The sequence below is a fragment of the Streptomyces sp. NPDC000151 genome, assembly GCF_040301705.1.
In the GTDB taxonomy this organism is placed as follows: domain Bacteria; phylum Actinomycetota; class Actinomycetes; order Streptomycetales; family Streptomycetaceae; genus Streptomyces.
The window spans coordinates 57,422-113,537 of sequence record NZ_JBEPFC010000001.1 but is presented as its reverse complement, the minus strand read 5'-3'; the positions used below and the strand labels follow the sequence as shown (position 1 = coordinate 113,537).

At 67.8% G+C, this 56,116-nt stretch carries 51 protein-coding genes and 7 pseudogenes (2 of these 58 cut by a window edge); 28 read left to right on the top strand and 30 right to left on the bottom strand.

Going from position 1 to position 56,116, the window contains the following annotated elements; all coding sequences use genetic code 11:
- The 3 genes from ABT381_RS00530 to ABT381_RS00520 form a co-directional block, all read right to left on the bottom strand.
- A protein-coding gene (locus ABT381_RS00530) for a DUF4158 domain-containing protein (RefSeq protein WP_351586005.1) crosses the window boundary here: on the bottom strand, positions 1-654 show its 5' portion. The gene continues 54 nt to the left of window position 1, outside the view; the window shows 654 of its 708 coding nt (coding positions 1-654); its start codon is at positions 652-654; the stop codon falls past the left edge of the window.
- A 346-nt stretch (positions 655-1,000) separates the two neighbouring features.
- Positions 1,001-2,251, bottom strand: coding sequence for an FAD-dependent oxidoreductase (locus ABT381_RS00525; RefSeq protein WP_351586003.1), 1,251 nt, complete (start codon positions 2,249-2,251; stop codon positions 1,001-1,003).
- 38 nt (positions 2,252-2,289) lie between these two features.
- Entirely contained in the window at positions 2,290-2,577 is a 288-nt protein-coding gene (locus ABT381_RS00520; protein WP_351586001.1) for a putative quinol monooxygenase, read from the bottom strand.
- 131 nt (positions 2,578-2,708) lie between these two features.
- On the opposite strand from ABT381_RS00520, the gene ABT381_RS00515 reads away from it, so the two are divergent.
- Positions 2,709-3,377 (top strand): TetR/AcrR family transcriptional regulator, encoded by a 669-nt coding sequence (locus ABT381_RS00515; protein ID WP_351585999.1) that lies wholly within the window; start codon positions 2,709-2,711, stop codon positions 3,375-3,377.
- A gap of 253 nt (positions 3,378-3,630) precedes the next feature.
- Here ABT381_RS00515 and ABT381_RS00510 read toward each other — a convergent pair.
- Positions 3,631-4,242: pseudogene (locus ABT381_RS00510) on the bottom strand (transposase family protein); the annotation flags it as partial.
- A gap of 49 nt (positions 4,243-4,291) precedes the next feature.
- Here ABT381_RS00510 and ABT381_RS00505 point away from each other — a divergent pair.
- From ABT381_RS00505 to ABT381_RS00495, 3 genes and pseudogenes are all read left to right on the top strand, one after another.
- Positions 4,292-4,582, top strand: a pseudogene (locus ABT381_RS00505) (MBL fold metallo-hydrolase); the annotation flags it as partial.
- A pseudogene (locus tag ABT381_RS00500) lies at positions 4,568-5,327 on the top strand (IS5 family transposase). The pseudogenes ABT381_RS00505 and ABT381_RS00500, both read left to right, overlap by 15 nt.
- Before the next feature lie 91 nt (positions 5,328-5,418).
- The gene (locus tag ABT381_RS00495) at positions 5,419-5,808 is read left to right on the top strand and encodes a VOC family protein (RefSeq protein ID WP_351585997.1); all 390 of its coding nucleotides are present in this window, start codon (positions 5,419-5,421) and stop codon (positions 5,806-5,808) included.
- A gap of 234 nt (positions 5,809-6,042) precedes the next feature.
- On the opposite strand, the gene ABT381_RS00490 is transcribed toward ABT381_RS00495, so the two are convergent.
- The 7 genes from ABT381_RS00490 to ABT381_RS00460 form a co-directional block, all read right to left on the bottom strand.
- The gene (locus ABT381_RS00490) at positions 6,043-6,180 is read right to left on the bottom strand and encodes a hypothetical protein (RefSeq protein WP_351585995.1); all 138 of its coding nucleotides are present in this window, start codon (positions 6,178-6,180) and stop codon (positions 6,043-6,045) included.
- 205 nt (positions 6,181-6,385) lie between these two features.
- Positions 6,386-7,177, bottom strand: coding sequence for an SDR family NAD(P)-dependent oxidoreductase (locus ABT381_RS00485; protein ID WP_351585993.1), 792 nt, complete (start codon positions 7,175-7,177; stop codon positions 6,386-6,388).
- 168 nt (positions 7,178-7,345) lie between these two features.
- Positions 7,346-8,158 (bottom strand): sugar phosphate isomerase/epimerase family protein, encoded by an 813-nt coding sequence (locus tag ABT381_RS00480; protein ID WP_351585991.1) that lies wholly within the window; start codon positions 8,156-8,158, stop codon positions 7,346-7,348.
- A gap of 57 nt (positions 8,159-8,215) precedes the next feature.
- On the bottom strand, positions 8,216-9,637 hold the full coding sequence (locus tag ABT381_RS00475) for an MFS transporter (protein ID WP_351585989.1): 1,422 nt from the start codon (positions 9,635-9,637) through the stop codon (positions 8,216-8,218).
- Positions 9,638-9,726: 89 nt separating this feature from the next.
- Positions 9,727-10,524: an IclR family transcriptional regulator gene (locus ABT381_RS00470; RefSeq protein WP_351585987.1), complete on the bottom strand. Its 798-nt coding sequence runs from the start codon at positions 10,522-10,524 to the stop codon at positions 9,727-9,729.
- A gap of 129 nt (positions 10,525-10,653) precedes the next feature.
- Complete coding sequence (locus ABT381_RS00465; RefSeq protein WP_351585985.1) at positions 10,654-11,241, bottom strand: P-loop nucleotide/nucleoside kinase family protein; 588 nt, start codon at positions 11,239-11,241, stop codon at positions 10,654-10,656.
- Positions 11,238-11,885, bottom strand: coding sequence for a bifunctional 4-hydroxy-2-oxoglutarate aldolase/2-dehydro-3-deoxy-phosphogluconate aldolase (locus ABT381_RS00460; RefSeq protein ID WP_351585983.1), 648 nt, complete (start codon positions 11,883-11,885; stop codon positions 11,238-11,240). The genes ABT381_RS00465 and ABT381_RS00460 overlap by 4 nt, the downstream gene beginning before the upstream one ends.
- Positions 11,886-12,054: 169 nt before the next feature.
- Here ABT381_RS00460 and ABT381_RS00455 point away from each other — a divergent pair, with 169 nt between their 5' ends.
- From ABT381_RS00455 to ABT381_RS00425, 7 genes and pseudogenes are all read left to right on the top strand, one after another.
- Positions 12,055-13,044 (top strand): Gfo/Idh/MocA family protein, encoded by a 990-nt coding sequence (locus ABT381_RS00455; protein WP_351585981.1) that lies wholly within the window; start codon positions 12,055-12,057, stop codon positions 13,042-13,044.
- A complete protein-coding gene (locus ABT381_RS00450) occupies positions 13,037-14,032 on the top strand; it encodes a LacI family DNA-binding transcriptional regulator (RefSeq protein WP_351585979.1) in 996 nt (331 codons plus the stop codon). Before ABT381_RS00455 ends, ABT381_RS00450 begins: the two co-directional genes overlap by 8 nt.
- On the top strand, positions 14,029-14,601 hold the full coding sequence (locus ABT381_RS00445; protein WP_351585977.1) for a VOC family protein: 573 nt from the start codon (positions 14,029-14,031) through the stop codon (positions 14,599-14,601). The genes ABT381_RS00450 and ABT381_RS00445 overlap by 4 nt, the downstream gene beginning before the upstream one ends.
- Positions 14,598-15,518 (top strand): sugar phosphate isomerase/epimerase family protein, encoded by a 921-nt coding sequence (locus ABT381_RS00440; RefSeq protein WP_351585975.1) that lies wholly within the window; start codon positions 14,598-14,600, stop codon positions 15,516-15,518. The genes ABT381_RS00445 and ABT381_RS00440 overlap by 4 nt, the downstream gene beginning before the upstream one ends.
- Complete coding sequence (locus tag ABT381_RS00435; RefSeq protein WP_351585973.1) at positions 15,515-16,495, top strand: Gfo/Idh/MocA family protein; 981 nt, start codon at positions 15,515-15,517, stop codon at positions 16,493-16,495. The genes ABT381_RS00440 and ABT381_RS00435 overlap by 4 nt, the downstream gene beginning before the upstream one ends.
- Positions 16,471-17,238, top strand: a complete 768-nt coding sequence (locus ABT381_RS00430; RefSeq protein WP_351585972.1) for an SDR family NAD(P)-dependent oxidoreductase — start codon at positions 16,471-16,473, stop codon at positions 17,236-17,238. Before ABT381_RS00435 ends, ABT381_RS00430 begins: the two co-directional genes overlap by 25 nt.
- 181 nt (positions 17,239-17,419) lie before the next feature.
- A pseudogene (locus tag ABT381_RS00425) lies at positions 17,420-17,666 on the top strand (transposase); the annotation flags it as partial.
- A 231-nt stretch (positions 17,667-17,897) separates the two neighbouring features.
- On the opposite strand, the gene ABT381_RS00420 reads toward ABT381_RS00425, so the two are convergent.
- Entirely contained in the window at positions 17,898-18,776 is an 879-nt protein-coding gene (locus ABT381_RS00420; protein WP_351585971.1) for a LysR family transcriptional regulator, read from the bottom strand.
- A gap of 559 nt (positions 18,777-19,335) precedes the next feature.
- On the opposite strand from ABT381_RS00420, the gene ABT381_RS00415 reads away from it, so the two are divergent.
- From ABT381_RS00415 to ABT381_RS00375, 9 genes are all read left to right on the top strand, one after another.
- Entirely contained in the window at positions 19,336-20,067 is a 732-nt protein-coding gene (locus ABT381_RS00415) for an alpha/beta hydrolase (protein WP_351585969.1), read from the top strand.
- A complete protein-coding gene (locus ABT381_RS00410) occupies positions 20,064-20,936 on the top strand; it encodes a sulfurtransferase (protein WP_351585967.1) in 873 nt (290 codons plus the stop codon). Before ABT381_RS00415 ends, ABT381_RS00410 begins: the two co-directional genes overlap by 4 nt.
- Before the next feature lie 99 nt (positions 20,937-21,035).
- The gene (locus ABT381_RS00405) at positions 21,036-21,938 is read left to right on the top strand and encodes an ABC transporter permease (RefSeq protein ID WP_351585965.1); all 903 of its coding nucleotides are present in this window, start codon (positions 21,036-21,038) and stop codon (positions 21,936-21,938) included.
- 14 nt (positions 21,939-21,952) lie between these two features.
- A complete protein-coding gene (locus ABT381_RS00400; protein ID WP_351585963.1) occupies positions 21,953-22,789 on the top strand; it encodes an ABC transporter ATP-binding protein in 837 nt (278 codons plus the stop codon).
- Positions 22,786-23,787, top strand: a complete 1,002-nt coding sequence (locus ABT381_RS00395) for an ABC transporter substrate-binding protein (protein ID WP_351585961.1) — start codon at positions 22,786-22,788, stop codon at positions 23,785-23,787. Before ABT381_RS00400 ends, ABT381_RS00395 begins: the two co-directional genes overlap by 4 nt.
- 7 nt (positions 23,788-23,794) lie before the next feature.
- Complete coding sequence (locus ABT381_RS00390; RefSeq protein ID WP_351585959.1) at positions 23,795-24,898, top strand: LLM class flavin-dependent oxidoreductase; 1,104 nt, start codon at positions 23,795-23,797, stop codon at positions 24,896-24,898.
- Positions 24,895-25,935, top strand: coding sequence for an ABC transporter substrate-binding protein (locus tag ABT381_RS00385; RefSeq protein ID WP_351585957.1), 1,041 nt, complete (start codon positions 24,895-24,897; stop codon positions 25,933-25,935). The genes ABT381_RS00390 and ABT381_RS00385 overlap by 4 nt, the downstream gene beginning before the upstream one ends.
- Positions 25,932-27,146, top strand: coding sequence for an acyl-CoA dehydrogenase family protein (locus ABT381_RS00380; RefSeq protein WP_351585955.1), 1,215 nt, complete (start codon positions 25,932-25,934; stop codon positions 27,144-27,146). The genes ABT381_RS00385 and ABT381_RS00380 overlap by 4 nt, the downstream gene beginning before the upstream one ends.
- Positions 27,143-28,537 (top strand): FAD-binding oxidoreductase, encoded by a 1,395-nt coding sequence (locus ABT381_RS00375; RefSeq protein ID WP_351585953.1) that lies wholly within the window; start codon positions 27,143-27,145, stop codon positions 28,535-28,537. Before ABT381_RS00380 ends, ABT381_RS00375 begins: the two co-directional genes overlap by 4 nt.
- A 70-nt stretch (positions 28,538-28,607) precedes the next feature.
- Here ABT381_RS00375 and ABT381_RS00370 read toward each other — a convergent pair whose 3' ends face one another.
- Positions 28,608-29,546: an SDR family oxidoreductase gene (locus ABT381_RS00370; RefSeq protein ID WP_351585951.1), complete on the bottom strand. Its 939-nt coding sequence runs from the start codon at positions 29,544-29,546 to the stop codon at positions 28,608-28,610.
- Positions 29,547-29,798: 252 nt separating this feature from the next.
- Here ABT381_RS00370 and ABT381_RS00365 point away from each other — a divergent pair, with 252 nt between their 5' ends.
- A complete protein-coding gene (locus ABT381_RS00365; RefSeq protein WP_351585949.1) occupies positions 29,799-30,641 on the top strand; it encodes a helix-turn-helix transcriptional regulator in 843 nt (280 codons plus the stop codon).
- A 303-nt stretch (positions 30,642-30,944) separates the two neighbouring features.
- Here ABT381_RS00365 and ABT381_RS00360 read toward each other — a convergent pair whose 3' ends face one another.
- A complete protein-coding gene (locus ABT381_RS00360) occupies positions 30,945-31,091 on the bottom strand; it encodes a hypothetical protein (RefSeq protein WP_351585947.1) in 147 nt (48 codons plus the stop codon).
- A 120-nt stretch (positions 31,092-31,211) separates the two neighbouring features.
- On the opposite strand from ABT381_RS00360, the gene ABT381_RS00355 reads away from it, so the two are divergent.
- Complete coding sequence (locus ABT381_RS00355; protein ID WP_351585945.1) at positions 31,212-31,700, top strand: glutathione peroxidase; 489 nt, start codon at positions 31,212-31,214, stop codon at positions 31,698-31,700.
- A 743-nt stretch (positions 31,701-32,443) separates the two neighbouring features.
- On the opposite strand, the gene ABT381_RS00350 is transcribed toward ABT381_RS00355, so the two are convergent.
- From ABT381_RS00350 to ABT381_RS00340, 3 genes are read right to left on the bottom strand one after another with little or no spacing between them, the layout of a single operon-like run.
- On the bottom strand, positions 32,444-33,478 hold the full coding sequence (locus ABT381_RS00350; RefSeq protein WP_351585943.1) for a hypothetical protein: 1,035 nt from the start codon (positions 33,476-33,478) through the stop codon (positions 32,444-32,446).
- Positions 33,479-33,527: 49 nt separating this feature from the next.
- A complete protein-coding gene (locus ABT381_RS00345) occupies positions 33,528-37,574 on the bottom strand; it encodes an nSTAND1 domain-containing NTPase (RefSeq protein WP_351585941.1) in 4,047 nt (1,348 codons plus the stop codon).
- A gap of 25 nt (positions 37,575-37,599) precedes the next feature.
- The gene (locus ABT381_RS00340; RefSeq protein WP_351585939.1) at positions 37,600-38,151 is read right to left on the bottom strand and encodes a hypothetical protein; all 552 of its coding nucleotides are present in this window, start codon (positions 38,149-38,151) and stop codon (positions 37,600-37,602) included.
- An 841-nt stretch (positions 38,152-38,992) separates the two neighbouring features.
- On the opposite strand from ABT381_RS00340, the pseudogene ABT381_RS00335 reads away from it, so the two are divergent.
- Positions 38,993-39,763 (top strand): annotated as a pseudogene (locus ABT381_RS00335) (transposase family protein).
- 117 nt (positions 39,764-39,880) lie between these two features.
- On the opposite strand, the pseudogene ABT381_RS00330 reads toward ABT381_RS00335, so the two are convergent.
- Positions 39,881-40,597 (bottom strand): annotated as a pseudogene (locus tag ABT381_RS00330) (transposase); the annotation flags it as partial.
- Between the two features lie 44 nt (positions 40,598-40,641).
- Positions 40,642-40,830, bottom strand: a complete 189-nt coding sequence (locus tag ABT381_RS00325; RefSeq protein ID WP_351585937.1) for a hypothetical protein — start codon at positions 40,828-40,830, stop codon at positions 40,642-40,644.
- A 196-nt stretch (positions 40,831-41,026) separates the two neighbouring features.
- On the opposite strand from ABT381_RS00325, the gene ABT381_RS00320 reads away from it, so the two are divergent.
- Positions 41,027-41,344 (top strand): hypothetical protein, encoded by a 318-nt coding sequence (locus ABT381_RS00320; RefSeq protein WP_351585935.1) that lies wholly within the window; start codon positions 41,027-41,029, stop codon positions 41,342-41,344.
- A 1,270-nt stretch (positions 41,345-42,614) separates the two neighbouring features.
- Here ABT381_RS00320 and ABT381_RS00315 read toward each other — a convergent pair.
- The 5 genes from ABT381_RS00315 to ABT381_RS00295 form a co-directional block, all read right to left on the bottom strand.
- Entirely contained in the window at positions 42,615-43,418 is an 804-nt protein-coding gene (locus ABT381_RS00315) for a hypothetical protein (protein WP_351585933.1), read from the bottom strand.
- The gene (locus ABT381_RS00310; protein WP_351585931.1) at positions 43,415-45,457 is read right to left on the bottom strand and encodes a hypothetical protein; all 2,043 of its coding nucleotides are present in this window, start codon (positions 45,455-45,457) and stop codon (positions 43,415-43,417) included. The genes ABT381_RS00315 and ABT381_RS00310 overlap by 4 nt, the downstream gene beginning before the upstream one ends.
- Positions 45,457-46,242 carry a hypothetical protein gene (locus ABT381_RS00305; protein ID WP_351585929.1) on the bottom strand — a complete coding sequence of 262 codons (786 nt, stop codon included), beginning with the start codon at positions 46,240-46,242 and terminating at the stop codon, positions 45,457-45,459. The genes ABT381_RS00310 and ABT381_RS00305 overlap by 1 nt, the downstream gene beginning before the upstream one ends.
- A 110-nt stretch (positions 46,243-46,352) precedes the next feature.
- Entirely contained in the window at positions 46,353-47,087 is a 735-nt protein-coding gene (locus ABT381_RS00300; protein ID WP_351585927.1) for a Crp/Fnr family transcriptional regulator, read from the bottom strand.
- The gene (locus tag ABT381_RS00295) at positions 47,084-47,578 is read right to left on the bottom strand and encodes a Pycsar system effector family protein (RefSeq protein ID WP_351585925.1); all 495 of its coding nucleotides are present in this window, start codon (positions 47,576-47,578) and stop codon (positions 47,084-47,086) included. Before ABT381_RS00295 ends, ABT381_RS00300 begins: the two co-directional genes overlap by 4 nt.
- Before the next feature lie 403 nt (positions 47,579-47,981).
- On the opposite strand from ABT381_RS00295, the gene ABT381_RS00290 reads away from it, so the two are divergent.
- On the top strand, positions 47,982-49,727 hold the full coding sequence (locus tag ABT381_RS00290) for a hypothetical protein (RefSeq protein ID WP_351585923.1): 1,746 nt from the start codon (positions 47,982-47,984) through the stop codon (positions 49,725-49,727).
- A gap of 257 nt (positions 49,728-49,984) precedes the next feature.
- Here ABT381_RS00290 and ABT381_RS00285 read toward each other — a convergent pair whose 3' ends face one another.
- On the bottom strand, positions 49,985-50,125 hold the full coding sequence (locus ABT381_RS00285) for a hypothetical protein (protein WP_351585921.1): 141 nt from the start codon (positions 50,123-50,125) through the stop codon (positions 49,985-49,987).
- A 367-nt stretch (positions 50,126-50,492) separates the two neighbouring features.
- Here ABT381_RS00285 and ABT381_RS00280 point away from each other — a divergent pair.
- Positions 50,493-50,678, top strand: a pseudogene (locus tag ABT381_RS00280) (DUF1062 domain-containing protein); the annotation flags it as partial.
- Positions 50,679-50,776: 98 nt separating this feature from the next.
- Here the strand turns inward: ABT381_RS00280 and ABT381_RS00275 are convergent.
- Positions 50,777-51,382, bottom strand: coding sequence for a class I SAM-dependent methyltransferase (locus ABT381_RS00275; RefSeq protein WP_351585918.1), 606 nt, complete (start codon positions 51,380-51,382; stop codon positions 50,777-50,779).
- A 159-nt stretch (positions 51,383-51,541) separates the two neighbouring features.
- Between ABT381_RS00275 and ABT381_RS00270 the strand changes: the two genes are divergently transcribed.
- Positions 51,542-51,757, top strand: coding sequence for an EF-hand domain-containing protein (locus tag ABT381_RS00270; protein WP_351585916.1), 216 nt, complete (start codon positions 51,542-51,544; stop codon positions 51,755-51,757).
- A 337-nt stretch (positions 51,758-52,094) separates the two neighbouring features.
- Here ABT381_RS00270 and ABT381_RS00265 read toward each other — a convergent pair whose 3' ends face one another.
- Positions 52,095-52,361, bottom strand: coding sequence for a hypothetical protein (locus tag ABT381_RS00265; protein ID WP_351585914.1), 267 nt, complete (start codon positions 52,359-52,361; stop codon positions 52,095-52,097).
- 294 nt (positions 52,362-52,655) lie between these two features.
- Here ABT381_RS00265 and ABT381_RS00260 point away from each other — a divergent pair, with 294 nt between their 5' ends.
- Entirely contained in the window at positions 52,656-52,829 is a 174-nt protein-coding gene (locus ABT381_RS00260) for a hypothetical protein (protein ID WP_351585912.1), read from the top strand.
- Between the two features lie 87 nt (positions 52,830-52,916).
- Here the strand turns inward: ABT381_RS00260 and ABT381_RS00255 are convergent, their stop codons facing one another.
- From ABT381_RS00255 to ABT381_RS00245, 3 genes are all read right to left on the bottom strand, one after another.
- Positions 52,917-53,813 carry a geranyl diphosphate 2-C-methyltransferase gene (locus ABT381_RS00255; RefSeq protein WP_351585910.1) on the bottom strand — a complete coding sequence of 299 codons (897 nt, stop codon included), beginning with the start codon at positions 53,811-53,813 and terminating at the stop codon, positions 52,917-52,919.
- 6 nt (positions 53,814-53,819) lie between these two features.
- Complete coding sequence (locus tag ABT381_RS00250) at positions 53,820-55,034, bottom strand: family 2 encapsulin nanocompartment cargo protein terpene cyclase (protein ID WP_351585907.1); 1,215 nt, start codon at positions 55,032-55,034, stop codon at positions 53,820-53,822.
- A gap of 1,051 nt (positions 55,035-56,085) precedes the next feature.
- Positions 56,086-56,116: the 3' end of an alpha/beta fold hydrolase gene (locus tag ABT381_RS00245; protein WP_351585905.1), read on the bottom strand. 923 nt of this gene lie beyond the right edge of the window; only the last 31 of its 954 coding nucleotides appear in the window; the start codon falls outside the window, past its right edge — the gene reads right to left on this strand; it ends in the stop codon at positions 56,086-56,088.

Sequence of the window (56,116 nt, the reverse complement as noted above, 5' to 3'; positions counted from 1 at the left end):
GCAGGCCAGCAGCGGGATCCGCTTGACGGCCGCGTAGCCCCGCAGTTCGGAGGCGTCCGCCGCGTCCGCTTCCCCGGCGAAGTCGGTCACCTTCGGCGCCGCGACGCCGTCCACCCACGCCGAGGTGTCGCCGAGCTCGTCCAGCCACTCCAGGCGCGTGAACAGGCGCTTGAAGTGTGACCAGCTCGGGCCCTGGGCGGTCTGCTTCAGCCGGTTGAACTGCGTGGTGCCGTCGCTGTCGCGCTCTTCCAACAACCGCAGCATCGCCGCCTGCTCGGTCAGGCTCATCCGGTCGTGGATGCCGCAGCAGATCCAGGTGTTCACCTCGGTGCGGATCGTGGAGGTCATCGTGTCGAAGGTGGAGAACGCCGGCAGTTCCAGCCCGGCCGCCACCACCTTCTCCAGCGCGATATTGATCAGGACGGCGGGGCGGTTCTTCGCAGCGGCCTCCTTGCGGATCGCCGCCTCAGCAATCTGCCGGGCCTGGGCCTGCTGATACTTCGTCCCCACCCGCTGGCGCGCCTCCGTACGCTGCCGCTCAGCGGTACGGCACGTCTCGTACAGCGGGAGTGTGCCCTCCGGTAGCTCGACCGTACGGCGGACGAAGTCGACCACCATCTCCGGATACTCGTCCTGCTCCGGGAACCGGCCCATAGGTGATCAGCCGCTTGAACCGCGGGTACGCGGTCCGCTCGATCGAGGTCACAAGTCGGCCCCAGGCCCAGGGATCAGTCAGTATCAGCACCAACGACCTTCGGCCGAATGGGTGACGGCCACTACCGAACAGGGCGCCAAGACCAAGTACTGGCGGCTTTTGGGCTTACCTCGGCGCTACCCCCTTTGCACTCGCCATGGGGGCGCGCACAAGCCAGCGGAAGGCGCAGGCCATGAGCGGGCGTCCGGCCTGCGCACTGCCGGGTGAGGAGAACGTCTCTGCCGACGTCGTCCGTCACACGCGGGCTGAGGCCAGGCCCGCTGTGCGACAGGACAGCGACGTCTTTCAGGCAGTCCCGCCACGCGAGACGGTGAAGGCACTCTCGGCGCGGTCGATCTCCCCCAGTTGCTTGAGGATTTCCCCGGGCGTGCCCTCGCCGACGACCTTCTGGAGCAGCGGTGTGTGATCGAGAACGGCGTCACGCAGCCGACGCAGAGGCGCGGGGGCGTGGTGAAAGACCTTTCCGAGCGCCCAGGCCGTCTGGGATTGCCGGGCTGTGTGGGGTTTACGAGTGACCTCGAAGTCGTTGAGCGCGCGGTGGACTGCGTCAGGGTCGGTCAGGTCCACACCTGCCAGCCGCCGACCGAGGAAATAGCCATCCTCAGTGGCCATGCCGGCACCGTAGGCGGCGTACGGGGACGTGGGGTGGGCCGCGTCTCCGATCAGGGTGATCCTGCCCTTTGACCACTGCTTGAGCGGCTTGCGGTCGCGTATGGGCCAGCTCTGCACGTGAGCGGGATCAGTCGCAGCGATGAGACCGGGCAGTGGTTCCGGGAAGTCGTGGGCGAGGCGTACGGCAGCGCCGTGGAGATCGCTGGGCAGGGGGCGCTGGGCATCGTGGGCGGTGAGAACCCACCACTGGAAGCCGTCGCGGCCCTTGCTGCGGATGGCGGTCCAGGCACCCTGCACGGTGGGGCTGTGTGTGAGCACACACAGGCCACGGGGGGCGGATACGTTCTCGGCGAGGGTGTATCCGCCGTAGAGCTGCAGATTGTGGGGACGGATCGGGGAGTCGCCCCACAGTGTGCGGCGCACCAGTGAGTTGATCCCGTCAGCACCGATCAGGACGTCGGCCTCGTGCACGGTTCCGTCGGCCATCAGCAGACGGACCGCTCGGTCGTCCGACTCCACGCCCTCCAGCGCAAGGCCGGTGCGCAGCATGCCCGGTGGGAGAGCAGCCAGCAGCCGCTCGTACAGGTCCGGGCGGAGCAGACCGATGAAGCCGCCGCCGTAGTCGCGTACGACATCCGCAGGCAGCCGGACCTGAACTCGCCGCTTGCCGCGCATGTTGCGGAACTCGCTCTGGCAGGGCGCGCCGAGGTCGTCGATGTCGACGCCGAGCAGGCCGAGGGCCTTGATGGGAGCGGGCCACAGATTGAGGATGTTGCCGGCCGGCCGCGCCTGCGCGTGACGCTCGAAGAGGGTGACATGGTGGCCGGCCTGGTGGGCGGAGAGCGCCGCGGCCATACCGGCAGGGCCGGCGCCGACGACAGCGATCCGGCCGGGCGAAGCGGGTGATGGTGGGGTGTGCGACATGTGCGGCTCCTTGCGAGGCGAGCTGGTCGGTGGGTGGATCAGCCGGTGACGGCGTGGCGGATCAGGGTGGGCTCACCGTCGGTCAGTCCGTGGACCCGGTGCAGAAAGGCAGCGGTGTGGGGGTGGGCCATGTGCGCGTCGAGGGCTGCGCTGCTCTGCCACAGCTCGGTGCACACGATCACGTCCGGATCCTCGAGGTCGGCGGCGAAGGTGTAGGCCAGGCACCCGGGGTCCGCGCGGGCGGCAGCGGCCATTTCCACGGCGGTGGCGACTATCCGGTCACGTGCGCCGACGGCGGCACGGGCACGGCTGAGAACGATCAGCATCGGCGCCCCCCCCCAGAAAGCGTAGTGTGCGATACGGTTTTGTTCGGGAGTCATTAGACCGGGACACGGGGGTCACGTGTCAACGGTCAGGCGGAAAGAAGTCCGCCAGGAGTGGAAGCGAGAATGCCTGCATGGCCACCACCGAACACCGCACCGAAGACCTGGAGATCCGCGAGCCACGCCAGGAACGCACCAGACAGGCCTGGGCCCGCGTTCTGGACGCCGGCGTCTCCCTCATCGAGGAGGGCGGCTACGAGGCATTCACCATCTCCGCCCTCTGCGAGAAGGCACAGGTGGCCCCCAGGGCCCTCTACGACCGCACCGCCAACAAGGACGCACTCTTCCTCGCCGTCTACGAGCACGGCATCTCCCGCCTCGCCGCCGACCAACAGGCCTTCACCGACATGGCCCGGTGGCGAGACCTCACCGCGGACGCCCTGATCAGGGGTGCGGTCGGTCAACTGACCGCCCTCTTCCGACGCCACGCAGCCTTCCTCAAGCCGGTGCTCCTGCTGTCCGGCGCCCACCCGGAAGTGCTGCGTCGCGGCCGACTTCATGTGCACGCCCTCGCCGGGGCCTTCACCGCATTGCTGCTCAGCGTCCGCGACGAGATCACACACCCTGAACCGGAAACGGCCATACGGCAGTGCTTCGCCACTGTCTTCTCCGCGTGTGTCGTACGCACCGCCCACGGCGCGGACTTCGCAACTGAAGCGGTGGATCACGACACCTTCACCGACTACCTTGCCCTGACGGCCAGCCGCAGCCTGCTGGGCGCCTTCCCGGCCACCGGGCACTGAGTGCGGGGCGGCCCGGCGCTCTGGCAGGGCTTCGTCAGGTCTTTCCGGTGGCTCTGATCAGGAGCATGTTGGTTGCGGCTCTGGTTATGGGTGGGGACGTTGCAGAGGCTCGGTTGTGGGCTGATGAACTGACGGTTGTGCATGAGCGGTTCGCGGGGCGGTTTGCCAGGTCGGAGCCGCGGGAGTCGGCCTTGGCTTACGAGTTGGTGCGTGATTGCGGGCGGGACGTGCCGGGTCGCGCGGTCGCTGGGTCTCAGACGGTGACGCCGCGGTCGGAGACGAGGCCGGCGATGGCGCGGTAGGTGTCGGGCAGGCAGTCGCGGCGGTGGGTCCAGCGGATGAGTTGCTTCCAGCGTTTGTGGTCGGCCAGTGCATGTTCGACGCTGATGCGGTCACTGGAGTGGTCGTGCCGGTCACGTTCCCATTGTTCGACTCTGCCCGGCAGCGCTCCGGGCCGTGGCTGTCTGGGCGGGGTGACAGCCTGGCCGGGGTGATCGCGGCTCAGGCCCAAATATGCGTCGTCGAGGAGAACTTCGACCAGTCCGAAGTGGTGAATGCAGCCGGTGATGCCCACCGTGCGAGCCGCGGTCGCATCGTGCATCCGCCCCGGCCTCAGGGCGTCCGTCCACAGGGTGCGGCCGTCGTGGTCGGCGATGACGGTGGCCTTCATGGTGTTCTGCGTCTTCTTGCCCGACACGAACGCCCGACGGCCTCCACGGCTCGCGACCGGGCGGCGGACCTGGATCTCGGTGGCGACCAGCCTCAGCTCGACGCCCTCGGCCTGCGCGTAGGTAAACACGTCCTCCAGTGTCCGAAGCCGCAGGCCAGGCCGGTCGGGAACGGCAAAGCCACGCTCGGCCAGCAGTCGGCCACCTCGCACCTACCGTCCGATACACCGAAAGGAGCTGGCCGACATGGCCACATCCGCCCCGCTGTCCTACGAAGTCTTCGTCTCCCCGGGCGCCCCTCGCGCAGGCGACCAGCGCATGCCCAACGGCAACCCCATCGTGTCGTCCCCGATCACGTCCACGCTGATCTACGGCGACAAGGACGCCGTGCTGGTCGACCCGCCCTTCACTCACGACCGGATCCGGCAGGTCGGCGACTGGGTGGAGCGGTCCGGCAAGCGGCTCGCGGCCATCTACGCCACGCATGGCCACGGCGACCACTGGTTCGGCACGGCGCAGCTCATCGAACGCTTCCCCGGTCGCCGTCGCTTATGCGACCGAGGGCACCATCCGCATGATGCACCAGCAGGCCACCATCGGCTGGCCGCGATCACCTTTCTGGTGACCTCGGGCTGCACCTGGCGGCAGCTTCCTCCGGTGTTCGGTCCGGCCTGGCCGACCGTCCACCGGCGGTTCGCCCAATGGAGCCGGGGCCGTGTCCGGGCAAAGTTCCACCGCGTGGTCCTGGATGAACTCGGCGCCCGCGGCGAGCTGGACTGGTCGCGGTGTGCGCTCGACTCCGTCAGCGTGCGGGCGGCAAAAGGGGGCCTCTGACCGGACCGAATCCGACCGACCGCGGCGAGTCCGGATCGAAAATCCACCTGCTCACCGACCGCAACGGGGTGCCCCTGTCGCTGGGCATCTCCGCCGCCAACACCCACGACAGCCTGGGCTGCAGCCGCTCGTGCGGGGCATCCCTCCCCTCCGCTCCCGCCGCGGGCCCCGTCTCCGACGGCCGGCCAAGCTCCACGCCGACAAGGGTTACGACTACGACCACCTGCGGAAATGGCTCCGCGAGCGTGGCATCCGCCACCGCATCGCCCGCAAGGGCATCGAATCCTCCGAGCGCCTGGGCCGACACCGCTGGGTAGTCGAGCGCACCGTCTCCTGGCTGGCCGGATGCCGTCGCTTGCACCGCCGCTACGAACGTAAGGCCGAGCACTTCCTTGCCTTCGTCGGTATGGCCGCAGCCCTCATCAACTACCGTCGGCTTGCTGCGTAGACGACAGGGCTAGAATCTACGGTGGCATCGCGTGTCGGTCACCGGCTGGGTGAGACATGGAGGTGTCGGGACATGCCTTCGGAGGCATTCCTTGTCAGTCGAGTTGAACCACACGATCGTCCATGCCCGGGACAACCGGGAGTCCGCAGAATTCTTTGCGAACCTGCTCAGCCTCAAGATTACCGCCGAGTGGGGCCCGTTCATCGCGGTTGACCTGAGCAACGGCGTCACTCTGGACTTCGCCACGGTTCCCGCGCACAGCATCACCCCCCAGCACTATGCCTTCTTGGTCTCCGAGGAGGTGTTCGACGCAGCGTACGCGCAGATCAGCCAGCGCGGCATCGAGCACTACGCCGACCCCCACCGGAAGCAGCCCGGCGCGATCAACCACAACGACGGTGGCCACGGCATGTACTTCATGGACCCGGCGGGCCACGCCATGGAACTCATCACCGTGCCGTACGGCGGCTGGACTTCGTAACCACACGCATCGAGGGCCGCATCCCAGCGCGGGATGCGGCCCTCGACCGCTGCTTGTGTCCCATGCGATTCACGGCCGACGCCTGGCCGACATGCCTCGCCGCCCGGCGGGCACCATCAGCACCAAAGGAAACGACGTCTTAAGACCGCAGTGCCCCTCAGCACATCCGGTGGTTTCCTGTCCCTCCGGCTTCCGGCACAGGAGAGGCCGTTGGCTAAGACCATGTCCTATTGATCAGAAACTCATGGGGTTCTCGTTCAGGACGTAGCGGACGTGTGGGCCGCCGAAGTAGCCGCGGACGATGTGCGGTTGGCGTTGGCGTTGGCGTCTGCGGAAGAAGAAGAAGAAGAAGAAGAAGAAGAACGCCGCCACATCCTCACGGTCCCGCCCCGCCATCAACGCGGCCACCGCCCGCAACCGCAAGGCCTCCTGCGCCGACGGCGAAACAGATGCCGCGCATCTCCCCCACCAGATCGCTCGCACACCACCAATGACCCAGAACCCAAACTGTTTCGGACCAGAGAGTGGGCGGCGGAGCCGCTCACGATCGGCCTCGGTGGCCAGAGGAAGAACCCCGTCAGGACTTGGAGCTGGGCCGACCGGGAATGTGGCTGAGGATGGACTTGGAGAAACCCCCATCGACGCAGACATCTTGGCCGGTGACATATCCTGCCAGCGGGCTGACAAGAAACTCGATCACGTTCGCGATATCCATCGGGTCGCCAATTTTCGACAACGGGATGATTTCTTCCCTTGCCTTCTTGACTTCGGGGTCGAGGTACATTTGTTCAGTCATCTGCGTGCGAGTCATGCCCGGGGATACCACGTTCACGCGGATTCCGTCAGGTGCCCATTCCAGCGCGAGTGTCTGAGCCAACATCGTGAGCGCAGCCTTGGTCGGACTGTATGCACCTGATCCGGCATGTGGGAGCTGGCCGGACATTGAAGAGGTGAAACAGGCGGACCCGCGGCTATCCTTCAGGTGCGCGTGACTTGCTTTGGCAAGTAGCCACGCCCCGCGGAGGTTGACGGAGAACATGTCGTTCCAGTCCTCCAGGGAGAGATCCTTGAGCGCGCCAGGGCTGGCGATTCCGGCATTTGCCACCAGCGCATCCAAGCCGCCGAACTCGTCAACCACAGCGGTTATCAGCTGACCGGGCACGTCGGGATCACCCAGGTCTCCTGTCAATGCAATGGCCTTTCCGCCCATCGACTGGATCGACCGGACGACCTCGTCTTGTCGCGCGTTCGCAGTAAGGCCGGATACCGCGATCATCGGCTTCTCGCCGCGGGCAAGCGCTGCCTCTGCGAGCCTCAGGCTTGCAGCCGCGCCGATGCCGCTGCTTCCACCACTGACCAGAACCCTCATTGCACACTCTCCTTGTATATTTCCAGCGGGCATACTCAGCAGGCCACGCAAGTGGTGACAGCTGCATCTGGCGCGTTTCGAAGCACTTCGACTCGCACCGATGATTGAGAACTGTCACCGTACTGTTCGATGACCCTCGGAGTCATTCTGAATCCCGGGGAGCTGAAATTACTCTCCGAGATTCCAGCCCTCTTCACTGAGATCAACCATCGCCTTCGCGAATACTTCCAGGGTGTTCTCTTCGCGAATGATTTCGAGCACGACGTTGTCCACCCCGATGGTTTCTTGGACTGCTTTACCCAGGCCGTTCCAATCGATCACCCCAGTGCCGATGGGGTCGTGGCCCCACGTTTCCGTACCTGTGTCGGATATGTGCATGAGTGCAATCGACCTGTGGTGTGAGCGCAGACCCGATACGGGGTCCTCCCCGATATAAGCAGCGTTCGCGACGTCGTACACGATTTTTAGTGCGTCATCGTTGACCGTGCCGACGATATCTGCCAGCTCCCCAATCGTGGGAGCAAAGCAGTAGGGAGTGTTCTCGAAGAGGAGTCGTTTTCCCGCCCGCTTGGCCAGCGGGATCAGCTCTTCCAGGCTTTCGTACATCCACCCGTGGACGTTCTCGAGCGAGGGCGAGATCATAGGACGCCGTGTGCCGGGTGAGATGACAACTTCCGGGACATCCCAAGCCACCGCAAGATCGATCACCGACGTGATGTGCTCGATGCTCTTCCGGCGCATGCTGGCAGCAGGACTGGCCAGATTGATGTCGTATCCGCCGGCGTTCAGCGATCGGATCTTGGCGCCGTTCTCGTTGAGCGTCGCCAGGATTTCCGAACGCTCGGTGCTGGAGATCTCTTCCGGCCAGCAATGTGGGGAGCTGATGGGAACCTCGAAGGTGTTGTACCCATTCTGGGTCAACTCGGATATCGCATCGATCGCCGTTGCAGACCAAAGGTACGAAAAAGTGTTGATGATCATATGAATTTCCGTTCCATCTTTGAGGTGCCCCCATCGCGCGCTCGGGAGCAGGGGCGGCTACGACCGGGGCTCCATGTGCTGTTCAGGGGCTGAACTGGCAGCAGTGGACGAGTCCTCGCTCATGACGACGGCGATGGTGTCGGTCGCGGAAACGATCTCCCGCGGGGCACGGCTGCCGGTCTCCGGGAGCGTGAAGTAGACGATGAGGCACAGGGCGACGATGACGATCATGTAGATCGCCAGGTACATGGGCCGTCCGGCGCCGACGAACGCGGACGCGATGAGGGGTGCGGTGCCGCCGAAGAGGGCGATGACGATCTGATGGGCGAATCCGATTCCGGAGACGCGGACCGAGGCGGGGAACAGCTCAGCCTGGATGGTGGGGTAGACGCCTTGCCAGATTCCGAGGACTACCCATCCGGAGGCGGCGACGATGACGTAGACACCGAAACCGGGCGCCTGCAGGAGGAGAAGGAGCGGATAGAACAGGACGATCATTCCGATGGCGCCGATGATGGGGAAGATCTTCCGGCGACCGAGACGGTCGGAGAGGTAGCCGCCGGCGGGGACGACGACAACCAGCAGCGCCAGGCCGATCACGCTGCCGGCAAGGGTGGAGGACAGGTCTCGGCCCGAGGTGAGGTTGGCGTAGGTGGGCAGGAACGTCGCCCAGGTGTAGTAGGCCACGGCGGGAGCGGACAGGGCAGCCGTCTGCAGGATCGCCTTGGGGTGCTCGCGGAGCAGCTGGAGGAGCTTCGCGGGTGCGGACTTCTGCTCGACGAGCGTGCTGGCTTCGAACTCCGGAGACTCGTCCGAGCGGGCGCGGAGGATGAGTCCAGCGACGCCGATCACACCACCGATGATGAAAGGGATCCGCCATCCGTAGGACGCCAGGGTGTCGGCGGCGAAAACAGAGGTGACGGTGGCTGCGGCGCCCGTTGCGGCGAGGGTTGCCAGCCCGCTGGCCATGTTGGTGAAGGAGCCGAAAAGTCCGCGCCGGTTGGCTGGAGCGTGTTCCACCATGAACGCGATGGCGCTCTGCCCCTCGGTGCCGGCGGAGATGCCCTGGAGGATGCGGGCGACGACGAACAGGATCGGCGCGAAGTAGCCGATGGTCGCGTACGGGGGTGTAAACCCGATGATCAACGCGCCGAGAGCCATCCCCGAGACCGCGAGAGACAGGACGCGTCGGCGCCCGTACCGGTCGGCAAGCGGGGAGAGGATGATGCCGCTCAGAGGCCGCACGATGAACCCGATGGCGTAAGTGAGGAACGCGGCGATAAGGGACGCGAACTGGGAGCCCGAGGGGAAGATCTGCGCGGAGAAGACAGCGGCGAGAAGACCGTATACATACCAGTCGTACCACTCGACAAAGTGCCCGACGGTCCCGGCGAGCAGGTTACGGGCCTGTCTCTTACGCGGGACAGGGTCTGTGCTGTCGGGGGCGGATGTACTGGGCGCGCGACGTGAGGCCGTCATTGAATTCTCCTTTGAATTTGGGCGCGAGTGAGCATCCCAACGCCCGGGCCGAGGGTCGCTGAACCTGTTGAAAAGGGGTGTCTGCCTGTCTAGGCGGAGAGTTCCTCGTCTGCGACGAGGTAGGTGTAGCTCGGCCAGCTCCGGGAGAGGTCAGCCGCGGCCGCGAGCAGGGGCGGCGACAGCTCGGCCATGCGCGCTCGGGTCATCCGCACGGAGGGGCCCGCGATGCTGATCGTCCCGGTGGCCTCCCGGCCCGGTCCGGCTCCGTGGATGGCGGCCGCCACGGCACTGATACCGAGATCCATCTCCTCAATCGTCGTGGCGTACCCGCGGTGACGAACCTCGTCGAGCTCGACCTGGAGAGCGGACCGATCGAGGGGGGATCTGGGGGTGACGTCGAGACGGCTCTCGTGCGCCAGCACGGTCGCGACTCGGTCCGGAGAAAGAGTGGCGAGCCACGCCTTCCCGGATGCAGTGGCGTGGGGGACCGCGTCCTGGCCCATGACGGGGTCGATGCGGAGGGACGAGTTCGCCCCCTGGGCCTTGGCGATCCACTTCAAGGAGTCGTTGCTGACTACTGCCAGGCGAACGAGCTCTTCACACTCCGCCGCGAGCGAGTCCAGGCTTCGCTGAGCCCACGTTCCCACTCCTGACGAGGACAGCTGGCGGAGCCCCAGGGCGCCGAGGCTGTGAGTGGCGAAGTAGCTGGAGGTGCGGGGGTCTTGATTCACATAGCCCGCATCGACCAGGGCGGCGAGGAGGCGATGAGCGATGGCCTTGTTGACGCCCAGGCGCTCGGCGATCTCCGTGACGCGTCGGCCTTCGGGATGCGGCGCCAGCAGTTCGAGCACACGCATCGCATTTGTGACGTCACCGGCCAGTGCCATGTCTTCGTCTCCTCGCCATCGTGGAGTAACAGCGTTACCTGTAACGCCGTTACGAAAAGTCACACGCGTCCGCCCTCGCTGTCAAGACCCAGCGGTCACCCTGGTCGTCGAACCCCGGGAACGCAGCGGTCAGTTGTGCTGAACCAGCTCGCGCAGGCGCGTGAACGCCGACTCGTCGTCGTTCACGACGATGTCGTGCTCGCCGGTGTTCCAGCGGCACTCGAGAGCACCGAATCGCTCCCAGTAGACGTCCCATCCGGCGAGCTTGACCCGGTCCCGCTCGCTGCCGCGCTCGATCAACCGTTGCCGCACGACCTCGGGCGAGGTGCGCACGTGGATCACCCGGATGCGAGCGGCGGGCCAGCCTGCATTCTCGGTCGAGCGACGCAGGAAGTCGGGGTCTCCGAGGTACGCCACGAACGGTGCATCGAGGACGACGGAGTGGCCGAGTTCCAGATTCCGGCCGGCGGTCGCGAAGAGCGTCTCGTACTCGGCCGGCATGACCTTCCGCAGGTACAGCTCGTTCGATTCCCGATCGGAGGGATCCTGCCCGAACGCCTCGAGAGCCACTCGCACCAGGGGCCCGGCGAGCGTGTCCTTGTCGAGATACGCCGCGCCCGTGAGGGAGCTGAGGTGTCTCGACAGGGTCGACTTACCCGACCCCGCCCCGCCGAGCGTGATGTAGGCGACGGGCAGGGCCTGGACGTCGGGTGTCACTGCTTCACTCGCTCGATCGCGGCCACGAACTCCTTCGCCGCTGCGGTGACCTTGCCCATGTCGCCGTCGGGGCGGCCGGCCTTGGTGATGGCGCTGCCCACTCCGACCGCCGCGACGCCTGCGGCGAACCAGTCGCCGACGTTGGCGGTGGTGACGCCACCCGCCGGCAGGATCGGGATGTGCGCGAGCGGCGCCAGGACCGCCTTGGCGTAAGGGATGCCGCCGGCTTCGGTGGGGAAGAGCTTGACGATGTCCGCGCCGGCCTCGGCCGTATCGAGGATCTCGGTCGGCGTGTACGCACCACTGATGGTGGCGATCTGGTAGCGGTTGGCGACGCGGATCATCTCAGGGTTGAGGTTCGGGCTGACGAGGAACTGCGCGCCGGCCTGAATGCTCGACCAGGCGGCGTACCCGTCGAGGACGGTGCCCGCGCCGAAGACCACGTCTTCACCGGCGAAGCGCTCGGTCAGGCGCTCGATCACGGTGAGGGCGCCGGGGATCGACAGGGTGATCTCGAGGGCGCGGATGCCGCCGGCGACGGCTGCCGAGGCCACCTCGAACGCCTCCTCGGCGGTGTCGAGGCGGACGATGAGGACGTTGCCGGAATCGCGGATCGTCTCTATGACGTGGAGTTTCTGGAACATGGCCCTGATGGATACACCACTTTCACGCGCTTCGCGAGCCGCGTCCAGGAGGCGTTGACGGATCGCGGCGAGGTGTTGCACCCTGTTCTGCAATCGATCTCAGCAATCGTTCTCATTCGCGAGCGACTGATGCGCCGGGATCCTCATCGAAGCGAAGGAGTCCACGGCGGTGGATCATTCCTCTTCGGCCCCTCGGCCCTCGGCCGTGGTGCTGGGTGCGTCCCACTGGCACGCGCCGCTGTACCGTGCCGGGCTGGCTCGACACTTCCGCGTGACGGCGGTGCAGGACCCCGACCCCGCGGTCTCTCGGACATTCGCCGAGCCCTTGGGCGCACCTGTCGCGGCGAGCGTCGACGAGGCTCTGGACCAGGACGGCATCGAGGTGGCGTTCGTGTTCTGCCCGCACCACGAGATGCTCGCGGTCGGCCGAGAACTCATCGAGCGCGGCATCCCGTTCGTGATCGAGAAGCCCGCCGGTGCGAGCCTCGACGACCTTCGGACGATCGAAGAGGAGGCGCGCTCGGCCGCCGTGCCGGCGACCGTGCCGCTCGTCCAGCGCGGCGCCCCGATCGACACGTGGCTGCGACAGGCCGGCGACATTGTCTACGAACGGATGGCGTTCGTCGCCGGTCCGCCCTCGCGGTATCGGAGCAATGGCAACCCGTGGATGCTCGAACCCGCCCTCTCGGGCGGCGGCAGCCTGATGAACCTCGGCCCGCACTTCGTCGATCTGGCGATCCGTCACCTCGGACATCCCGTCGACGTCGTCCGGAAGCTCTCCACCACGCTGCACGGCGAGGCGGTCGACGACCACGCCACGATGATCCTGACCACCGCCACCGGCCGCGAGGCAATCGTCGAGGTCGGCTACGCGTTCCCCAACTCGCCGCTGAAGCGGTACTGCAGCTTCACCGCGGCCGGGACCAACGGGTTCGCCACCGTCGACACCAACGGCGACGCGACATTCACCGACCAATCCGGCGTCACCAAGAGCGCCGTCCTCGAGGTCGACAGCGACCCGCTGTACGACGTGTTCGTCACCGGCGTCGCCGACACGCTCACGACCGGGTTCGCGGGCCTGCCGACGCTCGCCGAGCTTCTGACCACTATGGAGCTCATCTGGTCGCCGCACCTGGAGAGGACGGCGCGTCGTGGCTGAAGTAAGCATCGACGACGTCGCCGAAGCGGCCGGCGTCCACCGCTCGACCGTGTCGCGTGCGTTCTCGAAGCCGGATGCCGTGCGCGCGGCGACCCGGGAACACGTGCTGCGTGTCGCAGCCGAGCTCGGGTACTCGATGAACCCCCTCGCGCAGGCTCTCCGCCGCGGCTCGAGCAACCTCGTCCCGCTGATCGTTCCGGACCTGACCAACCCGTTCTTCGCCGAGCTGGCGCGCACGACCGCCGCCGCCGCCGAAGCACGCGGCTACCAGCTGATGCTCTGCATCACCGACGGCGACACCGGGCAGACCGCCGACTACGTGAGCGCGATGCAGTCCATGTACTCCCCCTTCGGCATCGTCGCCCCCTCAACCCGGGTCAACCTCGAGGCGCTCCGCCGGTACGCGTTTCCGAACCGGGTCGTCGTCATCGACCGGGTCGAAGACGACCCGGCCGTGCCCACCGTCACTGTCGACAGCGCCCGGGGCATCGACCTGGCCTTCGACCACCTCCTTGGTCTCGGCCACACGAACATCGCCTACGCCCCGGGGATCGTCGGCACGTACACCGCCCAGGATCGCTGGGACGCCTACCACCACGCCGCCGAGCGTCACGCCATCCCGCCCGTCGTCCTGGAGGCGGCGCCCGGCGCCGAACCGGGGCCGGGGCTCGTGGACCACTGGATGCGGGAACCGGTCCGCCCGACGGCCGTGATCGCCTCCAACGACCTCATCGCATTCGCCATGATCTCCGAGCTCGGCTCGCGCGGACTGACCGTGCCCGCCGACCTGTCGGTGATCGGCTTCGACGGCCTCGACCTCGGCGCCCAGTTCAACCCCCGGCTGACCAGTGTCCGACAACCAATCACCGACCTCGGACGGATCGCCATCGAACTCGGTGAGGCCCTCATCGCCGGCGGCCCGCCCGACCACGTCGTGCTCGAACCATCGCTTCTCATCCGCTCCTCCACCCAGGAACTGCGCTCATGAATCCGAACCCCGGTCGCCTTCCCGGTCTGCAATACGTGGACCACGTGGCCTTCACCGTCCCCGACCTCGACGACGCCACCCGCCTGTTCACCGTCCTGCTCGGCGCCGAGGAGCTCTATCGCTCCACCCGCGGACCCGATGCCGCGGTCATGCCGGAGCACTTCGGCGTGCCCGCGGACGCGCACCTGGAGCTGCGCATGCTCCGGCTGCCGCCGAATCTGAACGTGGAGTTGTTCCAGTGGTGGAGCGAGGACCGCTCCCCCAAGTTCCCGCGGGCCAGCGATGCGGGCGGGCACCATCTCTGCTTCGTCGTCGACGACGTGGACGACGTCGTCGCCGCGGTCGCCGACCTCCGGGGCATCGAGATCCTCGGTGCGCGCAAGGAGGTCGGCGGCGACAGCCCCGCTGTCGCCGGGAACCGGTGGGTGTACGCCCGCACCTCTTGGGGGCTCATCCTCGAGTTCGTCGACCGCTCGCGGGTCGTCGATCCTCCGCGTCTCGTCGGCCCCCACGACTGGCACACCCACTCGACCCCGAAGACCTCGAAGACCTCGGAGACACCCTCGTGAAGATCGCCGGCCATACCCTCGGCACCCCCGACCACACCGTTCCCGAAGCGCTTAAACTCTTCGCCCGAGCGGGCCTGGATGCCGCCGAGGTGATCTACCAGGACGACTACACGAGCGGTCTGCCCATCGGCGGTGCCGCGGCAGCGGCGGAAGCGGCACGCGTCGCCGACGGCGAAGGCATCCCGGTCATCGGGCTCACCCCGTACACGACCGCCATCAACGCGACCGACGAGCGCATACGCGGAGCAGCCGTCGACGAACTGCGGTCGGCCATCGACATCGCCCACGCCGTCGGCGCGAACCGCATCCGCGTCTATTCCGGCGCGTGGCAGCCGGACCGGCAGGACCACGCCGCGCACTGGACGCAGCTCGTCCGCTCGCTCCAGGAGCTCTCCGGACCTGCGGCGGACGCAGGCGTCGTGCTCTGCGCCGAGAACCACTTCGGCACCATGACGCAGACCGCGCGTGACACCGCCAAGCTCATCCGCGCGGTCGACTCGCCCGCCGTCCGCGTCCTCTACGACCAGGCGAACCTCACCTTCACCCACGACGAGGATTTCGACGACGCCTTCGCCGTCCAGGGCGATCTCATCGGCCACGTGCACGTCAAGGACCTTGTCTTCAAGGACCCGAACGCCCCGTTCGTCGCGTCCGAGACGGCGCGCGTGCACGCCGAGGAACGCGCCGTCATGTCGCGCGTCGTCGGCGACGGCATCCTCGCCTGGTCGTCCATCCTGCGACGCCTTCGCGAGGTCGGCTACGACGACGTGCTCTCGCTCGAATACGAGTACCGGTGGCATCCGCAGGATCTCGAAGCCCCCGAGATCGGATTCCGACGCGGCGCCGAGCACCTCCGTACGCTGCTGCGACAGCTCGATGTCGAGGCGGCCGGCCAGAAGGCCGAGGTCCGCTCGTGACCGCACTCCGCGTCGGCGTGGTGGGCGCCGGCAACATCGCCAGCATCGCGCAACTGCCCACCCTTGTACAGCGCGACGACATCGAACTGCGCGCCCTGGTCTCGCGGCGCGAGGACCCGAGCCCGTTGCAGCGTCGGTGGGGGTTCGCGAACGTGTACCGCACGGTCGACGCGATGCTCGACGCCGAAGAACTCGACGCCGTCTTCGTGCTCACTCCCCGTTCCAAGCACGTCGCGGCCGTCGAGAGCGCCCTGCGCGCCGGCATCGACGTGTTCTGCGAGAAGCCCCTCGCCACCTCGACCTCCGACGCGGTCCGCCTCGCGGAGCTCGCCGACAAGCACGGCCGCATCCTGATGGTCGGCCTGAACCGGCGGTTCGCGCCCGTGTACGTCGCCGCGCGGAAAGCGTTCGGTGCGGCCGGAGCGTCGTTCTGCGTCGCGCAGAAGAACCGCGCCGGCTCCGAGTACCGGGCCACGTTCGAGAACGCGATCCACATGGTGGACCTCCTCCGCTGGTTCTGCGGCGGAGACGTCGTCGAGGTCACCAGCGCGGCCGCCGGAACCGACCCCTGGGAGGAGGACGGCACGGCCGCCCTCATCCGGTTCTCGACCGGGAACACGGGCCTGCTGGTCGCGGCCCGAACCGCCGGCGCGTGGGGTGAGAAGCTCGACGCGTACGGGCAGCTGCGCTCGGCGGAGGTCGTCGCCCCCGACACCGTCGCGGTGACGGCGGACGGCGTCCGCACCGTCCGGTCGATGAGCCCGGAGGCGTTCGGCTGGGCGACCGCGACCGAGACCTTCGGCTTCGCCGACGCGGTCCGCCACTTCCTCGACCGCGTTCAGGACCGGCAGCAGCCGCTGACCTCCGGATGGGAAGCGGTCAAGACCCAGCAGCTACTCGACAAGATCCTCGCGGCGGCAGGCCTGCCCACCGAGGAACAGGAGGGACGCACGTGGTCCAGCAAAGCAGTGCAGTAGCGCCGCAGCCCCAGGTCGCCCTGGTCACCGGCTCCAGCGGCGGCATCGGCGCGGCCGCCGTCGACGCGCTGCAGGCGCGCGGGGACATCGTCGTCGGGGCCGACCTCGCACCGCTCGACGGCCAGGACATCGCCGGCTTCGCCGAGCTCGACGTCACCGACGAGCAGCAGACCTCCGAAGTGGTACGCCGGACCGTCGCCGAGCACGGCCGCATCGACGTCCTCGTCCACGCCGCGGGGGTGCTGGGCGGCACCCCCGATCCGCTGGCGACCACGACCGAGGAGTTCGAGCGCACCATGCGCATCAACGCCACGGGCACGTTCACCATCACGCGCGAGGTCGCGAACCTCATGCGGGACACCGGCACGAAGGGCACCATTCTGCTGCTGTCGTCGGTCGCGGCCAAGGAAGCGCGGATCGACTACCTGCCGTACAACGCCAGCAAGATCGCCGTGCTGCACATCATGTGGTCGATGGCGAAGATCCTCGGACCGGACGGGATCTCGGTCAACGCCGTCAATCCCGGACCAGTGAACACGCCGATGTGGTCACAGCTCGCCGACCAGTCCGGCTCCGCGCAGGCAGCACGAGACGCTCGCGCCGCGCAGCTCCCCATGCGCCGCTTCGCCGAACCGACCGAGGTCGCCAACGCGATCGGCTTCCTCACGGACCGGGCCAACCGGTACATCACCGGCGTCTCTCTCGACGTCGCCGGTGGAGCGCATCTCGGTATGGGGTCCTGATCCGAAACGGTTTGGGTTCTGGGTCGTGGGTGGTGTGTGAGCGATCTGGTGGGGGACGCGCGGCATCCGTCGCCGTCGACGCAGGAGGCCTTGCGGTTGCGGGCGGTGGCCGCGTTGGTGGTCTGAACGAGAACCCCATGAGTTTCTGATCAATATGTGGTGATCGCTCGTTGAGCTTGCCATGGGGCGGGATGCGTGGAGTTGGATTGTTCCGGATGGTTTGTGGGAGATGGCCCGGCCGCTGATTCCGGAGGATCGGCTGCGGCCGCAGGGTGGTGGTACTGCGAACACGCCTGATGAGACGCTGTTCGCCGCCATCATCTACGTGCTGGTGAGTGGGTTCGCGTGGCGGGCCCTGCCACAGTGTTTCGGCGTCTCGAAGTCCACCGCCCACCGCCCACCGCCACTTCCTCATCTGGTCTCGAGCGGCCCCTCGACGAGTGCCGAGCGGCCGGAGATGAGCAGTCGAGGAGACAAATCGTCAGAGCACCGGGCGGCGTGCATCTGATTCCCACTGGCCCGCGCCATCCGTCCGCGTCGATTCTTTTCCCGCACCCCGGCAATCGCCAACCGTGGGTCAAGAGCCGGTCATGGCAGGGGCGGAGCGCCTGGCCTCTGCCGCGATGACGCCTTCGTAGCGGCGCCATGCGCCCGTTGCGTCATGCCGCGCGGTCGGTCTCGCGGGAGGCGAGGAGGGCGCGCACGGCCTCGATGGCGGTGCCGATCAGGGAGGGGTCGGCGCCGCGCCGGGGGCGCGCGCTGAGCGGCACCGGAGAGACGGCGGGGAGGTCGTCGCGCGGGACGAGCCCTTCGGGGGGCTGGCCGCCGGGAACCGCAAGCAGGGCGACGCCGAGCCCGGCGCGGGCGGCGTCCAGGACGCCCGCGAGATAGCCGGCCTCCGCGACGACGGTGGCCGGGATGTCATGGGCGGCCAGCGCCGTGAGGGCACGGCGGCGGATGACGCACGGCTCGTTGATGGCGACCAATGGCAGCGAGGTGGCGGCGGACGCCGTCCAGCCGGGGGCCGCGTACCAGCGCAACGGGAGGGCACCGACAGGGGTGCCCGCGGCGGCGGTTGCCTCGGTGACGTAGACGGCGAGGTCGGCTTCGGCACGCTCGACCGCGTCCGTCAGGCGTACCGAGCGGTCGATCCGTACCCGGACCTCGGCACCCGGACGCACCGCCCGCACCGCCTCGGTGAGCACCGGGAGGATCTGGTCGGCGCCGTGCTCGGTGGCACCGATGACGACGGTCGCGGCCGCGGGCCCGTCTTCGCCGAGCAGCCGGCGGACGGCCCCGTCGTGCGCACCAAGGATCAGCCGGGCTTCTTCGAGGAGCTGGGTGCCGTGGGCGGTGAACCGGGTTCTGCGTCCGTCGCGTTCGACGACAGGAGCTCCGAGGGTCTTCTCCAGCCGTCGGACGTGCTGGCTGACCGCGGACTGGCTGAGCGCAAGCGCACCGGCCGCGCGGTGGAAGCCACCGTAGTCGGCTACGGCGACGAGGCTGCGCAGCGCCACGATGTCCAGGGTCGGTCGCATGGGCCGAGGCTAGCATTAATTGATTATGAATCGTGATCGATTTTGATGGCGAATCGTCGTTGGACGTACGGTTCCCGCCTCCGGCATGCTGAGCGCATGCTGCATACAGCCATCGCGCCGGCCTGCGAGCCGCGCCTCCACCACGCCGGAACCGGGCCGTCGGCCGCCGGTGCCGTGGTGTGCTGTGGCGCAGGCACCTGGCTGACGCAGCGGCGCGTGGTCGACTTCGGCCGCGTGTGCGCGATGCGCTGTCGCTGACCTTTTCTTTCTCTTCGCCCGGCGGGAACGCAGGGCGAAGGAGACCTTTTCGCCCTCACTGCGTCCGCTCCCAACGCCGGGCGGCTCCGGGTCGTTACGTCGCTGTGTCGGTACTTCGCTGTGTCGGTACCTCGCTGTGTCGGCACTTCGTTGCATCGCCAGGTCTGCGGCGATCTCTGTATCCCGCTCTGTATCCCGTCACTCCGCACATCGGCTCCCCCGGCCGCAGGGCCTTCGCCTTCGCCTTCGCCTCCGCCTTTCGACCTTTCGACCTTTCGACCTTTCGACGAATCGAGTCACCATGAGCTCTCCTCAGCCTGTCCACTCCTGGGACGAACCAGAGGGAATCGCGCCGCGCGGAACTCTCGTCCTGCTCCCCGGCCGTGGTGAACACGGCGGTGTGTACGAGCGGTTCGGCCGCCGAATCGCTGCCGACGGCTATCGCGTACGGGCCCTGGGGGACGCCACCCTCGACCCGGCTGCGGTCACCGACGAGGCCGCCAAACTGCTGCGCGACGAGACACTGCCCGGGCCGCGGGTGCTGGTCGGCTCGGACACCGGGTCGTCGTACGCCGCGCAGCTCGCCGCGCGGGCCGCCCCCGGTCTGGACGCGCTGGTCCTCGCGGGGCTGCCCGCCGGCCCGCACTCCGTTGCGACGGGCCCGGACTGGGAAAGCGAACTCGCGCAGCGCACCGCGTGCCCCACGCATCGGGGCCGGCTCTCCGCCGACCCCACGTTCCGGCGCCGCGCCCTGGCGGACGCGCCGCCGCCGGAGCTGCCCGCGTCGGCCCGGGTCGCACTGCCGGTGCTCGGGCTGCACGGCGCGGACGACACGGTCAGCCCCCTCGAGGAGGCCCGCCATGCCTACCGACCGTTCCCCCGCGCGGAGTTGGTGAGCCTGGCCGGTACACGACACGACGTCCTCAACGATGCTACCCACCGTACGGTCGCTGCCACCGTCGTGCTCTTCCTCGAGCGCCTGCGGCTCTCTCCCGAGCTGCCGTCGATCGCCGCCACGGAGGACCTCGGATGACCGCCCCGACGCCCTGGTCCACCGCTCCCGTCCTCATCACCGCGGCCGAGCTCTACGCTCGGTTGCACACCAACGACCCGGCGCCCGTGATCCTCGACGTACGGTGGCAGCTCGGTGATCCGGACGGCCACGGGCACTACCTCAAGGAGCACATCCCGCGCGCTCTTTATGTCGACCTGGACACCGAACTCGCCGCTCCGCCCACGCCTGACGCAGGCCGCCATCCGTTGCCGGACGTCGCCGCCCTGCAGGCGGCGGCTCGCCGCTGGGGACTCACCGCGGGCCGCCCGGTGGTCGTGTACGACGACAACGGCAACACGGCCGCTGCCCGCGCCTGGTGGCTGCTGCGCTGGGCAGGGATCGAGCAGGTCACACTGCTCGACGGAGCGCTGGGTGCCTGGCGTGCGGCAGGGCTGCGCACGGAGACCGGCCAGGCTGTCCCTCCGGAGCCGGGCGACATCGTGCTCACACCGGGGCACCTGCCGGTGTTGGACGCCGAAGCGGCCGCCAGGATGGCCCGTACCGGTGTGCTGCTGGATGCCCGGGCCGCCGAGCGGTACCGGGGCGAGAGCGAGCCCGTCGACCCGCGTGCCGGGCACATCCCCGGCGCCCGCTCCGCACCGACCGGCGACAACCTCACCGCTGACGGTGCTTTCCGCCCCTCGGAAGAGCTCACGCTGCGTTTCGCCGCACTCGGCGCGGACGACGCCACCGAGGTCGGGGTCTACTGCGGCTCCGGTGTCACAGCGGCCCATCAGATCGCGGCCCTCGCCCACGCCGGCATCCCGGCCGCCCTCTACCCCGGCTCCTGGTCCGCCTGGTCCGCCGACCCCGCACGACCTGTTGCGGAAGGACCACAACCGGGCTGAGCCGCACCGGCGGGACACCTCGTACAGGCCCCCATCCCACTTCGCTCATCCCACTTCGCTCATCCCACTCACACTCCTCCCCCGACCGAGAGGCTCTCCATGTCCTCCCCGCCCACCGCCGTTTCCGGCAGCTCCCCGCCGGCACCCGCCTCCGCGCCGCTACCGGCCGCCGCAGCGAACCGGACCGCTCCGGTCACCAAGCCGGCCGCTCCCAAGGAGAAGCGCCCCGCCCGGCGTGTGCCGCGTGGTGTGCGACGGGTTGCCGGCCCCGTCGGGCTGGTGGCGCTCTGGTTCCTCGCGAGCACCACGGGTCTGCTCCCCGAATCCGTGCTGGCCTCTCCGATCGATGTCGTCCAGCGCGCGCTCGACCTCACCGGTACCGGCGAGCTGCCGCACGCCATCGCCGCTTCGGGCCGACGCGCGGCGACCGGATTCCTCATCGGTGCGGTGGTGGCACTCGCGCTGTCGCTGGCAGCCGGGCTGTTCCGGCTGGGCGAGGACGTCATCGATGCGTCGATGGGCATGTTCCGGGCGATCCCCTGGGTGGGGCTCATTCCGCTGTTCATCGTCTGGTTCGGCATCGACGAGACCCCGAAGATCGCGCTGGTGGCGCTCGGTGTCACGTACCCGTTGTACTTCAACATCTACGGCGGCATCCGGTCCGCGGACGCCCAACTGATCGAGGCCGGCCGGATGCTGGGGCTCGGCCGCATCGGCCTGATCCGTTACGTGATCCTGCCGTCCGCACTGCCCGGCGCGCTGGTGGGGCTGCGGTACGCGCTGTCCACCGCATGGCTGGCCCTGGTCTTCGCCGAGCAGATCAACGCGGACGCCGGCATCGGCTATCTGATGAGCAACGCCCAGCAGTACTTCCAGACCGACGTCATCGTCCTGTGCCTCGCCGTATACGCGGTGTTGGGGCTGCTGTGCGACTTCGCCGTACGGCTGCTGTCCCGGCGGCTGCTGGCCTGGCGGGCGTCGTTCGAGGGCGAAGGAGAGTGACCACAGTGCCCACGGTGAGCAGCAGGAACAGTGAGAGCAGCAAGAACAACAGGGAGAGCGACAAGAACAGCGTCCTGGTCCACGGTCTCAGCCGCGCCTTCGGTGGGACGACCGTCATCGACAGCCTCGATCTCACCATCCGGCAGGGTGAATTCGTCGCTCTGCTCGGCCAGAGCGGGTGCGGAAAGTCGACGCTGCTGAAGATCCTCGCCGGTCTCGACGGCGAGGCCGACGGTGACGTGAGCGTGCCGGAGCGCCGGTCGGCGGCCTTCCAGACGCCGCGGCTGATGCCGTGGCTGCGGGTGTGGCGGAACGTCGTGCTCGGTCTGCCCGGCACACCGGACCGGGCGCTCGCCGGGCGCTACCTCGCCGAGGTCGGCATCGAGGACCACGCCGGCACCTGGCCCAAGACACTCTCCGGCGGTCAGGCCCAGCGCGTCTCGTTGGCCCGGGCGCTCGTCCGTGAGCCCGAACTGCTGCTGCTGGATGAGCCGTTCGGTGCGCTGGACGCACTGACCCGAGGCAAGGCCCAGCGACTGGTGGCCGACCTGTGGCAGCGGCACGGCTGCTCGGTGCTGTTGGTCACGCACGACGTGGAGGAAGCACTGCTGCTGGCCGACCGGGTGCTGGTGATGGACAGCGGACGGATCGCGTACGAGGCGGAAGTCGGCCTGGAGCGGCCGCGCGACCTTGGGTCACCCGAGTTCGTGCGGCTGCGGGGCGAGCTGCTGGACCGGCTGGGCGTCCGCGACGCCGCCGCACGTCACGGAGGTCCGGAGGGACAGCAACGCCAGCAACGCCAGGAACATCAGGAACATCAGGAACATCAGGAAGAGGCAACGACCGTATGAGCCGTACGACCAGCCGTACGACCCCGCGCGCGGTGCGAATGCTGGGTGCCGCGCTGTCGGTCACCGCGCTGCTCGCCACCACCGCCTGCGGCAGTACCGAGGCGGCGTCCAGTACGGGCACGTCGCAGGTGACACTCACCCTCGGCGACCAGGCCAGGAACCTGCAGACCCTCTTCACCGCCTCCGGAGCGTTGAAGGGTACGTCGTACAAGGTGAGGTGGGCGGAGTTCGAAGGCGCCGCGCCGCTCTTCCAGGCCGTGCAGGCAGGCGCGGCGGACACCTCGTACGCGGCCGACCTCCCCACGCTGCAGGCACTCTCCGGCAGGGTGCCGGTCAAGGCCGTGGGCGCGCTGCACAACGACGGCTCGCATACCGGGATCGTGGTCCGCAAGGGCTCGCAGGTGCGGAGCGTCAAGGACCTCAAGGGGAAGAAGGTCGTGGTCTCCTCGGCCAAGGGCTCCATCGCCGAGTACCTGCTCGCGCACGTGCTGGAGCAGGCGGGGCTGCGCTACTCCGACGTCAAGGTCCAGTACCTGCTGCCTACCGACGCCCAGGCCGCTTTCGCCTCCGGGAAGATCGACTCCTGGGCCACCTTCGGCGTCTACAAGGCAGCGGCCGAGCAGCAGGGCGGCCGTCTCCTCGTCAACGGCACCGACGGACGCATCAGCGGCTACGGCTTCCTCGGCGCCTCCGAGAAGGCGCTGGCCGACAAGGGCAAGAAGGCCGCGATCTCGGATTTCCTGCGCCGTCTGGACAAGGCACTGGCCTGGTCCCGGAAGCACCCCGGTGAGTACGCGAAGGCCATCCGGCAGCAGAACGGCGCCTCCGCGGAGATCGCCAGGACGCTGGTGAGCCAGTCCAACAGCGATCTGCTGCCGGTGAGCGACCGGGTGACCCGGGACGTGCAGCAGGTCGGCGACACCATGCACCGCATCGGTGTCCTCACCCCGAATCCGCAGCTCGCCGACCACGTCGACCCCAGCCTCTTCAAGGAGTGACCCCGCCATGCCCGTCGAGTTCATCAGCGCCGTCCACCCCAACCCCGCCACCGAGGGCGACCCCACGGCGGGATCGGGTATCGACCCCGATTACGCCCGCCGCTACGCCCGTGCCCTGGACGACGGCGGCTTCGACTACACCCTCGTCACGTACCACTCGGCCGCTCCCGACGCGCTGCAGCTGGCGCAGTTCGTCGCGAACCACACCGAGCGCATCAAGCCGGTACTGGCACACCGCCCCGGCGTGATCTTCCCGACCCACGCGGCCCGGGCCCTGGCCACGCTGGACCGGATCAGCAAGGGCCGGCTGGCGGTGCACATCATTTCCGGCGGCAACGACGAGGAGCAGCGCCGCGAGGGCGACTACCTGGGCAAGAGCGAGCGTTACGCACGCTCGGACGAGTACATACAGATCCTGCGCAAGGTGTGGACGGCGGACGGGCCGCTTTCCCACGAGGGCCCGTACTACCGCTTCGAGGGCTTCCGTTCGGACGTGAAGCCATACCAGGACACCATCCCCATCTCGGTGGGCGGCTCCTCGGAGGACGCCTACCGGGTGGGCGGGCAGCAGGGCGACATCTTCGGGCTGTGGGGCGAGCCGCTGAAGGAGACCGCGGAGCAGATCGCCTCCGTCAACGCCCATGCGGACGCCGCCGGGCGGCCGCGGCCCCGCATCTGGGTCTCCTTCCGCCCGATCATCGCCCCCACCGACGAGCTGGCCTGGGAGAAGGCGCACCGCATCCTGGGCACGGTCAAGGCCCGGCATGCGGAGCGCGCCGCGCAGCGGCACTATCCGGCGGTCGGCCAGGGCACCCCGGCCAACATCGGCTCGCAGCGGCTGCTGGCCGCCGCCGAGCGCGGCGAGGTGCACGACCGCTGCCTGTGGACCGCGCCCGCAGCGGCCACCAATGCCGCCGGCGCCTCGACCGCACTGGTCGGCTCCCCGGAGACAGTTGCCAAGGCGCTGCTGGACTACGTCGACATCGGCTGCGAACTGCTCTCCATCCGCGGCTACGACCCGCTCAACGACGCGATCGACTACGCCCGTCATGTCCTGCCGCTGGTCCGCCAGGAACTGGCACACCGCGCTGCCACGGGAGCGGCCGCGTGAGGATACTCGGAGTCCGGGCGGCCGGACGCGCACTCTCCCTCGCCGCCGCGGCCGTCCTGCTGACGGGCACACTCACCGGATGCGGCGGGCCGGCCGGCGCGGAAGGGACCGGGGGCAGTGGGGACAGCCTGTCGTCGGTCACTCTGCGGGTGGGCGCGACCGGCTGGAAGCGGGAAGAGGCGCTGCTGAAGTTCGCCGGGCTGGACGACACGCCGTACCAGGTGCGCTGGAGCCTCTTCCAGGGTGGCGACAAGCAACTGGAGGCGGTACGGGCCGGGGCGCTGGACGTGGCGGAGTCCAGCGAGATCCCGCCGGTCTTCGCCGCCGCCGACGGAAGACCCAACTTCAAGGTGGTCGCCGTACAGCGGGGCAACACCCTCAACCAGGAGGTCGTGGCCCCCAAGGGCTCGAAGATCACAACGATCGCGCAGCTCAAGGGGAAGAAGGTCGGGTACGTCAAGAACACCACCGCCCACTACTTCCTCTACCGGCTGCTGAAGCAGGCCGGGCTCCAGTGGGACGACATCACCGCCGCCCCGCTGGAGCCCGACAAGGGGATGGCCGCGCTCAACGGCGGAGCCGTCGACGCCTTCGCCGGATACGGCAACTCGGTCATCGCCGCCCATCAGCAGGGCGCCCGCACCATCGGCTCGGCCAGGGACATCCTCTCCGGCAACTTTCTGTGGACCGCCTCCGACGGCACTCTCGGCAGCGCGGCCGCGCGCCGGGCGCTGGCCGATCTGCTCGCCCGCATCGACCGCGCGTACGGATACGTCCGCGACGGCCACGAGAAGGAATTCGCGAAGGTCACCGCCGCCGCGACCCATCAGCCGGTGGACGAGGCGCTGGCGGAGTTCAGCTCCGCCGAGGCGCAGCGCCGGACCGAGATGCGGCCGGTGAACGCCCGGGCCACCGCCTCCCAGCAGGAGGTCGCCGACTCCTTCCACGACCTGGGCGCGCTGCGGCGGGCACCGAAGGTGAACGGCTTCTGGAGCAACGCCCTGAACGCCCCGCTGCGAAAGGCCCTCTCCTCATGACCGCATCCGCTCCTCCCGCCCTGCTCCCCGTCCCCGACCTCACGGCCCTCGCGCCCGTCACCGAGCGGCTCGCCGCCACCGCCGCCGAGTACGACCGCAGCGGCGCCTTCCCCGCCGAGGGCATCCGCGCCGCGCACGAGGCGGGACTGCTCACCGCCACTGTCGGCGAACGGTACGGCGGTCCAGGGCTCGGCGTCGCCGCCACCGCCCGCATCCTGCACGCACTCGGCGCGGGCGACCCCTCGGTCGCGTTGATCACCGCGATGAGCCTCACCATCCACCACCGCCAGGCGGTACGCCCGCACTGGCCGGAGGCGCTCTACGCACGGCTGCTGGCCGACGCGGCACACCGCCCCGTACTGCTCAACCACATCCGGGGGGAGCCCGAACTGGGCTCCCCCGCGCGCGGCGGGCTGCCCGCGACAGTGGCCCGGCGCACCGCCGGCGGCTGGTGCCTCACCGGCCGCAAACGCTTCGCCACCGGTGTGGACGGGCTGGACTGGCTACTGGTGTGGGCCACCACTGACGAGCCCACGCCGCGCGTCGGTACGTTCGCCGTATCCGGTGCGTCCCCGGGCATCGAGGTCACCCACCGCTGGGACCATCTGGGGCTGCGTGCGAGTGGCAGCCACGACATCACACTGCACGGGGTCGAGATCCCGGCCGGGAACGTGGTCGAGATCGCCCCGCACGGCACGGCCGCGGAGCAGGACAACCGCGCGGGCGCCGCCCTCCACCTCCCGCTCGCCGCCCTCTACCTGGGCGTGGCCCGTGCAGCGCAGCAGTACTTCCACCGCTTCGCGCACGAGCGAGTGCCCGCCAACCTCGGCCACCCGGTGGCCCGTACGGAACGCTTCCGGCGCACGGCGGGTGAGATCGCACTGCGCCTCGATGCGGCCGAACAACTGGTGTTCGGCGGCGCCGAGCGAGTGGACGCGGCCGATGGCACCTACACACCCGAACAGGCCCTGGGAGCCCGCGTCCTGGCCGACCGGCACGCCACCGAGGCGGTGCAGCTCGCCGTACGCCTCCTCGGCAATCCGGGCCTGACCCGCGACAACCCTCTTGAGCGCCACTTCCGCGACATCCAGTGCGCCCCAGTGCACGCCCCGCAGGCGGACACCGCCCTGCTCACCATCGGCGAGCGGGCACTGGAGACACGGAGTGCCCGGCACGAAAAGACAGCCCGGCCCGGAAAGGCAGCAGCATGACTCTCCCCCTGGCGTCGCGCCCCCGTAACGCCGAAGCGCTGCTGACCGCACTGCGCAGCGAACTGCCCGACGACGTCCTCACCATCGGCCCCGAGGCCACCGCCCCGTACGCCGCCGACCGTTCCGGCAGCCATGCCGAGGGCGCGCCCCTGGCCGTCGTGCACGCCGCGCACGCCGACCACGTACGGACAACGTTGCGGCACGCCGACGCCCTGCGGGTACCGGTGGTGCCGCGCGGGGCGGGGACCGGCCTGTCGGGCGGTGCGAACGCGGGAACGGGCAGCGTCGTCATCGACCTGTCAGGTATGAACCGCATCCTGGAACTGAACCCCCAGGACCAGCTCGCCGTCGTCGAACCGGGCGTGATCACCGCCGATCTGGACCACGCCGCAGGCGAGTTCGGCCTTCGATACGCACCCGATCCGGCGAGCGCGGCGCTGTCCACCGTGGGCGGGAACATCGCGACCAACGCGGGTGGGCTGCGCTGCGCGAAGTACGGCGTCACCCGGGACGCGGTGCTGGGGCTCGATGTGGTGCTCGCGGACGGGACGCCGGTACGGACCGGCCGACGCACCGTCAAGGGCGTCACCGGTTACGACCTGACGGCGCTGCTCACGGGCTCCGAGGGCACCCTGGGCGTGATCACCGCCGCGACCGTACGACTGCGGCCGGTGCCCGAGACGACCGTCACCGTCGCCGCCTCCTTCGACACCTTCGCCGAGGGGGCCGAGGCCGTCTCCGCGCTCATCGCCGCCCGGGTCGAACCCGCCATGGCGGAGCTGCTGGACGGGCCGGTGCTGGCCGCCGTGGACGAGGCGCAGGGCACGGACCTGCGGTCGCGCGGCGACGCGCTGCTGCTCCTGCAGTGCGACGGCCGGGCCGCGGCGGCCGAGGCGGAGCTGGCGGTACCACTGCTGCGCGACCGGGCGGCCACCGTCGAGATCACCGACGACCCGGCGGAGGCCGACCGGCTGCTCGCCGCACGCCGGCTCGCCCTGCCCTCCCTGGAGCGGCTGGGACGCGTACTGATCGAGGACATCGCCGTGCCCAGGGCCCGACTCGCCGAAGCGGTAGGGGAAATCACGGCCGCCGGCGATCGGCACGGCGTACGCATCTTCACCTTCGCGCACGCCGCCGACGGCAATCTCCATCCCATCCTCGTCGTGGACCCGGACCTCCCGGAGATCCCCGCCCCGGCCTGGCGCGCGGCGGGTGACATCTTCACCACGGCGCTCCGCCTCGGCGGCACACTCACCGGCGAGCACGGCGTGGGCACCCTGAAGCGGCAGTGGCTGGGCGCCGAACTCGGCCCGGCACAGCACGCACTGCAACGCCGTCTCAAGGCAGCCTTCGACCCGCACGACACCCTCAACCCGGGAAAGGCACTGTGAGGCGGCTGTCGGCCCGGGTCGTCGGCGACGACCGACCGAGGCAGCGTCGCGGTGACCTTGACCTGGTCCGTCACGCACAGCGCACCCCGGTCAGCTCCTCGGACAGTTCCCACATGCGATGGGCGTCGTTCGTGCTGCGCAGACGGCTGTAGAGCTTCTGCTGCGCGGGTGGGCCGCCCAGGTGGCCCGGGCCGCTGGGGCCGTAGAACGCTCCGCGTTCGGCGTGCGGCGACGTGGCCGCGTACAGCGCGGGGAGCGGTGCGGTGCGGACCGTGCCGAGGAGGATGCCGCGGGCGGACAGGGCGCGGATGGCGCGTACGCCCCAGGTGTCCCGGGCGCGGCCCACTTCGGGGCGGGCGGCGAGCAGGTTCGTGGGGGCGACGCCCGGGTGGGACAGGTTGCTGGTGATGCCCCAGTCATTGGCTGCGCTGCGGCGGTCGAGTTCCCTGCCGAAGAGGCCGAACGCGATCTTCGACTGGCTGTAGGCGCGCATGCCGTCGTAGGAGCGTACCCAGTGCAGGTCGTCCCAGTTGATGGCGTTCCGGTTCGCCGCGACGCTGATCTGCGACGTCACGCGTGCCCGACCGGCCCGCAACAGAGGCAGCAGATGTGCGACGAGGGCGAAGTGGCCGAGGTGGTTGGTGCCGAATTGCAGCTCGAATCCGTCCGAAGTCGTCTGCCGCTGGGGTGGTGTCATGACGCCGGCGTTGTTGACGAGCAGGTGGATCGGGCGGTCGTCCGCCAGCAGAGTCCTGCCCAGCGCGGCCACGGATGCGAGCGAGGACAGGTCCAGCGTACGCAGCGACACGTCCGCGTCGGGGACCTGCGCACGGATCGCGTCGAGAGCCGCCTCGCCCTTGCTCGGGTTGCGGACCGGCAGGAGTACCTCTGCGGCGGCGGCCGCGAGGCGGGTCGCGATGCCGAGTCCGATGCCGTCGCTCGCGCCGGTGACCACCGCGCGCTTGCCGGACAGATCGGGGACGGTGATGTCGAAGTCGGTGCGTGGCATGGGTGAAACTCCCTCGGTGTCGTTGCTTCCACCGTGACCGAATCCGCAGACGTGGTGCAGGGCCTGCCGATCCCCTGATCCGGAGGCCGTGGATACGGCGGCCTCCTGCCGTTTACGCAGGCCAGTGCCGGTTGCCCATCAGACTGTGGCCGCCTTGGGTACCGGAGAGGGGGATCGACGGTCCGTGGCTGCGCCTCCGCAGCGGCGATAGAAAAGGGAGCGACACAAAGAGAGCACACAGGGGAGGGTCCAATGGAGATCGATCGGACCGGGTTGGCTGCCTTCCTCCGGCGCCGGCGGGAGCTGCTACAGCCCGAGGACGTCGGACTCCCACGGGGACAGCGCCGCAGGACCAGTGGCCTGCGCCGCGAGGAGGTCGCGGCACTGTGCCACATGTCGACCGACTACTACGCCCGGCTGGAACGGGAGCGCGGCCCGCAGCCTTCCGAACAGATGGTCGCCTCGATCGCACAGGGCCTGCATCTGTCCCTGGACGAGCGTGACCATCTGTTCCGTCTGGCCGGACACAACCCACCCGTCCGCGGCGCGGCCGGCGAACACATCGGCCCCGGCCTGCTGCGCATCCTCGACCGCCTGACCGACACCCCCGCCGAGATCGTCACCGAGCTCGGGGAGACCTTGCGCCAGACCCCGCTCGGCGTGGCTCTGACCGGCGACACCACCCGGTTCACCGGACCGGAACGGAGCATCGGCTTCCGCTGGTTCACCCTGCCGGCCACCCGCGCACTGTACGCGCCGCAGGACCATGCCCTGCTCTCCCGCATGTTCACGTCCGGACTGCGCCAGATCGCCACCCTGAGAGGCCCGGACTCCCGGGCGGCTCACTACGCCGACCTCCTCCTGAAACGCAGCGAGGAGTTCCGCAGCCTGTGGGATACGCACGAGGTGGGCGTCCGCCCCGCCCAGGTCAAACACTTTCTCCACCCTGAGGTCGGGCCCCTGGAGCTGAACTGCCAGACCCTCCTCGACCCCGACCAGTCACACCATCTGCTCGTCTATACCGCCACCCCCGGCTCCGAGAGCCACGACAAGCTGCGCCTGCTCTCCGTCATCGGCACCCAGACAGTCGGCTGACTCCGTCCCGGATGCGGTGTCAGACGCGCGGCGGAGGAACCAGCCACCCGGCCGGGCTCCTTGAGCGGCAACTCGGCGAAGTCCCACAGCCACCGGTCCGGGGTCGCGGCGGTCTCGATCGTCGCGCACGCCCGCACCGCCCACACCCCCGTCTTGATCCCTCCCGCCCAGGCGGCCGCTCGTGGAATCTCCCGTGCGCTGGGGTACCCATCCCCAGCGGCGGCGTCCACACGTCACGCGGAGCCGAACCGGCTCGGTCCACCTTGCTCCGAGGCGCCTGAGCCCTCCCCGCCCGCCGCCCGGTCACTCCTCGATAACCGAGGCCACTTGCTGCACTGGATGGACTAAGAAAGGTCGCCCCGCCAGCGAGATCTGCCGGCTGTCGGCCAGCGGATGGTGGGCCGACAGCACGGAGACCAAGGCCTCGGTGCGCAGCGGCGTGATGCTCACCCCCTCGATGGCGGTGCCCGCCCGTCCGATCCGGTGCGTAGGCGCCAGTCGAGGCGGTTCGGTGCGGTGCCGGCCGGCGGGACCGGCAAAATCCGAACGAGTGGCCCTAACATCTCCGGCATGTCTCTCTACAAAGTTCACATCGACGCTCTCCAGGGCGGTCCCTCGGACCTCGCCCAGTACCGGGGCAAGGCGGTCCTCATCGTCAACGTCGCCTCCAAGTGCGGCCTCACCCGGCAGTACACCGAGCTGGAACAGCTCCAGAAGAAGTACGCGGCACGGGGGTTCACCGTCCTCGGCGTCCCGTGCAACCAGTTCGCGGAGGAGGAGCCCGGAACACCCGAGGAGATCGCCAAGTTCTGCTCGTCCACGTACGGTGTCACCTTCCCGCTGACCGAGAAGGTCGAGGTGAACGGCCCCCGGCGGCACCCGCTGTACGCGAAACTCGTGCGCACCGCGGATGCGGACGGGCACAGCGGCGACATCCGCTGGAACTTCGAGAAGTTCCTCCTCGCCCCCGACGGCACCGTCGCCGCCCGCTTCTCCCCGCAGACCACCCCGGACTCCTTCGAGGTCGTAGAGGCCCTGGAGGAAATCCTTCCCGCCTGACGCCCTTGCTGGTCGGGGGCGGCCCCGCACCCGACCGCCGGACCGACGCCTACTCCCTGCCCCCGTCGTCCAGAGGCCAGGCCGTCATCACAGCCCGCCTGCTTGACACCGCGAGGGACATCATGTCGTTGTTGCCTGCGGGCCGTGTCGAGGCCTTCCGCCTGGCAAGCCAGGTCGCGGCAACGTTCTGGGTGCGGAGAAAACAAGTCTGGGCAGAGGGCTGCTCTCCCACGCCCCCCCCGGGACGTTTCTGCGGAGAGCGGCCCTGCCGGGGAGGCCATGGGAAGCTCCGGCCACGTAAACGTGGACGCCCTTGAACGGCGACGAGGGTGACAGGCAAGCGCTACTCCTTCACTGTCCGAGGGGAGGGCCTGCGGTGTGCGGAGAAGGCTGGCGGGGGGGGCAAGGCCGCGCCACTGCTGGGCTGGTCGTCGAAAACTCCGCCGCTCCGGCCTCCACCGTTGCATCAGCGACCTGACGAGCGTTAACGTCCACATTTCCCCGATACCGTTGTCCACCGAATCACGCAGGCGAAGTGTTCGGCGAATGCCTTGCCGATGTCGGAGGTCGCGCCGGTGACGAGAGCGAGCTTGCTCGTGAGGAAAGTTCCGGTCGACACCAGCCGCTCAACGATTCCCACCCGCAGCAGGCTAACGAACACACTAAATGAAATGATCTGCAAATAGTCCCTGCAATTCCTCCGAGAACGACTTGTTGGAGGCATACCTCCGCCGCAGAGGCAGTCACTCTCTGCCTATCACTGATGCCTGAGCGATATCCTGCGTGCGCAATTTTGCGTAGACCGCATCAAAAGTGAGGCCGCCGATGAATCCGACGGGGATCACGAAGAAGATGATGCGGCGGGCGGCTTCGCCGTTGAGAAGATCGGGAGTGGAGACCAGTTGCGCCGCGATGAATAGCAAAGCGGTGATGGCGCCGGCTACGGTGCCCAGTACCGTCGTACTGAGCCAGCTGTGTGCCTCATCGAAGGAGTTACGGATGATGGCGCCGCAAGTGGCGGACAACAGCGGGGCCGCTACCAGAGACGTGATGCTGCCCGGCGTTCCCGGCTGCAGTCCGTACGTCAAGGGGACGGTGGTCAACGTCCCCACCAGCAAAGCCAGGCCGACCGCCAGGCCGACCGCCGCGTTCCGGTCGGCCCGGCGCCGACGGCGAGCTTCCTCGTCCTGTTGCAGGGCCTGACGGCGGTGTTGGCCGACGAGACAGGACACCACGTCCGCAGCGGAACCGGGCCGCCAACCGGCAGCCGTGACGGTGACATCCTCCTCGGTGGCAAAGCCCCGTTCATGGGCGAAACGGTGCCAGACTTTTTCGGCCGCGCCGCCGAAGGCTGCGATCGGAGCGAGGGCAATGCGCCGGGACAAGGCGATCAGGCCGGCGGTGAAGGTGGATCGCCCACCGCCGATGAGGAGAACCGCATCGACAGAGAGCAAGGAGCGGTAGTAGCTCACTTCCCAGTCCGCCGACGCCTCGGGATGCATATCAAACGTCTCATCATGCTCTGCGAGTTCACGATAGTCCGTGTCGTCGCGACCGTAGCGGCCGTAGGTCTGGATGGAGCGCGGCCGCGCTCGTCCCGATGCTATGTACCCGCGAACCACGGCCGCTTCAATGAATGCTGCACGACCGGAGTGCACGACAATTCGGCAGTCTCGCAGAGCGAGTTCCTGGCCGATCTCCTCGGCTGCCGTGACCGCGAGGGTGGGATCACGCACCGCGGGCTCATAGCACCGCCCTGGGTCGGCGCTGCCGATCACGGCGACCAACATATCCACCCTGCCCCGCTCCCGTTCACAGCCGACTGCGTCAGTAGCGAGAGGCCGGTGCCTCCCGCGGCGCTCCCGGGCCGGACGGAAGACCCGGGCAGGTGCGCCGGTAATCGACGCCCGGTACGAACTGCTCCCATTCCGATGTCGACAGATTGCGGTTGACCAGCCGACAGCCGTATTCCGCCCACGCCGTGAAGTTCAGACGCCAGATCCTCGCGGTGTCGTCGGCGCCGGCGGAGGCGATCAGCGCGTCGTCCGGGCTGAAGGCGACCGCGAAGATCTCTCCCTGGTGTCCGGTCAACGCGGGGCCCTCCGGCCGTCCGTCCGCCACGTTCCACACTCGCACCGAGCCGTCGTTGCCGGCCGTCGCCAGCAGCCTGCCCTCCGCGTTGAAGTCCACGTCCGCCACCGCACTGGAATTGCTGGTGAGTGGCTTCCTCACCTGTTTCCCGGAGTCCGTGTTCCACAGCCGTACGGTACCGTCGGCGCTCCCCGTCGCGAGCAGGGCGCCGTCCGGGCTGAAGGCCACGGCAGTGATTTCGTTGGTGTGACCCCTCAGCGGCCGCCCATGCGGCGCTCCCGACGGTATGTTCCACAGGCGCGTCATCTGGTCGTTGCCGGCCGTCGCGAGCAGCTGGCCGTCGGGGCTGAAGGCCAGTGCGTTCACCGCTTCGGTGTGCCCGACGAGAGGCTCACCGAGGGGCTTACCCGTACGCACGGACCACAGACGCGCGCTGCCGTCGCCGCCCGCGGTGGCAAGCAGTTCGCTGTCGGGGCTGAAGGCCGCATCCATCAACATTTTCTGATGTGCCGTCAGTTTACGGACGTGCTGTCCGCGGGAGGTCACGTCCCACAGACGCGCCGTTTCGTCCATGCTGGTTGTGGCGATGAGCCGCCCGTCGGGGCTGTACGCAATCCTGTATATCGGGCCCTTGTGCCCCCGCAGCACACGGCCGAACGGTTCACCGGAGCCAACCCGCCACAGACGGGCCGTCGCATCGTCGCCCGCGGTTGCCAGCAGCCTGCCGTCGGGGCTGAAGGCGACGCCGTCCACATCCCCATCGTGTCCGGTGAGCGGCCGGCTGATCGAAGGGGTCTCGGCGAGCTCCCAGAGCCGCGCGGTGGAGTCCCAGCTCGTCGTGAGGAGTTGCTTGCCGTCGGGCGTGAAGACCACACGGTTCACCAGGTTCGTGTGTCCGACGAGCGGCTGTCCCTTCGGACGGTGCGTCGCCACATCCCAGAGCCGGACGGTGCCGTCGCCCCCGGCCGTGGCCAGCAGCCTCCCGTCGGGGCTGAAGGCCACGTCCCATACGTTGAGACCCTGGCGGCCCAGCGGCCGACCGTCCGGCTTTCCCGAGGCCACCCGCCACAGCCGGGCCCTTCCGTCGGAACTCCCCGCGGCCAGCAGCGTACCGTCCCGGTTCAAGGCCACCGCCCGCAGCCAGTCGTGGTGACTGCTGACGAATACCCGTGTTTGCCGCGGGTCTCCCGACCCCAGCTGCCACAGACGCGCCCTGCCGTCCTTGCCCGAGGTGGCGAGGAAGCGTCCGTCGCGGCTGAATGCCACGCCGGTCACCTCTGCCGTGCCGGCCGTCGCGACGCCCCGCCGCTTCCCGGCCGCTACGTCCCACAGCCGCGCAGTGCCGTCTTGTCCGGCAGTGGCCAGCAGCCTGCCGTCACGGGAGAATGCCACGTCCTGCACTCCGCTCCGATGACCGCGCAGGGGCCTCCCGTACGGCTCGCCCGTCGATGCATTCCACAGGCGCACCGTGCGGTCGAGGCTCACTGTCGCGAGCAGTGCCCCGTCAGGAGAGAAGGCCACGTCCATGACCGCACCACGATGCCCGGTCAGCGGCTTGCCACGCGGCTTTCCCGACGCGCGGTCCCACAGCCGCACCTTCCGGTCCCAGCCGCAGGTCGCGATCACCCTGCCGTCCGGGCTCACCGCTGCCCCCTGCACCTGACCGCCGTGGCGGAGCAATGTCGAGACGTGAGTGACCCGGGCCAGACCGGTGACGAGTCCTGCTGGAGGCTGCGGTTCAGGCCGGTCCGCACGGGCCACGCTGAGGCTTTCCAAGCCCACCAGGATGGCTACGTCGGGCCTGCTGCGTACGAGGGAATCTGACCGGAGCGCCAGGGCGTCGGCCTGGGCGAGGCGGGCGCGGGACTGGGCCTGTTGGTTGCTCATGTACGCGAGGCCGGCGCTCAAAAGGGTGAGAATCAGCAGGACGGCCAGGCTGGCCGCCAGACCGCGCAGCCGGCGGTTCGAGCGCCGCGCCGCATTGAGCTCACGTGTGGCCAGGGCCTGGCCGGCGGCCAGGAACCGGCTCTCGACGGGGGTGAGTTCGCCGGTGTGCTCGGCGGCCCAGTCCCCGAAGTCGGCCAGCCGCCCGCCGCGCAACAGATACGCATCGTCGCGCCCGCCGCGGTTCCAGTCGGCCGCCAGACGCTCCAGCTCCGAACGCAGCCGAAGCGACCGGCGAGAGTCATCGATGGCCTTTCGTAGCGGCGGCCACTGTCGCAGCAGAGCTTCGTGGGCCACCTCGACCGTGGCTTCCTCCGCCGCCTCGCGACCTGCCGTCCCCTCAGCCACGCCCCCGCCGCTTCCACTGGTGAGCAGGTGGGCGTCGACGAAGGCGTCCACCACCGTCGCCTCATCCCCACTCAGGGCGCTGCGTGGCAGGCGCCTTCGCGTCGGCTCCTCATCACCCTCGACCGTCGCCAGCTTCAGCAGCGTCGGCAGTACGGCGTCCCCGTGCCCGCGTCGGGTCAGGTCGTCGAGCAGCGCGTCGGCCCGGCCTTCCATGGCACCCACCACCCCACCCACCGCCTCGTAGTCGGCCGCGGTGATCATCCCTTCGGGGCCGACCCGGTCGTAGAGCTCGCGCAGGGTGTACGCCATCAGCGACAGCCCGTCACCGCCCGTGGTCTCCTCGGCGATGCGCTCGACCAGCCCCGGGGCGATCTCCACCCCGGCCCGGCGCGCAGGGAGGCCGATCACTTCGGGCAGCAGGGCCCGGCTCAGCGGTTCTATGGAGAGCGTCTCGTCGACCGCTTCCGTCAGCCCGGCACGCTCCGGGTCGGCGCTCAGGAATTCCGAGCGTACGGTCGCCACGACCCACAACAGGCTCTCCTCACTCAACGCGCCGCTCAGGAGCCGCAGGAACGACCGCCGCTCCTCGACACCGGTGCGCCTGATGAGCTCCTCGGCCTGGTCGATGACCATGAGGACACTGCGCCGTTCGCCTCCGGCGGCGCCCTCCTCCCCGGCCCTGCTGAGTTCGCCCACGAGGTCCACCAACGCGATGGAGCCCTGTTCCAGCCTCCTCATCACATCGTCCGCAGAACGCACCAAGCCATGGTTGCCGAACGCCAGGGCCAGTCCGTGGGCCAACTCCCGGGTCGGATACTGACCGGGCCGCATCGGCGGCAGTACCTCCCAGCGGCGGGGGCGTTCGTACAGGCGCGGCAGCAGCCCCGCGTGGAGCAGCGAGGACTTGCCGCTTCCTGAAGGGCCCATGATCGCTACGAAGCGTCCTGCGCCGTGCGCGAGCGTCGGCTGCAGCTGCTTCAGCAGCTCCTCGGTCTTGTCCGAACGCCCGAAGAAGACGGCGGCGTCCTCGGGCGCGAACGGACCGAGGCCCGGGTAAGGGGCGCGGGTGGGGTCCCAGGCGAAGGAGTCGGACGCCTTCAGCCCGGCGCGCTGCAGCCCGATGAGGAGGCGGTCGAGTGCGGCTTCCTCACCGTCCGCGAGGTCCACCCACTGAACCTCGGACAGAAGCTTGAGCCGTGCGGTGTTGTCGATGCGCAATGGGAAGACGGGGGTGCCCAACGAGCGGGCCAGAGCGACCTCGGCAAAGCACCAGGACGATGCGGTGGAAGCTTCGCTGGCCACGAAGACCACGCCGTCGGTTCTGCGAAGTTGGGTGTAGAGCTCCCGTTCCCAGGAGCGACCGGCCGGGATGCCCAGCTCGGGGTCGAAGTCGAGGAACAGCCCGGCGAACCCCGCTGCCTTGAGCCGGCCTGCGATCCGCTTCGCCACGGCCCGGTCCCGGCCGCTGTGGCTTATGAACAGGGCAACCACGGGTCAGCCGTTCCGGGTGCGTGGCTTACCAGCACTTGCCGCTCGGGATCCAGCACTTGCCGCTCGGGACGTACCAAGCTGCGTCTCGCGGCGGAACTCCCTGAGGGACATCCTGGGTGGCGAGAACCATCCAGTCGAGCGGGAAGTGACGGCTGCCATAGCTGCACCTGAACGTCTCCGCGGTCTTGATGCCCTGGTTATTCTTGTTCCAGACGCATTTGAAGTGATCGGGAGCAGCCAGATATTTCCATCCCGAGTAGTCGGGTGGCAGCGGCCTGTGATTTGTCTTATCCAGGTCCGGCATCAGGATGGTGGCCAGAAGGCGCGACTTCCCGCTTCCATCCGAACACCGATAATCATCAACAAGCTTATTGTTCTCCTTGTCGACGTACCTGCAGTCCAGGAAGTTCCGTGGCTTATAAGAATCCGAGAACATGGCGAACGAGCCGCTCATTGCCTGCCTGTACCTCTTGGCAGACGCATCGGTAGCCGTTCCCACAACGAGCACAGCACCAAGGACGCCGGCCAGCGGGAGGGCTAGAATCGTACGACGTTTATCAAACAATCTCCGGTCCATGATTGTGCCCTTCGCGATCGATGTGACGAGCGCGCGATAATCAGTTCGCGTGACAGCCGAGCGTACCCCTGCCGCCCGACAGGTCAAGAGAATGAATACTCTGCGCCATCCAAATAAAGAGCGCGCGCTGAAATCGGAAACTCACCCTCCGCACCTCACAGGTATTTCAGATAAATGCACCAACCTCCATCCCCGAACAGGACAGCACGCTGACCAGCGAAATACGGAAGACGGCTGTGTTACCTGTGCTACCTGGTGCCCCACTCCAGCGACTCCGAACGCACACTTCCTGTGCTCCACACCCAAGAACAAAGGAGTCGGTATGAGATTGCGTCAGCCGACGTCCGTACCGCAGGCTCGTCTCATTCCAAGAGTCACGATGTGACGTGCGGAGTGCCCGGCGTCAGGCGACTGTCGTGGACCGTCCACCGGGTGATTCCAGCGCCCGTAGGGCGGCAGGTGGAGCCACAGGCTCGGTACCACGATGCGACGGCATCCGCCCCGCCACGATGCATGTGCAGCTTGCCCTCAGCGGGCGGCGCAAGCGCCCCTCTGGATCTAGCCAATCGACGGGGAACAAACCAGTATATACGCCACGCATCGGGTATGAGGCGACGCACGGAAGAAGGGGCACTGTCCTAGGTGGCCTCCCAGCCCTGCGCGCTGCCCGGCCTCAGACACACACGCCACCAAGACCGGACTGGGGCCGGGTGCGTCGACCGGCGCCCGCATGTTCTCACCTGCCGGCCCCTCCCCCCAGTGAAGAAAAATGGCCTTGCGTAGGTCTCTGACCTTGCCTAAAGCGTGTTGCACAAGGCCGTGAACTGGGCATCTCCGGTGTATGAATGGGGTGTTGAGGGCCGATCGGTGTGGGGTGGAGACGTTCACCGGGCTGCGAGTGGATCAGTTCGGGCGGCTGCTGAAAGTGGTGCGGGAGCGGGGTGGCAACGGCACCCCGCATGGTTGATCATGGAGTCTTCCGCTGGCCGAACGCGTATTGATCGTCGCCGTGTACTACCGCACGAACCTGACCATGCGGCAGCTGGCGCCGCCGTTCGGGGTCTCCTCTTCGACCGTGTGCCGGGTGATCCAACGGCTGGGACCGCTGCTGGCGCTGGAGCCCATGACACGTCCCGGCGACACCGCGGAGCGGTTGTGGATCGTGGACGGCACCCTGGCCCCGGTCCGGGATCGACACATCGGCACGTCGTCGCGCAACTGCCGGTTCTCCGCGAACGTGCAGGTCATCGTCGACGCCGACACGCGTCTCGTGATCGACGCGGCACGGCCGGTGCCCGGCACCACGGCCGACGCTCACGCCTGGCGAGGCTCGGGCCTGGCCAACCACTGCCAGGGCGTCACGGTCCTCGGCGACGGGGCCTACCTCAACTGCGGCATGGTCGTGCCGCACCGCAAGCGCCCCGGCCGCGGGCTCCTCAAGGGCGAGGAGGATGACAATGCGGCGCACCGCAAGGTCCGCGCCCGGGTGGAGCACGTGATCGGCCGGATGAAGAACTACAAGATTCTCCGCGACTGCCGGCAACGTGGCGACGGCCTTCATCACGCCGTCCAGGCCGTCGCCCACATGCACAACCTCGCGCTCGCATCATGACCAGAGAACTGTCCTCACGAGCCCTGGCCTGCCCTAACGCGGCCTTGCACAAAACGCTTTAATGTCCCAACTGGCCGATACCACCGTCCGCCGAACCACGCAGGTGCTAGTGCCACATCAGGCAAGGTTCGCCCTGTCGACGACGGCGCGTAGGCGCTGGTCGTCGGCGTGGCGGTTTCGCCAGATGATGTAGCGGCGGATCATGCTGCCCTGCTCTTTGTGACTGGCGTGGTCAGTGACGTCGAGGGTGAAGTAGCGCAGGGCGGTGAGCTGGGCCTCGACGCGGTTGAGCCAGGAGCTGTTGGTCGGGGTGTAGGCCACCTCGACGTTGTTTGCCGAGGTGCCGACGCGCTGGCACTTCTTCGTGGTCAGGTGCGGGGAGAAGTTGTCGCTGACGATCGCGATCCGCACCTCTCGTGGGTAAAGCGTGCGGAGGTAGCGGCAGAACTCCATGAACTGGGTCCGCCTCTTGATCGGCTTTGTGTGGCCGTAGGGCTTGTCCTTGGTTCGGCCCAGGGCGGCGAACAGATGCCGGACCCCGCCGTAGCGGTTGTAGGCCGCCCGGCGCCATCGGCGGGGTCGCGGACGGGGCCCTTGTACTTGCCCGCGTTCGGCCGACTGGTCGGCTCGGGTGGGGCATCAGGTTGAGCGGCCCGAACCCGTCCATGCAGAAGATGTCTTCGGGTTCGCCGTCCTCGGCTATGACCTCGCCATCGGCGATCGCGTAGAGGTGCTCGACGCGGGCCTTTTGGCCGCATAGTCCGGATCGCGGGAGGTCTTCCAAGTCTTCAGACGTTGAAAGGAGACGCCTTCCTCGCGGAGCAGGATGCGCAGGACGCGCTCCCTCCGCTCTCGTTGCGTATATCGATGCCGAGCCATCACAGCATCGGCTGTACGGCGGGCAGCTGCATCAGGCGCGTGATGCCGGCGGCGACGGTCAGGGCGACGCCCACGCCCGCGGCGGTCTCGGGGATGCCGGACGCGTCGACCAGAAGGGGGAGCGCGGCGGCGAGACTGATGATGATCTGCACGACGGTGCGGGCGGCTCGGCGGGTGCGGTCGTTCACGGGTGTCCGTTCAGTTGGGGGTGGCGCCCGCAGACGCGGTATTGGCGGGCCGGGCAGGGCCGGTGTGCCTCTTGTTGCGGGATAGCCAATAAGTGGAAATGCCCTCACATCGCCCGAGAGTCGGCGGCCTGTGGATGACGCTGCGTGAGACGCTTCCGATGGTTCAACGCAATCAGTGGCCAACAGGGGGGGCACTATGACGAATCCGTTGGGACAGTTGCGCGACACCGCCTTCACCGCCTTGGACGGCAAGGTGGACAAGAACACGGTCTTCACTGTGATGACGGCTGAAGGGGGGCCGGATGACGTGGTAACTGCTCGCGCTCCGCAGGGCTTCCGCGTGATCAGCGGTGGTTTCAACTTTGGGCATCCGGAATTCTCAGCGAAGAGCAGCCATCCGACAGATGACGGTAAGGGGTGGGTCGTCGAAATGAAGCGGGAGAGTAATCTGAGCGAGGACGGCAGCTGGAGCAAGGCTGTCCAGGTCTACGCCGTATGCATCCGTATGTCCTAGCCCAGTTCAACGGGCTTCGCCGTCTGGTTAGCTACAAAATGGGCTTTTGACCTGCAAGCCGACGCCTCATTTCTGTTATGCGATGAGGCGTCGGCAGTGCCGTGACTACTAATTCCGCATCAGGCAACGTTCGCTTCTCCGGACGTTGCCTGATAGTCGGTATCCGGTCGTAGGAACGGAACTGAGGCTGCCAGTACTCCCGTAGGGTGCTTGGGTGTTCAATCGGCTTGAGATCAGTGTGTTGCCACCAGGCCCCCGATGGGCCGCCCAGTTGTCTTTCCGGATCGATGGCGAGGAAGTAGTAGCAGCCTCGATCGGAGAGGGAGGCCGCGGCCCGTTTGCCGAGGAGGCATTGCCGGCCGATGGCCAGGGCCCCTCTGGGCAACCGGCGAGGGACAACGTGTAGTGCTGGGTGAGCCCGAGTGCACGGACGGATGCTGCGGCTACCTGTCCGTGTTCGTGCAGCGTCACGGCGGGACCGTGGAGTGGTCTGACTGGCAGGTGCCCGTTGATGAGGCGCGCCCTCCGATTTTTCACTTCGACGCTGATCAATACGACGCCGAACTGACCCGCGCGCTGACAATGTCTGCTTCGTGAAGGTTCGCCGCGTGGACGTTTCCTTGCGCGGCGACCGGGTCAGAATGATCACGTGGCTGGGCGTGTGCAGGTTCGTGAGATCGATGGTGACGAGGGTCGGCGGTTGCTGCGGATCATCCGCCGGGGCACTGGCACCCAGTACGTTCACCACCATCGCCGACGCTGGACGGGCAACGACCTTCCGTCACCCACCGGCGCGCCGGCGAAGCGTGTTGACGGCCCCAATACGCCCACGGCACCAGCAGCCGCTCCACACCAGGTGACGTCGCCTTCCAGCAGCACCGCCAAGCAAGGAACCAGGCGGGGTCAAAATGACCTCACAGGCAGTGCCGTCGAGTCGGGATCGGACCCGGCGAAGCCGCGGACCCGGTAGGCGGTGAGATACCCATCCGCATTTGAATCGCGGCGAGAGCGCGCTCGGCTACCAGGTCGACCCTCCGGGACAGCCCAGCATCCCGGCCGGATGGCTCCATGCGGTGTTGCTACGTCGCTTCGTCGGATGTGTCCTCGACAAGGTGCCCGTGATGCCGATACACCATTTCGTCGGGATGGCGTGTCACACGGGCCAGCCGCCAGGCCGCGTCGTGGGATATTCGACCGCGTTCCTGAGCACGGATCCGTAAGGCTAGGAGGCTGGTTGCCGGATCGAGCAGCCAGCGCAGGGCCGGTAGCTTCATCGGGCTGCGCCCGCCTTAGCCACTGAGGATGGCTCTCCCTCTCCCCCGTCGTCGCGGCCACTTCCGGGCGAATCAGCGGTTGACGGTTCTTCCGGCGCCAGCCAGTCGATCGCGTCGTTCCATCCCATCTGGTCCAGAACGGTACGCACTGTGGTGGTGAAGCGCGCATGTTGCCCTGGTTTGTCACCCAATTTCTCCCAGACGTACATGAGCGTTTGGGCGATGCGTTCGGCCTTGGATTGGGTGTCGTCGGCCGCACCGACCAGCGGAAGGATCTTCTCCTTGAAGACGTCCCAGTCGAGGGAGTCGAGATCGTCCAGGTGGCGGTCGAGCCACCAGATGCGTGTGGCGTCCGGTTTGTCGAAGACCACTTGCCTGAACCGTTCTCGGCGTTCGTCTTCTTGCGCAAGCTGGAGTGCCACTTCGCGCAAGGCGTCTTGGTATCTCTGGGCCCGCCCCGCATCTTGCTCGGTGAGCATCAGGGTGATATGCGCCTTCAGCCAGAGGCCAGGGATGTTCTCAGGGGTGTGCCAGTGCGCCACGGCAAGCGTGAGGCGTTCCTGTGCGGTGGTGAGCTGTTCGGGCATGTGGCGCTGGGTGATGCCGCGGCCGAGTTCGTCCAGGGCCAGTCGTGCGGCGGCCCGCGCGGCAGCTGTGCTGCCAGCCTTAACGAGCGTGTGTGCTCGGTAGGTGAGTGTGCCACGGGCGCAGAAGCGGATGCCGGGCAGGCTTGTGGGCCACTGGGTTCGGATCCGACTGCGCCGACGGCTCCACCACGGGCCGGGTCCGTCGATCGTCAAGGAGTCGATGCCCCCTCGGACGTCCGGTAGCGGTAGGCGGCCCGTTCCAGGACCTCCCGCCAGAACGGATCGATCGCCGACTCTTCTGTCACCATGAGCCCGTCGAGGCCGGAGCGGCGGCTGGGTGGGGTGAAAATGTCCGCGAGCAGGTCCAGCACTGGTTCCCGGAGCTCGCGGTCGCCCTGGAAGCGTTTTTGCCACCGGGTCAGTTGCCTGCCGACCGCCTCCACAGCGGCGTCGGTGGACAGCAGCTTCCGCCAAGCGCAGACGAGGCGCAGGCGGGCCTCGGGGGTGGGGACATCGTTCAAGATAAGATCTGTTCCCTCGTCGCTGGAGACGAGAGCGATGAACGCTCGCAGCGTCTGGCGTTGCACAGCCTCGTCGGCTTGTTCGCTTTCGGCGTCACTGAGCCATTGATCGACGGCTTTGCGCACCTGCTCCGGGTTTTGCAGGGCGAGCTGCTGGAAGGCGTGGACGACCATCTCGGAGCCGAAGTCCTTGTGGCCTGCCGCCTTGCCTAGACGTGTCAGTGCGAGAGCCGGCTGGTTGATTCCCCAGGTGCTTGCGCAGATCTCGATGACGAGGTCGACTTTGTTGTCAGAAGGGGCCTTGTTGTCCATCCACTGACGCAGGCGATTCCTCACGTAGCGGCCGAACTCGGCATCCTCTGCTGCTTTGGTCAGGGCCTCCACGGCTAGGCGCCGTCGGGGGCCTTGTAGGTCACTGGCCAGCCCGTCGAGGACATCCCGGTCGTGGCGATGGACCGCCAGCTTCAACAGCGCAGTAGTGACTCGGCGGGCGTCCTCTTCCGGGATGGTGCGGTCTGCGGCAATGCCGATGGCCCATGTGCGCAGAAGTTTGTGTTGGGTGGGGAACTCGTCCCACAGATGGCGCAGGATGGCCGCGGGCAGGCCTTCCATATTCTTGTCGTGAAAAGCGCGGTCCCCGTTGCGGGTGATTTTTGCGGCGTCCAGTCTGCTTGTTGTCGTAGCGTCCGTCAGGACGTTGGCGGGGTCGCGCTTGAATCCGAGTTGGGCCAGGAGGTCGTCGGCTGCCTTGATGACGGACTTGCGCTGCCCTCCGTGTAGCAGGGCGCCGGCCCAGACCGTGACCCAGGTGGACAGCAGCTGTGTGTCGCTTTCTCTCGCCCGGTTCCTTCCGAGGAGATTCTCGACTTCCGTGTGCCAGTCACCGAACTCATCGACAATCCCCTGGATCTTCTCTGGACCGGAGGCGCGCATGAGGCGGTCGGCCAGGCGCCACGCAGCACGCGCGGATGGGTTGGCCTCCCAGATGTCAACAAGCTCCTTCCTGTCCAACCATTCCACACGGTCGCCGCGATAGTGCCCCCGGAATTCTGCTGTGACGAGGGCCTTCGCGTCCGGAGACTCGAGCCGGACGGTGAAGGGCATCGTGGGTTCGACCCAGTGACCATGCCAGTCGGCGGGCGTGGCCAAGATCACCAGGAAGGAGTTGTTCTTGCGCAGCTCCGCCCCATAGCCGACCAGGTCGGTGCCCAGCCGTTCGCCGGGGTTCTCTGTGAGGTCGGAGAGGTCGAGGATGTATCCCGTACCTGCCTCTTTCGGCAGGGGGCGGACCGAGGGCTTGGACCATTCCGGGTCGAGGTCAAAGATGGCCTGCGGAGGGGGGGGCACCGTACGCAGCAGACGTATGGCAGCCGTGTGTCGCCCGGTGCCCTGGGCTGCGCAGAGCACGATGATTCCGTATTTGTCCAGCAGTGCGGAAGCTTCCACCCACTGGTCTGCGTTGCGCGGCGGGACAAATCGGCTGTCATGGCTCGCCTTGTAGTCGGCGTCACTCTCGGTGATGGGAATGGGGACCGCTTGATCGCCGTTCAGGTGCAGGTTGTATGCTTGAATGCCGTGCTCGCCGGAGTGAGCGAAGTGCACCGAGCGGGAGGGCGACTGGCCGTTTTTCGGCGATTGAAGGGAGCCTGTGGGTTCGTTCGGTTCGGCGCGTTCCGCCGACGGTGAGGTGGGCTCCGCACGGTCTTGCTGACCTTGCTTGTCGTCGATCATCACTGCCCCCGTCCAGCGCCGAAGTGGTTGTATGCCTGAATGCCGTGTTCGCCGGAATGGCTGAAGCTCACCGTGCCCAGGGCGGGAGAAGCCGGCTGAGGTGATGCTCCGGGGGCAGGGGGCAGCTGCTCAGTAGCCGCGTCTGTGCTGTCGAGGGGTTCGAAGATATCCGGGTCCGCGAGCCGCCAGTCGAAGCCGGGGATGTGGACGTACGCCGGCTGCCGGAACTTCTTCACCTTCACCAGGTGTCGCATGAACTGGTCGGGCAAGACGTCTCCGTTGAGGCAGCCGCTTTCGAAGACGTCCTCATAGACGCGCTGCGAGATGATCACTGCGGTGTTGGTGATCTCCGGGTTCGCGCGGTTCAGCAGAGTGCGCAGTGCGTCGTCGTCCAGGAGTCGGTGGGTGTGCACCATTGGTACGCCCAGACCAGTGTGCGGCAGCGGGCCGACATGGATGCTGACCCTGAGCTGCAGGGGGGTGCTGGCGGGGGCATCAGCGCGTCGACGGGCCAAAGCCTGCCGGAGGGCGTCGGGGAAGCAGCCCACCAGCGCGGGCAGAACCTCTGGGTCCATGCCGGCAACGTAGCTGTCGCCGGCATGCTGGCCGAACATCCGCCGCTCCCAGTGAGCGCTCACGTTACTGACGCTGAGCGCCTGGGACAGCAACGGTGGGATATCGGCGTTCACCTGTTGCATGCCCTTGCTGTCCAGCGCGCTGAAGTTGCGGGCGTCCACGGCCAGCACGGCCCGGTAGGGCCACAACGGTTCCCATGACGGCAGCATGTGCCGCTCCTCTCGTCGGGTGGTGTGTCGCGAAATCGCGGCCAGTGCCACCTTCGTGGAGCAGTAGGGATCAGATGGTCCAGCATTGGACGGTACGAACGTGCCCTGTGTCACATGGCGGATGGGTCGCCCTGGCAGCCGGTATCACCCGGAAGCTGCTTCTCGTCCCGGGCGGCGGCCTTGAGGTGGGCTACGTCGTTGATGATCAGGTTCCGGCGTCCGAGTGTGAGGACACCGGCCACCTGAAGCTGGCTGAGAGCATCAAGTGCTGATGAGCGGCTCATGGACGCCATAGTGGCCAGCTCCGTCCGGGCCATGCCCAACTCGACGACCAAGCCGTCGTCGCCGTAGGTAGAGCCGATTTCGTCCGCGAGATGACTAACAATTCGGGCCATACGTGCCACGCGTGGCAGGTGCGCGAGGTCCGCTCGCAAGCGTTCGTGGCTGTTCAGCCGTTCTACGGTCAGCTGATACACCACCGCCTCCAAACGATGGCGCTCTACGTAGCCGCGAAAGGCGTGAGCCGGCAGAACAAACCCTGTACACGGATAGACCGCGGTGACGGTGGCCGAGCGTGGGCGTCCGAGTAAGGCGCCCATTTCCCCGAGAACTTCTCCTGGTCCCCGCAGCGTCAGCGTCAGCTCGTCCCCCCACTCATTGCTCTGGGCCACCTTCACCAAACCTTCGACCAGCGCGATGACGGCGTCCGGCGACTCTCCTTGACGCAGCAGCACGGATCTACGCCCGAACGTTCGCCGACGCCCGCGTTCTACAAGGTCGCGCCATACGTCGGCGGATACCAGGGACCGGAAGTTCATCAGCGTCCTGCCTTCCTGGTATGTCATCCGGCCACGGCCGCGAGAGCGAAGGCGGTGCAGCCCGCAACTGCCAACATGAGTGACCATTGCACGCGGCGGTGCTTAGTCCAGGCGATCTCGCTCATCACCACCAGTTGCCGGGACAGAGGCGGCAGCGGATCTTTGCCCCGGAGGATGGCCTCGAGGGCCGTCGGTTCCAAGTGCCGAACATGGCCGAAATATAGGAAGTCATCGTCATGTTCCGGCCCCCGCCGCTCCTTGCGGAGGTTCGGCGAGATGGCCCAAGCCGCGCAGCTTGCTCCACTGACCATGAGCAAGACGCCACACCACAGCAGCAACTGTGATGCGCCCGAGTCGAGACCACCCGCCGCTCGCCGGGAACTGGCCAGGATGCCTAAGACAGCCAATGCCGTGGACTGCATGGTCAGAGCAAACGAGGCCTTCGAATCGGCCTTGGCCGTCAAATCCGCAACCGCTGCTTGAATCCGCCACGCAATCTCTGTCGGCTCGCCCGCCATCGACCTTCCCCCCCTCAGCCCCAGGCAGGGCATTCACCTGCCGGCTCGGGCAGAAGCCTTGACCGTGCACAAGACCCGAAAACCTCACTTAGAGCACTTTGGCCGGGAACGGACACCCGTACGTGAAGCAACTAGCCTGCAGAAAGGGCCATCTCCGGCGCGCACGGGCAACCGCGATCAGCGAGGCCGCCCCGTTCGCGCCCCGCAAGCGCCTGACGCCGGAGGCTGGGACACCGCACCGAGCAGTTCTCACACACCATCGATCGACCAAGCTAGTGGGCCGACTATCAGCCGTTCAGACGCCTGCATCCCAACGAGGACGACACCCGCACCTTCGGCTTCGCGCCGCCGAAGATCGTGACGGGTACACGCTGGACAGTCGCGGACGGGCACCATGGTCAGGGTGACGACCACACCACCCGTCCATTGGAATCCGGCCTCGCAGCGCTTGTGGCAAGCCGTACGCGACGGCGAGGTTCTCGACTTCGCCGGCGCGCGGCCCGAAGGCACAGCACAAGACCCGGGCTCTGTGCGCCCAGAAGTCCCTGCCGAGGTTATCGCCACTCTTCTGCTGCAGCCCCCTGCAGCAGAAGACAGCGCCATACCAAGGCTGCAGTTGGTCGGAGCGCACATAACCGGCTGCCTTCATCTGCAATACGCCACGGTCGAGATCCCCTTCTCCCTGGTCGACTGCCATTTCGACGCGCCGGTGGAGCTCGCTGATGCCTCGCTGCGTGCGGCGGACTTCAGGGGCTGCCACATACCTCACCTGAGCGCAGACCGACTGCGTGTGGACGGTGATCTGACGCTCACCCGGCTGATTAGTGGAGGGATCTCCCTCTTCGGCGCACAGGTCAGAGGCGATCTGTGGCTGACTGCCGCCCACATCGCAGGGAACGGCTCCGGCTATGCCGTGAACGGGCCGCAGCTGCGCATCGACGGCGGCTTGTATGCCCACTCCGTTCACGTGACGGGCGGAGTGAACTTGTGGGGTGCCCATGCCTTCACCATCGAGGTCAGCCATGCCCACCTGACCGGGGAAGCGCGTCCGGCGTTCCGCGGCGATGGCCTGCACCTCGTTCAAGACCTCCGTTGTACCGATCTGCTGGTCGACGACGGAGGCATCCATCTATTCGGCGCGACGATCGGCGGCCAGTTCTGGCTGGTCAATGCCGATGTACGTAGCAGCACCGGGTGGGCCATCGCCGCTCCCACACTCACCGTCGGTGGTGGTTTCTACGCTCACGGTCTAACCGTCGAGGGGGGTATCAATCTCTTCGCCGCCGTCATCGGGGAATCCATAGAACTCACTGCCAGCACACTCCTCCCCTACCGCCGGTATGCACTTCGAGCTCCTGACGCCCGCGTGGAAGCAAACATCACTCTGGGCGACGCGACGCGCATCGTTGGCGACATCGTCCTTACGCGTGCCGAAGCCAAAGGCACACTTTCACTTACCGAGACGACGTTCTCCGAGGCAACGACCGTCGACCTTGAACGCGCCACCCTGGGAGCGCTCAGCATGGAGTCCCCCCTCTCACCACCAGCAACGCTCGACCTGAGCTCTGCCAACATCACTGCCATTACCGATTCTGCGCACTCATGGCCCTCACACATTGCGCTGACCGCGCTCACCTACCAGGCCCTCCGCCCAGTGCTGCCCGCCAGCCACCGTCTGGCCTGGCTGCACCGTGGCACGGATTACCACCCTCAGCCCTATGAACAGCTGGCTACCTACTACCGGCAACTGGGCCACGACGAAGACGCCCGGGCAGTACTCCTGGCGCAGCATCGACAACGACGACGCAGTCTGCGCGCGCCGGCCCGGTTGTGGGGATACGTGGAGGACGCCACTGTCGGGTACGGCTACAGACCGGGGCGCGCGCTCATATGGCTCCTGGCGCTAACCACGGTTGCCGCCACAGCCTTTTCCTTAACACCGCCGCGGCCGACCCAATCCGACGGCCCAGTTTTTCAACCAGTCGTCTTCGCTCTAGATCTCATCCTGCCCGTTCTCGACCTCGGGCAGGAAAAGGCGTTCACCCCGGTCGGCACCACTGCCTGGATTTCCTGGGTCAGCTCCCTCGTAGGCTGGTTACTCGGTACCACCGTCATCACCAGCATCACCCGTCGACTCACCCGCTCCTAGAAGCTCACAACACCAGGCGCCAGGCCTGAAACCGGCAGGTCATCGGCAGCGCCTGGCAGCAGCGCCGAGATAGCGTGATGATCAACGACAAGCAAGCGTTGTTCCCCTTCTGCAGGGAAGGGCCTGTCACAGACTGGACGGCGAGGCCACGCCACCGCTGGGCTGATCGTCGGGAGCTCCATCTAAGCCACCACCGATTGCATCAGCACCCTGACCTGTACTAACGTCGCGACTCACCAATACCACTGTCCGCCGAATCACGCAGGGGCCAGGTTGGCGACGCCGCCGTCCTCGGCGACCGTCGACACCCACGCGATCGGCCGCGGCACGACCGTAGCGGTCAACACCCGATAGAAGTCGTTGCGGGACACCGTCTGAGGATCGATCTCGATACGCATGATCGCCAGTATCCCCAAGGACAACCCCGCAGGCTAACCGCCAATCGACGGCACCACCCAACCCGCTTGAGCTGCGCGTAGCGGGTCGCGTCCGCGGGATGGGCGCGCAGTGGTCCCGGAAGATCCGCTGGTTCCGGGTAGGCCGGCTCTCCCGGGTCACCACATGCAGGATCACGAACAGCCCAGGTACCACTGCCCGGAGTGCATCGATGGCGGTAGCGGCCTGGGGGGGGCCGGCTCGGGTCATCGTCGGCTACGTGGATGCCGCTGGGCTCTGACACGGCCGTCATCGCCGCGACACCGGCGGATCGGATCACCTGGACCGTGGATGGGGTCTTGTCTCCATTGCTCGGGCGAAGCCGAGAGCTTAGGGAAGATCGACGTCTCGGTCCGTTTCACGGCGCGGATCGTGGTCCGGCCGGTGAGACTGATCGCTGAAGGTTGCGGTCCTTCGCGGGCCGAGGGCGAGAGGCTGATCACGGAGGGAAAGCTCGTTTCGGCATGCCGGCTGAGCGGCAAGCTCTCCGGCGACTTCGCCTTCACGCTCGAGCGCTGTGCCCTCCCCCGGGGCCAGGGGCCTGTCCTTGGGGCGCATCGGACACAGAGAGTAGGCACTCAGGGCTGCGGATGCCGAGCGGTTCTCACCGGTTCTCACCGGCGGTGGACGCTGACGGCGTAGCCGCCGCCGTCGTAAGGGTCGGCGTTCCAGGTAGCGAAGCGGTCAACGAGGGTGAGGCCGGCTGCGGCGCAGTAGTCGTCGTACTCCGACAGCGTGATACTGGGCGGCACAGGGAGGTGGGCTGCGTCCAGGCCGAAGCCGGCGACCATCAGACCGCCCGGGCGCAAGGCCGCGGCCAAGCGCTTGACCACCGTGGCCTCGGTGCCGGCAGCGAGCAACGGAAAAATGTTGCCCGCAGCGACCACGAGATCGAAGTCCCCTGCGATGCCGAGCAAGTCCGGCTCGAACTCGGCCAAATCGGCCTGGAACCAGGGCAGGTCCGGCGCCTGCTCCCGCGCCACTGCCAACATCGACGCATCGAGATCCACGCCGACACAGTCGTACCCGAGCTCCGTCAGCCGGATCATGACCCGGCCCGTGCCGCACCCGGCGTCCAGCACCCGCGCTCCGGCAGGCACGAGAGCCGCGCAGAGCCGCGCCTCACCGTGCACGTCCTTGCCGCTACGGGCCAGCGCCGCAAACCGTGCGGCGTAGTCATTGCCGGACGTTTCCCCGGTCAGCTCCTGCCAACGGCTCATGAGACCAACTATAGATCGCTGCGACCGACTCTCCCCTGCCTCACCAGGCATCCTGCCCCTCTCCTCCGCCCGATTCGGGCAGGTGGGGCGGCCCCCGCCGGGTTCCGGACGGACGGATAGCCTGGGCGCGTCAGCGAAGATCACAGAAGGGTGGAACACATGGCAGACATCGTGGAGGCAGCGGCGCGGAAGGTCTTCGACCGCTACGACCTCGACGGGGACGGCCTGGTCACCGCGGAGGAATACGGCAAGGTCGTGTCGGAGTTGGGTTCGGAGGTCACCGAGTCGGAGGCCCAGGGGCTGATCGACTCGCTCGACACCAACGGCGATCGCCAGATGTCCTTCGAGGAGTTCTGGGCAGCGCTGAATCGCTGACACAGCCGGGTCCGGCACGTGAGCGTGCCGGACCCGACCAGTCATCTCGCCGGCCGAGTAGTCGTCCGCGTTCTCGAGCGTCCCGCTCCACCCGTCGTCGGCAGTGCCGTCCCGAGGGACAAAATCGCCCCCGCACTCGTCATCGAAATTCTTCCCGCTGGGATGGGTGTCGGTGCGGTAGGAGACGGTGAACGTGCCGCGTGTGCCCACCAGGCCGGTGGCCTGTACTCCCTGGACACCTTTGCCGAAACCGGCTCCAGCGCCGACCAGAGCGAGCGTGAGACCGAGATGCTGAGCCGCCTGAGTGCCCCGAGGTGGTCAGGCCGTCAGCGGGTGGTTACGATGCGTCGTTCACCCAGAGCTGGTACTTCCCGTTGACCGGCTTGCAGTCCCACTGGGAGTACGCGGAGTTCCTCCCGTCGGCGTAGCACTCGGCGTGCGTACGGTAGGTGCCGACGTAGATCCACGAGTAGGCGCCCGACGCCACGGCCGTCGTCGTGCTGGTATCGGAAGACACCGGAGCGGCCTGCGCGGTGGCGACCGAAGCACCGGTCAGCAGGGTGGCCCCCAGAGCGGCTCCGGTAAGCGCGAGACGAGTACGCATGTTGTTCCCTCCATCGGTCCGAGGTGGCTGTCGGAACGATCGTTGGGCAAGGCGAGCGCGGTGGGAACGGAGAACGAGTGTCCCGGACACCCTGCCTCGTGTCCATGCTGGTCAGCCGCCTGTCCGGGACAGCGTCCGACGGTCGGCGCACCCGGCCGCGCCGGCGGCGGATCCGCTGCCTCCAGCCTCAGAACCGCTGGTCAGTGGCCAGGGACGAGGCGGCGGAGTGGCGCAATGTTGCGGCAATACCGCTGTACGGAAGCCGGGCTAGCGTCCCTGGCATGTCACTCGACCGTGTCCGCGAACACCCGGCTCCCCTCGCCGCCGCACGCCGATGTCTGCAAGGCGGCCGTCCTCGCGCTGCTGGGTCATGCCGAAGGCTCGTCCGCGGCGCGTGAGGCGCTGCGTTCCGCGACGGTGGACACGGATGCCGATGTGCGGGCCTACGCCAGGAGTGCGGGGAGTTGAGCGAACCGGGGAAGTCGTCCTGGTGATGTGGGGAAAGGGCCGGAGCGTCGGGTGAGGGGGCCGGCCCTTTCAGTTGTCGGCGAGCGGTCAGACGCGGTCGGCTGCGATGAGGACGTACTGGAAGGAGCCGTCCTTGTAGGAGTTGATGAACGCCTCCTCGATGCCGGTGACCAGGGAAGACGTGGCTCGCAACGCCCAGTAGGGCAGGGTCGCGGCAGTCAGGTCGATGACGGCCTGCGGTACGAGACGGTTGTCGGCCATGGCGCGCAGGTACTCCCGGCGGGAGTGGATGTTGCACTCGAAGTGTGCGTTGATCTGGGAGACCCACTTCGAGGGCTGGCCGTGACGTGGGTTCCAGCAGCCCGTGATGGTCACGTAGCGGCCGCCGACCCCGAGGATGCGGGAGTGTTCGGCGAAGAGGTCGTGCAGGTCGACGTACATGGTCGACTCGTTGTTCCACGAGGCCGCGGCCTGCCCCGTCCTGAACGGTGTGTCGAGCATGTTGCACACACGGGCCCGGACGTGGTCCTCGATGCCGAGTTCGTGGGCGCGCTGGTTGGCGAAGTCGGCCTGCTTGGCCGACAGGGTGACGCCCTCGACCCGGCATCCGAACCGCTGGTGGGCCATGACCATCGAACCGCCCCGGCCGCAGCCGGCGTCCACGAGCGTGTCGTCACGCCCGATGGAGCCGAGATGGTCCAGGAGGTATTCGGCCTGCGCCGACTCCAGGCGGTGGAGCTCGGCGATCAGCTTCTTCTCGTAGTCGCCGGCGTCGGCATCCCCGAGGGCGACGTGGTCGACGTCGCCGATGCCGTAGTGGTGGTGGTAGAGCCCGTCGACGTCGCCGAGACGCAGGTTGACGGGCCTGGCCTCCTGATCCCAGTAACGGGCGATCTCACCCTGGTAGGGCGATGCCGGGGCGGGGACGAAGGCGGAGGTGCCGTTCATGGTGCTGAACTCGGTGCTGGCCACAGATAATTCCATTTCCTCTTACCAGAAGTCGGGCAGGCTGTAGCGGTAGGTGTTGGTCTGGTGCCAGTAGTGGTTGCCGTCGACCCATACGGCCACCCCGCGCAGGAAGCGCAGCACGGTCGGGACGGGGCAGTCGGTGGCCAAGGCGGCGGCCTCGGCTTCGAAGCGGTGCATGAGGTCGTTGTGGACCTCGACCGCCTTCAGGTAGGCATCCTTTTCGGAGAGGCCCTCGCGTTCGGCGATCACCACGGGCAGGTTCAGGTGTTTGCCAGGGCTCTTGAGTTCCTTGGTGTACGAGTACAGGTCGTTGACGATGGTGGTGGCGTTGCCGGCGAGCGCGATGACGCGCTGCATGGCGGGCTGTGCGTGCAGGTCCGCCGGCAGTTCGTAGCCGCCGATGGTGTCGGTGATGGTCGGGCAGGGGCGGAAGTTGTTGAACTGACGCATCGCCAGGTACTCCCACACCTCGGGCACGTGGTCCGTCTGGGCCCAAGCGGCCTCCGCGAGGTACCCCAGGTGCAGCCGGCCCATGTCGTGCCGGTACCGGTCGGCCTGGGAGGGGGTGGCCGTCTCGAGGAAGTACGCCATGGCGGAGCGGTAGGCACGCCGAGGGGCGTCCGACTGGAGCGACTCCAGCCATGCCGGCTCGTACTCCTCGGTCGTGTGCAGCGGGTCGAGAGCCGTGTGCGCCAGCAGGAGGCGGCTGCCGAGACCGATGGGCGAGCCGCCGTGGTCCTCGCAGTAGCAGTCGTCGACCGCGTTCTCGGCGACCATCAGCCGCGTGGCGATCATCAGGTGGTCGACGGTGGGCGCGTCCGGATGGCAGGCGACCATGTACCGGCCGACGGAGAAGCCGTCGAACTGGTCCTCCCACTCCGGGGGATAGACCTGGGCCTCGTCCACCGCCCATGCCTTGATCCGGCGGCTGACCTCCGCCACCCGCGCCGGGTCGGGCTCCGGGATCGGGTGGTAGTAGAGGCCCGGAATCGGGTTGCCCTCCGCCGCCGGCTCGGGCTCCGGTGTCTCGGGCGCCGGTGTCTCAGGTGCCGGTGTCTCGAGCGCCAGTGTCTCGGGCGCCGGTGTCTCGGGTGCCGGAGGCTCCGGCAGCTCCTCGCGCCGGGCCAAGTGCAGGCTGGCCGTGCCCAGACCACTGGGCCCACGCAGGATCCGTTCCAGCGCGGGGTTCGGTCCGGGCAGGCTCGACGGCAGGGGAGGACTCCCGGGATCGGGCATCCGTAACTCCTTGGTGAGGTGGGTGTGCTGACCCGGAGTCCGGGCCTGCTGCCCGGCTCGGGAAGGGATCGGGCGGTGCTGGGCCGCCGGACGGGGCCTTTCGGACACGCCCTAGTCGCGTCTGCGCGCGATCTGCACCGGCATCGCTGCGCCGGCCACGCCGTAACGGTTCTGCCGCTGGAGGTGAAGGCAGTCAACGGCCATCGGGCTGGCTCTCCTTCGTGAGGTCGGTGATCGGTGTGCCTGGCGTCAAGCGGCGAAAGAGGAGAAGAGCTGGAGAAGAGCTGGGGAAGAGCTGGGGAAGAGCTGGGGAAGAGCTGCGAATATCTGGTAATCGAGAACGAATATCCGAGAATCCGTCTGTCCGGACACCAGGAAACAATAACGATCGGCACAGCCGGCTCGCCCGTGAGACCGTTGGAGTTACCTCGATGCAGTGACCTTGCTCCGCATGGGGTTTATCCGGATGACCGATGACATTCGGACTACCTGACCGAGAATGTGTTTCACGCACGGCAGAGTTGCCCCATCGGGCACTCACCTTTGCCGTCTGCGGCCTGATGTGGCAGCCCGCGAATCACGAATCAGCTACCGGCTTTCCTGTCGGTCAGGACACGGCAAGAGCCGACCGCCCGGCCCGTGCCCAGTCGTGGAGACGACACGGCAAAATCCGGCCACGCTTCGTCGGGGAGGAGCGAACTTCGGTCGCGGAAGGCCAGGTTCGGGGCTGCGCCTGTACGGCGGGCTGGTCGTCGAGGCCGTCGTGACCTTCGGGCGACCGCATACGTGGCAGCAGGCGCGGCATGCGGCGAGGGCGGCGGGTGCGCGCCGCCGAGACGTTGCCAAGGCTCGGCACCGCTCGTCTCGGCGTTCCCGCCACGGACGAGCGGCACGAGCGGCAGCGGAGGCTGCCCCGCAGGGCGAAGATCCCCGGGTTCGTGGAGCTGCCGTGGCAGCCCGGCAGCGAGCGTCTGACCTTGGTGGCGCCGGACGGCAGCGCGGAGATCCTCGCCCGAGAACGCGCGTGGCGGTCTACGGCACCTGGCCGGCCCTACCGAACCCGCTTCGGCTCCGGGTCGGCG

Bases quoted from the DNA above. Each gene is read 5' to 3' on its own strand.
- ABT381_RS00295 (WP_351585925.1), bottom strand. From the start codon at position 47,578: ATGGCGGGCGAGCCGACAGAGATTGCGTGGCGGATTCAAGCAGCGGTT.
- ABT381_RS00255 (WP_351585910.1), bottom strand. From the start codon at position 53,813: ATGGAATTATCTGTGGCCAGCACCGAGTTCAGCACCATGAACGGCACC.
- ABT381_RS00390 (WP_351585959.1), top strand. From the start codon at position 23,795: ATGCCCGTCGAGTTCATCAGCGCCGTCCACCCCAACCCCGCCACCGAG.
- ABT381_RS00310 (WP_351585931.1), bottom strand. From the start codon at position 45,457: ATGATCGACGACAAGCAAGGTCAGCAAGACCGTGCGGAGCCCACCTCA.
- ABT381_RS00380 (WP_351585955.1), top strand. From the start codon at position 25,932: ATGACCGCATCCGCTCCTCCCGCCCTGCTCCCCGTCCCCGACCTCACG.
- ABT381_RS00525 (WP_351586003.1), bottom strand. From the start codon at position 2,251: ATGTCGCACACCCCACCATCACCCGCTTCGCCCGGCCGGATCGCTGTC.
- ABT381_RS00340 (WP_351585939.1), bottom strand. From the start codon at position 38,151: ATGGACCGGAGATTGTTTGATAAACGTCGTACGATTCTAGCCCTCCCG.
- ABT381_RS00475 (WP_351585989.1), bottom strand. From the start codon at position 9,637: ATGACGGCCTCACGTCGCGCGCCCAGTACATCCGCCCCCGACAGCACA.
- ABT381_RS00285 (WP_351585921.1), bottom strand. From the start codon at position 50,125: ATGCGTATCGAGATCGATCCTCAGACGGTGTCCCGCAACGACTTCTAT.
- ABT381_RS00485 (WP_351585993.1), bottom strand. From the start codon at position 7,177: ATGAGGGTTCTGGTCAGTGGTGGAAGCAGCGGCATCGGCGCGGCTGCA.
- ABT381_RS00300 (WP_351585927.1), bottom strand. From the start codon at position 47,087: ATGACATACCAGGAAGGCAGGACGCTGATGAACTTCCGGTCCCTGGTA.
- ABT381_RS00445 (WP_351585977.1), top strand. From the start codon at position 14,029: ATGAATCCGAACCCCGGTCGCCTTCCCGGTCTGCAATACGTGGACCAC.
- ABT381_RS00305 (WP_351585929.1), bottom strand. From the start codon at position 46,242: ATGCTGCCGTCATGGGAACCGTTGTGGCCCTACCGGGCCGTGCTGGCC.
- ABT381_RS00410 (WP_351585967.1), top strand. From the start codon at position 20,064: ATGACCGCCCCGACGCCCTGGTCCACCGCTCCCGTCCTCATCACCGCG.
- ABT381_RS00270 (WP_351585916.1), top strand. From the start codon at position 51,542: ATGGCAGACATCGTGGAGGCAGCGGCGCGGAAGGTCTTCGACCGCTAC.
- ABT381_RS00375 (WP_351585953.1), top strand. From the start codon at position 27,143: ATGACTCTCCCCCTGGCGTCGCGCCCCCGTAACGCCGAAGCGCTGCTG.
- ABT381_RS00470 (WP_351585987.1), bottom strand. From the start codon at position 10,524: ATGGCACTGGCCGGTGACGTCACAAATGCGATGCGTGTGCTCGAACTG.
- ABT381_RS00320 (WP_351585935.1), top strand. From the start codon at position 41,027: ATGACGAATCCGTTGGGACAGTTGCGCGACACCGCCTTCACCGCCTTG.
- ABT381_RS00480 (WP_351585991.1), bottom strand. From the start codon at position 8,158: ATGATCATCAACACTTTTTCGTACCTTTGGTCTGCAACGGCGATCGAT.
- ABT381_RS00520 (WP_351586001.1), bottom strand. From the start codon at position 2,577: ATGCTGATCGTTCTCAGCCGTGCCCGTGCCGCCGTCGGCGCACGTGAC.
- ABT381_RS00460 (WP_351585983.1), bottom strand. From the start codon at position 11,885: ATGTTCCAGAAACTCCACGTCATAGAGACGATCCGCGATTCCGGCAAC.
- ABT381_RS00405 (WP_351585965.1), top strand. From the start codon at position 21,036: ATGTCCTCCCCGCCCACCGCCGTTTCCGGCAGCTCCCCGCCGGCACCC.
- ABT381_RS00250 (WP_351585907.1), bottom strand. From the start codon at position 55,034: ATGCCCGATCCCGGGAGTCCTCCCCTGCCGTCGAGCCTGCCCGGACCG.
- ABT381_RS00395 (WP_351585961.1), top strand. From the start codon at position 22,786: ATGAGCCGTACGACCAGCCGTACGACCCCGCGCGCGGTGCGAATGCTG.
- ABT381_RS00265 (WP_351585914.1), bottom strand. From the start codon at position 52,361: ATGCGTACTCGTCTCGCGCTTACCGGAGCCGCTCTGGGGGCCACCCTG.
- ABT381_RS00275 (WP_351585918.1), bottom strand. From the start codon at position 51,382: ATGAGCCGTTGGCAGGAGCTGACCGGGGAAACGTCCGGCAATGACTAC.
- ABT381_RS00415 (WP_351585969.1), top strand. From the start codon at position 19,336: ATGAGCTCTCCTCAGCCTGTCCACTCCTGGGACGAACCAGAGGGAATC.
- ABT381_RS00420 (WP_351585971.1), bottom strand. From the start codon at position 18,776: ATGCGACCGACCCTGGACATCGTGGCGCTGCGCAGCCTCGTCGCCGTA.
- ABT381_RS00370 (WP_351585951.1), bottom strand. From the start codon at position 29,546: ATGCCACGCACCGACTTCGACATCACCGTCCCCGATCTGTCCGGCAAG.
- ABT381_RS00365 (WP_351585949.1), top strand. From the start codon at position 29,799: ATGGAGATCGATCGGACCGGGTTGGCTGCCTTCCTCCGGCGCCGGCGG.
- ABT381_RS00355 (WP_351585945.1), top strand. From the start codon at position 31,212: ATGTCTCTCTACAAAGTTCACATCGACGCTCTCCAGGGCGGTCCCTCG.
- ABT381_RS00515 (WP_351585999.1), top strand. From the start codon at position 2,709: ATGGCCACCACCGAACACCGCACCGAAGACCTGGAGATCCGCGAGCCA.